We start from the raw sequence: 57671 nt of genomic DNA on the forward strand, positions 1-57671 counted from the left end.
GCCAGCTCAACGAGGTGGGCGGCATGCTCGCCTACCGTCACCCCGACCATCTCCAGCGGCGCCTGTGGGGCGTCGCCGCCAACCTCGCCGTCCTCGCGGGCTGGATGTCCCACGACGTCGGCCTCGAACCCACCGCCCAGAAGTACTTCGTCATCGCCACCCACGCGGCCCGCGAGGGGGGCGACCGGCCCCGCGCGGGCGAGGCCCTCTCCCGGGCCGCCCGCCAGATGATCCATCTGGGCCGGCCCGACGACGCCCTCGACCTGATGAAGCTCGCCAGGTCGGGGTCGGGGGAGGAGGCTCTGCCCCGTACGCGCGCCATGCTGCACACCATCGAGGCGTGGGCGCAGGCGTCCCTCGGGCGCGGGCAGGCCATGCGCCGCACCCTGGGCGAGGCGGAGGATCTCTTCGTCTCGGACAAGGGGGACGTGGAACCGCCCAGCTGGATGCAGATGTTCGACGAGGCCGACCTGCACGGGATGGAGGCCCTGGCCTTCCGTACGCTCGCCGACCACGAACCCTCGGCGGCGGCCACCGCCCAGCGCCATGCCAGGAGGGCGCTGGACCTGCGGGTGGGCGGCCGGCAGCGGTCGAAGATCTTCGACCACATCTCGCTGGCCTCCGCCTGCTTCATCGCGGACGACCCGGAGCAGGCCGCGACGTACGCCCGGCTCGCCCTGGTGTCGATAAGGGAGACCTCCTCCCTCCGCACCTGGGACCGGCTGCGCGAGATGTACCGGCTCACCGGCCAGTACGCGGACTACGGGAAGGTCCAGGATCTGCGGGAGGAGATCGAACTCTCCATGCCGAAGGGCCCGGGCCGGCCGTCCGTCCTCGGCCCGGCCAGGAAGACCTACGGATCGGCGTAGGCGTTACGGATCGGCTCACGCGTGAGGCGTTCGCCGCCATCTCAGGAATCCGCCACGTCTCAGGAATCCACCCGGTCCTCCGGTCCGCGGGACCTGGCGACCATCACACAGGCGTCGTCCGTGTCCCCGGCCCCGCCGAGCCGCGCGACGATCGTCTCCGCGCACTCGCGCGCCGTGCGTGCCCGGGTCAACAGGGGCGCCAGCGCGAGGAGGTGATTTTGCCGTGCCTCCGTACCGGCACGGCCCTCGCCGTCGGTGTGCAGCACCAGGACGTCACCCGGGAGGAGGCGGAGGTCGGCCTGTTCGTACGCGGCTCCCGTCGTCGCGCCGAGCAGCACGCCGTCCGGCGGGGTGAGCGCGCGCCCCGTCCCGTCGCGGAACAGCAACGGGGCGGGGTTCGCCGCCTGCGCCCACACCAGGGTGGCGGTGTCCGGCCGGTAGCGGGCGCAGAGCGCGCTGCCGAGCGCGGGCTGCCGGGAGGTCTCCAGGAGCTGGTTGAGGTGTCCGAGGAGGGCGCCCGGCTCGATGCCCGCCACCGCCATCCCGCGCAGGGCCCCGAGCAGCATCGCCAGGTTGGAGGCGGCCGCCACCCCCTGTCCCGTGAGGTCCCCGACCGTCATCAGGGTGTCCCCGCCGGGAAGGTCGAGGGCGTCGTACCAGTCGCCCCGGGCCGTGGGCGCCGACGCGCCGCCCAGATGCCGGGCGGCCACGTCCAGGGCGGCGGCCCCGCTGCGCGACAGCTCCAACGCGCCGCCCCGCGTGGGGAGTACGGCCTGCTGCAACTCGGCCACCAGCCGCTGTTCCGTCTGTGCGAGGTGCTGGCGCCGGTGCACCGAGTCCCGGGTGTCGCGCAACACCCGCTCGCTGCGGCGCAGGGTGCTGACGTCGCGCAGGACCGCCCACATGGAGGCCGTGCAGCCGCCGGTGTCGAGGACCGGCTCGCCCATCATGTGCAGTGTACGGACCCGGCCCTGGGCGGTCAGGACGCGGAACTCCCCGTCGATGGGCCGCCCGTCGATCAGGCAGGCCGTCACCATCGCGGTGAGCAGGGCCTGGTCCTCGGGGAACAGCAGGGACGGCAGCTCGTCGAGCGACAACGGGCCGGCCTCCTGCGGGCGCCCGAAGATCTCGTACAACTCGTCGGACCAGGTGACCTCGTCGGTGAGGAGGTTCCACTCGGCGCTGCCGACCCGGCCGGTGAGCGGAGCGGGCCGGGGGGCGGGCGGACCGGCGCTCCGCCCCTGGGCGGGGACCGTGCCGTGCGGGTCGTCCGTCAGGTCCGGCCTGCCGGCCCTGAGCTGGTCCAAGTGGGCGCCGAGGTCGTCCAGTTGGTGCACGGCCAGGTCGCAGAGCGCGCGCTGCCAGCGCCGGAGGATGTCGTCGTCGTCCGCCTCGGCCGAGGCGTCCCGGCGCACGGCGTCCACGTCTCCGCGCAACCTGCGGGTCTGCGTGATCAGGGCGTCGACCGAGCCCCGCTCGGGAGGCTGTGGGGCGGGACGGTCCGCGAACAGAGGGGACGGCATCTCGAACTCCGATGGGGCGGCGGCACTGCCTGGTCCGGATGGTGGACCATTAAGACTGTCGCACAGGCGCGGGGGGCCTGTAGGGCGATTGGCCACACTCGGCGGGGTCATGCGGTCGGCATATGCCAGCGGCTGCACATGGGGAGAGATCGGACAGCCCGTCACCGGTCCGGTCCGGTCGGACGAGCGGGCCGGACCGGCCCTATTCGACCGGCATGCGGTGGAGCGCCACCAGCAGGCGCCAGACCCGGGTGGCGATGCCCTCCGGGGTGTCCTCGACCAGGCCGTGCAGCCAGTCCGCCAGGACCCCGGCGAAGGCCGCCGCGACGGCGGAGGCGATCAGGTCGGGGGCGGGCGCCCCGGCGAGCACCCGCTCCGCCTTGGCGCGCTCGCGCAGTTCGCGGTGGAGCAGCTCGCCCAGCGGCCCGCCGCCCCCCGGCCGCAACAGCGTCCGGTAGAGCGCCGCGTGCGGGGTCAGGCCGACGAAGAACGCGGTGAGCGGGGGTGGGGGCGTCCGCGGGTCGGGGGCGCCCCGCCACGCGTGCAGGGCGTCCACGGCGTCCCGTACGACCTCCGCGCAGGCGTCGACCGCCAGCGCCTGGAGGTCCGGGTAGTGCAGGTAGAACGTGGCCCGGCCGAGCCCCGCCCGGCGGGCCAGCGCGGCGACCCCGATCTCCTCGAAGGGCTGCTCGGCGCAGGCGTCGAGCAGCGCCTGCCGCAGCCGGGCGCGTGTTCTCGCGGTCCGCGGGTCGCCCGCGTCGGCGGACGGGCCGGCGGTCATCCGGCCGCCAGGACGACGGCCAGGGCGACCGCGCCGGGCAGCGCCTGGACGAAGAGGATGCGCCGGTTCGCGGTGAGACCGCCGTACAGGCCCGCGACGGTCACGCAGATCGTGAAGAAGACCTGCACCCGGAAGCCGGTCGGGTCGGAGACGATCAGTCCCCATATCAGCCCGGCGGCCAGGAAGCCGTTGTAGAGGCCCTGGTTGGCGGCGAGCGGGGCCGTCGCCTTGGCCATGTCCGCGTCGAAGCCGGAGAGCTCGCGGCCCTTCGCGCCCTCCCACAGGAACATCTCCAGTACCAGGATGTAGACGTGGAGCGCGGCCAGGAGGCCGACCAGGATGTGTGCGGCTGTCTGCATGACGGGATCCCCCGAGAGAGTTTCTGAACAGGTGTACCGAAAGTATAGACACCTGTCCATGAGTGCTCCTGGCCGGGGGGCGTGGGCGCCTACGGGCGGGACGCGCGGGGACGGCCGTGAACGAGCCGGGGCCTCCAGGGAAGCGCGTCCCTGGAGGCCCCGGCCAGCATTCCCCGTCGGGGGCGCTTGGAGTTAACGCGGTCAGTCTGGCCCGCCCCCGGTCGGGCGCGGAGGTGCCGCGCCGCGCTCACCAGATGGACTCCACCCATTCGGGGTGGTCGACGAACGGGTTCCGGTTGTGCTGGTACGACGTGTATATGACGTCGTTGCGCCGCTTCTCGAACGTGTCTGGCGGATCCTGCTCGTTCCACCGCTTGAGCACGGACAGCTTCCCCATGAAGGGGGTGGAGCCGTTGTTGACCCGGTCGTTGGCCTCCAGGTCGGCCCACGCGTCGTCGCCCTCGTACCGCACGGCCATGTAGAGGATCATCCGGGCCACGTCGCCCTTCACGGCGTTGCGCGGCTCGAAGGAGTCGGAGTCCGTGTAGTTGCCCGGCGCGCCCGCGACCGCGCCGCCGCCCAGGTCGAAGTCCTTGTTCCCCCGCGTCGAGTTCACCCCGACCTCGCTGGGCCGCAGGTGGTGGATGTCCGTGCCGGGTCCCGCTGAGGTGCCGAAGCCGCCGTGGGACTGGGCCCAGACGTGCTCGCGGTTCCAGTTGCCCGCGTTGCCGCCGTTGCTCGCCTTGGACTGCGACTTCCCGGTGTAGAGCAGGATGACGTTCGACCTGTTCGCCGGGTCCTCGTCGGTGACCTTGAGGGCCTCCCACACCGCCGCGTACGAGATCTTGGTCTGGTTCCTGATGATCGAGTGCAGTGCCGTCCTGAGCTGCGGGCCGCTCTTGCCGAGCGCGTTCTGGTAGTACGTGTCGTCGAGCGCGGCCCGCGGGGTGGCGGCGGGCGCGGCGGCCGTGGTGGTGGCGAGCACCGCGGTGACGGCGCAGAGGGCCAGCAGCGCGTGTCTCGCGGTGTGTCGGCGACGAACCATGGGGGTTTCCCTTCGGGCGGGACCACCACGGCGCACGGGTCACAGGGTCGGGAGGGGCACTGTGGTGGTCGTGCGGAACGGTTCAGCGGGAGCCTTCCACAGGATCCGTGGACCGGGAGTGAACGCGCCGTGTTGGTCATGTGCAAGTCAAATCTGGGGGGCTGGTGGGGATGGGGGGAATCCTGTGACGTACCGTCAGGACACGGAGTGGTGACGAGGTGCCCGGTTGTGAAGGGTCTGTGCCCCTATCGCGGGGGTCCGGCCGGGTGTCCGCCGAACTTTGGTCCATACCTATCCCTTGACGGCCTCATCTCCTCTCCCTTAAATCAAGTATTGAAATAAGCGCCTGAGACGGCATCCCCGATCGTCACACCTCTCGGCGTCCGGAATGTCATGCGCATGCCCCCCACATGAAGTGATGTGATGACTGTGCGAACTCCCTTGCGGCGCCGGATGGCGCTGTACGGCCTTGCCCTGCTCTGTTGCGCGAGCGCCGTCGCGGCCGGGCCCGCGACCGTGGCCGGCGCGGCCCCCGCACCGGCCCCCGCCGCCGCGGCGGCCGTCGTGTTCAACGACGACTTCAACGGCCCCGCCGGATCGGGCGTGGACGGCAGCAAGTGGCAGTTGGAGACCGGCGACAACGTCAACAACCATGAGCGCCAGTACTACACGTCGGGCACCAACAACGCGGCCCTCGACGGCGCCGGCAACCTGGTCATCCAGGCACGCAGGGAGAACCCCAACAACTACCAGTGCTGGTACGGCCGGTGCGAGTACACCTCCGCACGGCTGAACACCGCCGGCAAGTTCAGCGCCCAGTACGGGCGTGTCGAGTCGCGCATCAAGATCCCGCGCGGCCAGGGCATCTGGCCCGCCTTCTGGATGCTCGGCAACGGCGGGGGCGGCTGGCCCGCCCAGGGCGAGATCGACGTCATGGAGAACGTCGGCTTCGAGCCCAGCACCGTCCACGGCACCCTCCACGGCCCCGGCTACTCCGGTGCCGAGGGGATCGGCGCCGGCTACACCCTGCCGGGCGGCCAGCAGTTCGCGGACGCGTTCCACACCTTCGCGATCGACTGGGCCCCGGACTCCATCACCTGGTCGGTGGACGGGAACGTCTACCAGCGCAGGACGCCCGCCGACCTCGGCGGCGACTCCTGGGTGTTCAACAAGTCGTTCTTCATGATCCTGAACCTCGCGGTCGGCGGCTACTGGCCCGGTGACCCCAACGGCAGCACGGTCCTGCCCCAGTACATGGTCATCGACTACGTCCGGGTCACCACCGGCGACACCGGCACCCCCGGAACGGGCCGGGCGATCCGCGGCCTCGGCGGCAAGTGCGTCGACGTCGCCGCCGCCAGCTCCGCCAACGGCACGCCCGTCCAGCTCTACGACTGCAACGGCTCCGCCGCGCAGCAGTGGACCGTCGGCTCCGACGGCACGATCCGCGCGCTGGGCAAGTGCCTCGACGTCAAGGACGGCAGTGTCGCCGACGGCGCGCAGCTCCAGATCTGGGACTGCACCGGCGCGAACAACCAGAAGTGGGCCACCCCGGCGGCGCTGGACGTCGTGAACATCCAGGCGAACAAGTGCCTGGACGTCCCGGCCGCCAACTCGGCCAACGGGACCCGGCTCCAGATCTACACCTGCAACGGCTCGGCCGCACAGAAGTGGACGGTGAACGCCTCGTGACGCGCCTGCGCTCCTTCCTCAAGCCCCTCGCCGTGCTGGCGGCCCTGCCGCTCGCGGTGGGCGCCTCGGTCATCAGTACCTCCACCCCCGCCGCGGCCGCGACCGGCACGATCACGGGCCTCGGCGGCAAGTGCGTCGACGTGGCCGCCGCCAGCTCCGCGAACGGCACGGCCGTCCAGCTCTACGACTGCAACGGCTCCGCCGCGCAGCAGTGGACCGTGGGTACGGACGGTACGGTCCGCGCGCTCGGCAAGTGCCTCGACGTCAAGGACGGCAGCGTCGCCAACGGCGGCCAGCTCCAGATCTGGGACTGCACCGGCGCCGCCAACCAGAAGTGGACCGCCTCGGCGGCCCGCGACCTGGTGAACACCCAGGCGAACAAGTGCCTGGACGCCACGGGCAACAGCTCCGCCAACGGCACCCGGCTCCAGATCTGGACCTGCACGGGCACCGCCAACCAGAAGTGGACCGCGCCCGCCGCGGGCGGCGGTGGCGGCGACACCCCGCCCCCCGCGCCCGGAGCCATGGCGGTCGCGCCCTACCTCTACAACGGCTGGGGCAACACGCCCAACCCGGTCACGGTCATGAACGCGACCGGCGTCAAGTGGTTCACGCTGGCGTTCGTGCTCAGCAACGGCTACTGCAACCCGCAGTGGGACGGCGGCCGTGCGCTCACCGGCGGCGTCGACCAGCAGACCGTCAACAGCGTGCGCGCGGCGGGCGGCGACATCATCCCGTCCTTCGGCGGCTACAGCGGCAACAAGCTGGAGAGCTCCTGCTCCAGCGCCGGCGAGCTGGCGGCGGCGTACCAGAAGGTCATCAACGCCTACAGCCTCAAGGCGATCGACATCGACCTGGAGGCCGCGGCGTACGACAACCCGACCGTCCAGCAGCGGACGATCGACGCGCTCAAGACCGTCAAGGCCAACAACCCCGGCATCAAGGTCTACATCACCATCGGAACCGGCATCAACGGCCCCGACACCAGCCTGATCAACCGCGGCGCGGCCGCCGGCCTGACCGTCGACAGCTGGACGATCATGCCCTTCGACTTCGGCGGCGCGGGCCAGAACATGGGCACCCTCACGCTCCGCGCGGCCGAGGGCCTCAAGACCGCGGTCAAGAACGCGTACGGGTACAGCGACGACACGACGTACCGCCGCATCGGCATCTCGTCGATGAACGGCATCACCGACGTCAACGAGACGGTGACCGTGGCGGACTTCCGCACGATCCTCGCCTACGCCCAGCAGCACCACCTCGCGCGGCTGACCTTCTGGTCCGCCAACCGTGACCGGCCGTGCCCCGGCGCGTACCCGAACGACGACACCTGCTCCGGCGTGAGCCAGCAGGCGTGGGACTTCACCCGCACGTTCGCCCAGTACGCCGGCTGAACCTCCGAGGAGCACCAGTGAACTCACGCACCACAGGCGGCGGGATCCTCCGCCGCCGAGGCCGGACAGGACCGTCGGTGACGACGCTTCTCGTCGCGGCGGCGTCCCTCTGCACGGCGCTCGTGGCGCTGCCCGCCCAGGCGGCCCCGTCGAGCGCCCCGCAGGCCGCCCCGAAGGCGGCCCAGGCCGCCGCGGCCCTCCCCACCGGCTGGGTCAACATCGTCAACAAGGGCAGCGGCAAGTGTGTCGACGCGGCCGCCGCCGGCACGGCCAACGGCACCGCCGTCCAGCAGTACGCCTGCAACGGCACCACCGCCCAGAACTGGAGCCTGACCGACACCGGCAGCGGCCGCGTCAGGGTCGGCAACCGCAACTCCGCCAACCAGGTCTGGGACGTCAAGGACGTTTCCACCGCGGACAGCGCCGCCATTCAGCTGTGGCTGTACAGCAGCGGCCTCAACCAGCAGTGGCAGCCGGTCGAGGAGGCCGACGGGGCCTACCACTTCGTCAACGGCAACAGCGGCAAGTGCCTCGACGTGCCCGCCGCCTCGACCGCCGACGGCGTCGTCCTCGGCCAGTACACCTGCAACGGGTCCGCCGCCCAGTCCTTCCGGCTGACCGCGGCCGACACCCCGCCGCCCGCGGGCACCCCGGACCTCGGCCCCAACGTCCAGGTCTTCGACCCGTCGATGCCCTCCGCGACGATCCAGAGCCGCGTGGACGCGGTCTTCCGCCAGCAGGAGACCAACCAGTTCGGCACCCAGCGCCAGGCCTTCCTCTTCCGGCCCGGCAACTACAACAACGTCAACGTCAACGTCGGCTTCTACACCCAGGTCGCCGGCCTGGGCCTGAGCCCCGACGACGTCAACATCGGCGGCACGGTGCACGTGGAGGCCGACTGGTTCCCGCCGCAGAACGCCACCCAGAACTTCTGGCGCAGCGCCGAGAACCTCTCCGTCACGCCGCCCTCGGGCACCGACCGCTGGGCCGTCTCGCAGGCCGCCCCGTACCGCCGCATGCACGTGCGCGGCAACCTCGCCCTGGACGACGGCGGCTGGGCCAGCGGCGGCTTCATGGCCGACAGCAAGGTCGACGGCCAGGTCCGCTCCGGTACGCAGCAGCAGTGGCTGTCCCGCAACACCGAGTGGGGCAGCTGGACCGGGCAGAACTGGAACATGGTGTTCGTCGGCGCGAAGAACGCGCCCGCCGGGACCTTCCCCAACCCGCCCTACACCACGGTCGCGACCACCCCGCAGATCCGTGAGAAGCCCTTCCTGTACGTGGACGCGGCCGGCGCCTACAAGGTGTTCGTCCCCGCCCTGCGCAGCAATTCGTCCGGCACCACGTGGAGCGCCGGCGCCCCCGCCGGTACGTCCCTCCCGCTGGACCAGTTCTACATCGCCAAGCCCGGCGCGAGCGCCGCGGACATGAACGCGGCCCTGGCCGCGGGCAAGAACCTGCTGGTCACGCCGGGTGTCTACCACCTGAACCAGACCCTCAGGGTCACCCGTCCCGACACGGTCGTCCTCGGCCTCGGCCTCGCCACCTTCATCCCGGACAACGGCATCACCGCCGTCTCCGTCTCGGACGTCGACGGCGTGAAGGTCGCGGGCCTGCTCATCGACGCGGGTCCGGTCAACTCCCAGCGCCTGATGGAGGTCGGCGCCGACGGCTCGAACGTGAGCCACGCGGCCAACCCCACCTCGCTGCACGACGTGTTCTTCCGCATCGGCGGCGCGGGCGTCGGCAAGGCGACCACCAGCCTGGTGGTCAACAGCCGCAACGTCATCGGTGACCACATGTGGATCTGGCGCGCCGACCACGGCAGCGGGGTCGGCTGGACCACCAACACGGCGGACACCGGCCTGATCGTGAACGGCGCCGACGTCACCATGTACGGCCTGTTCGTCGAGCACTACCAGAAGCACCAGACCATCTGGAACGGCAACGGCGGCAAGACGTACTTCTACCAGAACGAGATGCCGTACGACCCGCCCAACCAGGCGGCCTGGATGAACGGCAGCACCCAGGGGTACGCCGCCTACAAGGTGGCGAACACCGTGACGAGCCACGAGGCGTACGGGCTCGGCAGCTACTGCTTCTTCAACGTCAACAACGGGGTGACCGCGGAGCACGCGTTCGAGGTCCCCAACAACGCGAACGTGAAGTTCCGGAACATGGTGACGGTGTCGCTCGGCGGCGTCGGGACCATCCGGCACGTGATCAACGACAGGGGCGGCCCGTCGAACTCGTCCACCAACGTGGCGAACCTCGTCAGCTACCCGTAGCACCCGCACCACCTCTTCGGGAAGGCCCCGGGCCACCGCGCGAGCGGAGGCCCGGGGCCTTCCCGCTGCCCTCCTTCCGGACCCCTCCGACGGGCGCTGATGCCGTACGGACATCACCATCGACCAAAGAGGTCTTGGACGGGTCACCGGCCCGCGGGCCATCGTGGAGGAGCCGGCCACACTCCGCGGCCGGGCTTATGGAGGCACAAATGTCAGTCACCAAGGTGTTCCTCACGGGCGGCTCGGGCTACGTCGGCCGGCCCACCGTCGCCGCGCTCCTCCGGCGGGGCATCGCCGTCACCGCGCTCGCCCGCAGCGCGGAGTCCGCGCGGACGCTGTCCACCCTGGGGGCGGAGCCGGTACGGGGCGCCCTCACCGACACCGCCGTCCTGCGCGAGGCCGCGTCCCGCGCCGACGGCGTGATCCACCTGGGCTCCGACGCGAGCCCCGGCGGCGACCAGGTCGACCGCGAGGCCGCCGAGGCCCTGTTGGACGGCGTCGGAGCGGGACCGTACGTCCACACCGGCGGGGCCTGGGTGTACGGCGACACCGACGGGGTCGCCGACGAGGAGAAGACCCAGCAGCCGCCGGCCATCACCGCGTGGCGCAAGGCCAACGAGGACCTGGTCCTGGCCCGCGCCGCGACCGGGGGACACCCCGTGCTGGTGATGCCGGGGGTGGTGTACGGCCACGGCGCCGGACTCATCGACATGTTCTACACCGCCCCGGCGCGCGAGCGGGGCGCGGCGCCGGTGATCGGCGACGGCCGCAACCACTGGGGTGTCGTCCACGTGGACGACATCGCGGAGCTGTACGCGCTGGCCCTCGGCGCGCCCGCCGGGGCGGTCTACATCGGGGTGAGCGACGAGGCGCCGACCCAGGCGGAGGTCGCCGCCGCCGCGGCCGAGGCCGCGGGGCACCCGGGGCGTACCGAGTCCCTGACCCTCGAAGCGGGGCTGGAGCGCATGGGCCCGATCGCCGAGGCCTTCGCCCTGAACCAGCGCCTGACCGGCGCCCGAGCCCGCCGCGAGACCGGCTGGCAGCCCCGCCACGTGGACGACGCCCTGACAGAGATCGCCCACCCCACCCAGGCCTGAACAGATCCGGGTGGCAGCGCCGGCCAAGGGCTGAACGGACCCGGGTCGCAGGCTCTTCGGGCCTGAGCCGACCGGGGTCGCAGCGGCGCCCAGAGCTGAGCCGACCCTGGTCGTAAGGCTTTCGGGCCTGAACCGACCCGGGTCGCAGCGGCGCCCAGGGCTGAGCCGGCCCGGATCGCGCGCCCTGCCCGGGTCCGGGCAGGCCGCCGGCCCCGGTGGTGCGGTTGCCGGGGTTCGTCGCGGGTCTCAGGCGAGCGGTTCCACCTCCAGGAACCGGCGCCTGCGGGGACCCCGGTACAGCAGGGCCTCCCACCCCAGGCGCGTCAGTTCCGACGCGCAGCGGCCGAGCGCCCGCTCCTCGTCCTGGGCGGCCCCGCCACCGGGCGGACCCACCCACTCCACCCGCACGGTCCCTGCCCGCTCGCCCGCCCGCACGCGGAAGCCGGTCGCCACCGGCTGCCCGGCCGCGTCCACCGCGGACGGCGCGAGGCCCGCCGCCTCCAGCACGAGCGCCACGGCCCGCACCGGCCGCTGCCGCTCCCACGCCGCCGGTACGGCCTCGGGGGCGCCGGCCCCGGTGTGCGTCAGCCGACGGATCTGGAGCAGCCCGCCGAAGGCGACCCGTACCTCCGCGGCCCGCACCTCCGGTGCCCCCCCGGGCGCGGGACCGTCACCGGTGGCGGCCTCGAACCCGCCGGGCCGCCCGGCACCCCCGTCGTCGGCCGCCGTCATCCGCGTCGCCGTCCTCTCGTCCGAGCCGCTCCCACGCTCCGGCCCCTCGGAGGGACTCTCTCAGCAGGGGGCGGGCGAGCGGAAGCCGGACGCACGGCACCGGCTCAGGGCGTGGCCTTCTGGCCCGTCGGCCCCACGGCGAACCACGTGCCGCCGATGCCCTGCCCGTTGGCGTCGCCGGGACCGCTGTCGCCCGAGAAGCGGTAGATCGGCCAGCCCCCCACCGTCACCTGAATGGTGCCGTCCGGCCTCCGGATCGCCCCGACCTGGCTCGGGTCGACGCCCGCGAGATAGGCCTTGCCGCCCTCCTGGACGGTGACCGGCGGCCACTTCGCCGCGCAGTCACCCGCGCAGTTGGACTGCGACGGCTGGGCGGTGTCCTGGTCGAAGCGGTACAGCGTCGCCTGGTTCACGTTGATCAGGTGGCTGCCCAGCCGCGGTGACGTGACGGCCGACAACTGCACCCACTTCGGCGGGGTCTCCTGCACCGCCAGGCCGACGACCGTACCGCCGTTGCCCGTCAGCCCGTTCTGGGCGGCGGTGCTGTCGACGACCTGGAGCCCCGAGTTGCTCGACGGCTGCCCCGAGGGGGCGGTCGCGGCCGGCGGCTGCGAGGCGGGGGCGGAAGTGGCGGCCGCCGCCGGGGCGGGGGACGCGTCGGTCACGGAGACGGTCTTGCCGCAGGCGGCCAGGCCGGCCACACCGCACAGGACGAGGGCGGACGCGACGGCCGCCCGCCGGAGGGACCCGCGCGCGGGGCTGTTGCTGGGAAAAGTCACGTGAGGCACACGAGACGCGGACAAAAAAGGTTCACGCACCAACGGGATTGAACCCAGGGGCCGTCCGTCCCGTGTCCTCGACGGGCCGACCGCCCGCACGACCGCACCCGAGGGGATCTCCGTGGCCGACATCTTCATACCAGGAGACGAACTGGACGACGCACGTCAGGCGTTGAGCTTCGTCCTGGACCACATCGACATCCAGGCCAACGAGTTCGACTTCCCGGCGATGTTCGGACCGGGGCTGCGCAACGCCGCCCAGAACTTCGACGACAAGTGGAACGACGGCCGGGAACGGCTCCAGAAGCAGGTGAAGGAGATCAAGAAGGCCATGGACTCCATCGCCGACGAGTTCGCCAAGACGGACAACGACGCCGCGTCCAACCTGAGCGACTCATGAGGACCGCCGAGCGTTTCCTGGTCAACGTCCCCGCGTCCTGGACCGAGGCCGACCTCACCGGCGAGGCTCTCGCGCGGACCCGCCGGGAGGCCCTGGCGGCGACGGACGACCCGCGCGCCAAGGCCGCCGTCAACGACATGTTCCGGCAGGGCCGGGAGATCAGCAGGGCCGCGCGCAAGCACGGCGCGCTCTACGCCGCCGGCACCGCCACCCAGTACGAGGACGGCCTGTTCCTCGCGTACGCCATGGTCTTCGCCGTCAGCACCCCGGAGGGAATGGAGCTCACGCTCCCGCTGCTCTCCCGGCAGCTCGGACTCTCGACGGTGAAGCACAAGGTCCCGGCCGACCGCGTGGTCAGCGCGGTGACCCTGGAGAACGTGGGCCGCGTCGCCCGGGTCACCGGCACCGAGGAGACGCCCCTGACGGCGGACGTCAAGGCCAAGCTCCTCACCATGCACACGATCATGCCGGTGCCCGGCACCACCCGTGAGTACCTCGTGGTGACCTGCGCGAGCCCCAACCTGCCGCTCAAGGAAGAGGCGTACGACCTCTTCGACGCCATCACCGGCACGTTCCGCTTCGTGTCCGCCGACGGGACCGTCGTCCCGCTCTGAGCGCGGCTCCGGCGCGGCACGAGCCGGGGGTACGAGGGGACGGCACCGGATCAGGTGATCCGGTGCCCTCCGTCGACGTGCAGGACGGTCCCGGTGATGAATCCGTTGCGCATCACCGACAGGAACGCCTGGGCGATGTCGTCGGGGGTGCCGACGCGGCGGGCCGGGAGCCGCGCGGCCAGCTCGGCGAAGGCGGCTTGTTTGTCCATGCCGAGCTGGTCCCAGATGGGGGTGTCCACCCAGCCGGGGGAGATGACGTTCACCCGCACGGGGGCCAGTTCGATCGCCAGCCCGTACGCCAGTGACGCCAGCGCGCCGTTGGCCGCGGCCATGATGGTGTTCGACCCGTTCGGCCGGTACGCGTTGATGCCCGAGGTGAAGGTGATCGAGCCGGTGACTCGTCCGGCCGCGTGCTTGCCGACCAGCCAGGCACCGAGCAGTTTGGTCTCCACGACGGCCCGTGCGGTCGCCGTGGCGACGTCGGCGGTCCGCCCGTAGACGCCGGTCGCGTCCGCGGCGGTGACCGCCACGTGCTCCACCCGCTCCACCTGGGCGAACAGTCCGGCCACGTCCTCCTCCCGCCCCAGGTCGGCCGTGATCGTGGTGATCCTCCCGTGACCGGGGCGTGCCAGTTCCGTCCGGGCCCTCGCGAGCCGGTCCGAGGACCGGCCGACGATGGTCACCTGCATGTCTTCGGCGAGCAGGGTCCGGGCCAGGGCAAGGCCCATGCCGGATCCGCCACCGATGATGATCGCGTCAGTCATGATCCGAGCGTGCGCCGCCGGGCCGGTTCCGGGCAGGCCGGGTGGTTCCTGGGTGTGCCACGGCCACCCAGGAGCACGCCGGCCGGTGGCAGACTCGACGCCGTGAACACCATGGCCGACTTCCTCCGGATCCGGCGCGGACGCATCGGCCCGGCCGACGTCGGGCTGCCCACCGGACCGGGCGCCCGGCGCACACCCGGGCTGCGCCGCGAGGAGTTGGCGGCGCTGGCCGGCGTGAGCGTCGACTACTACATCCGGATCGAGCAGGGGCGGGAGACCGCGCCCAGCGACGCGGTCCTGGGCGCGTTGGCCCGGGTCCTGCGGCTCACCGCCGACGAGCACGCCCACCTGCTCGGCCTCGCCGACCAGGTCGCCGGGCGGACACCGCGCCGCCGGCCGGCCGACGCGCGGCCGGCCGGTCCTGGCCTGCGGCTGCTGCTGGAGTCGGTCCGGCCCAGCCCGGCGTACGTACTCGACGACGTCAACGACGTGCTGGCCGCGAATCCCGAGGGCCTCGCGCTGATGCCCGGGCTCGGCGACTCACCGCCCGGACAGCGCAACACGATTCGGTACACCTTCCTGCACGCCGCCGCCCGCACCCTTTTCGCCGACTGGGGCCGGGTGGCGCGCAACGGTGTCGCGCACCTGCGCACCGCCCAACTGACCGCCCCGGAGCGGACGGCCGCGCTGGTCGCCGAACTGGAGGCGGCCAGCGGCGAGTTCGCCGCTCTGTGGCGCCGGCACGAGGTAGCGGCCAAGCGCGCCGGCGAGACCGCGTTCCGGCACCCGGTGATCGGCCCGACCACCCTCGCCAACGAGGTGCTCCGCCCTGTCGGCGAGGGGCAGCGCCTGCTGATCTACCAGGCCCCGCCCGGTACGGCCGAGCACAACGCGCTGGTCCTGCTGGCCATGACCGTCGAGGACGTGCGCACCCCGTGAACCCGGAGCGGCCGATGTGATTGATCCTCTTTCCCTGAGTTCTCCCTCAGTCCTCCAGGACCGTCCCCGGCACCTGTACGGCGAGCAGGGTGCCGTCACCGAGATGCAGCAACCCCCGCCCCGGCTGCGGCGCCTGGCCGATCAGCCCGCGCGTCAGCTTGGTCCCGATCACCTCGCCGTCCCCCAGGCTCTGCGGTGACAGCAGCATGCCGGTGCGGTTCCGCTTGACCTGGCCCATCCAGCCCGCGAGGCTCAGCGACATCGACTCGGCGTTGCCCGCGACCACCACGCCCCAGCCGTTGCCCGCCCCGCCGCGCGCGAGCAGTGCGAGATCCGGGTCGATCTCCGCGCCCATGAACAGCTCCGCGTCGTCGATCACGATGACCGCGTTGTCCTCCGGGACGTTGCCCAGCACCTTGCGGAACTCCTCGACCGACACCTCCGTCTCGGTGATCACCGCGGCCACCCCGGCACGGCCCGCCAGGTCACGCAGCGGCGAGCGGCGCGGGGCCAGCACGACCACCCCCGCCCCGGCGTCCAGCGCCGACCGCGTCACCGTCAGGAGGGCCGTGCTGCGCCCCGTACGCGGCGGCCCGGCGACGGCGAACGTCGGTACGTCCGCCAGATCCGGCCCCAGCCCCGCCAGGGTGTCCCCGCCGACCGCCACCAGCGGCCGCATCGCGCCGCGTTTCGTGTGCAGCGCCAGCGCCTCCCGGTAGGTGACACGGTCGGGCAGCACGTCCAGCCGCCGGGCCCGGCGCTCGGCCGGCACCTCCGCCTCGCGGCGGGTGAGCTCCGCGCCGAGATCGCTCAGGAACCGCGCCTGCGCCGTACCCGACAGATCCGTACCCAGCACGGCGATCTGTGCCTCGCTCAGGTCCTGGGTCCGCAGACCGCGGCCCGGTGCCGCGTCCGCGGGCGCGGCCTTGGTGGGGACCCCCACCGACGAGTAGTCGGCCCGGTCGTTCATCCGCAGGACGATCTTGTCCTCGGTGGTGCCGCCGAAGCGGCTGCTGCCCAGCACCCGGTCGCCGGCCAGGACGAGGTGGATGCCTACCCCCGCGCCGTCCCGCAGCAACCGGACCATCCGCTCCAGGTAGCTGCCGTTGTCGAAGGCGTTGTACTCCCGCTCGAACACCTCGAAGCGGTCCACCAGCACCACGAGGTGCGGCAGCCGCTCCGCCGGCTCGGCCATCCGGCGCAGCTCCGCCAGGTCGGCCGTGCCCCGTGCGCCCAGCACACCCTGGCGGTACGTCAGTTCGGCCGTCAGCCGGTCCAGCAGGCGGCTCAGGCGCTCGGTCTGGTTGCGGTCCACGACCGCCCCGGTGTGCGGCAGCGCGGTCAGCGCGTTGAGCGCCCCGTTGCCGCAGTCGATGCCGTACAGGTGCACGTCCTGCGCGCCGTGGGCCTGGGCGAGCGCCGCCGCCAGGGTGCGCAGGGTCTGCGAACGCCCGCTGCGGGGCGAGCCGATGATGTGCAGGTGACCCGCCCGGTCCAGGTCGAACACCAGCGGGGTACGGCTCTGCTGGGCCGGCAGGTCCACCATGCCGTACTCGACGGCGGGCAGTTCGGCTGCCCGGTCCGCGAACGCCTTCGGCGCCGGGGACGGGGTCCACTCCAGCACCTCGGGCAGCGCGGGCAGCCACGGGCTCGGCTGCCGGGGCACCTCCGCCAGCCGCGACGCCTGCGCGACGGCCGCGGTCAGGACCGCCAGGTCGGTGACGGCCTCGGTCGCCCGCGCGCCGCCTCCGCCGCCGGACCGCAGGCGTACCGGGCCGCCCAGCTCCTGCCAGGACACCGCTCGCGCCCGTACCGGCACCTCCACGTCCGCGGGCATCGCCCCGCCGGGGCGGCGACCGCCCACCCGGCCCGCCTGGAACGGCAGCAGCGCCGAGGGCCCGAGGCGGGCGTAGGCACGCCCGGGATTGGCCGGGGAGATCTCCCCGGCCTCGGCCGCGTCGATGATGTCGCGGCTCTCGGAGGTGTCCGTGGTGCGCAGCGCGATCCGCAGGTTGGTGTTGGCGCGGATGTCGGCGGTCACCGCGCCGCTGGGCCGCTGGGTCGCGAGGACCAGGTGGATGCCGAGGGAACGGCCGCGCTGGGCGATGTTGACCAGACCCGAGATGAAGTCGGGCAGTTCCCGCGCCATGGAGGCGAACTCGTCGATCACGAGCAGCAGCCGGGGGAGCGGCGGCAGGACGTCCCCGCCCCGGCCGCGCTTGTCGAGGTAGTCCTCGATGTCCTTGGCGCTCGCCTGCGCGAGCTGAGTCTCGCGGCGGCGCAGCTCGGCGCCGAGGGAGACGAGGGCGCGCTCGACCAGACGCGTGTCGAGGTCGGTGACCAGCCCCACCGTGTGCGGCAGGTCGGCGCACTCGGCGAAGGCGCTGCCGCCCTTGTAGTCGACGAGGACGAACGTCATCTCGTCGGGCCGGTTCACCACCGCGAGCGTGGCGACGAGCGTCTGGAGGAGCTCCGACTTGCCGGAACCGGTGGTGCCCGCGATCAGGGCGTGCGGCCCGTCCCGTACCAGGTCGACGGAGAAGTCCCCGTCGTAACCGGTGCCGAGGACGGCCCGGGTGGAACGCCCGCCGAGCGACCAGCCCGCCACGATCGCCTCGGCGGTCGGCGGTTCGACGTTCAGCAGGTCCAGCAGCCGTACGGAGGCGGGCAGGGCGCTCTCGTCGGCGTCCCCGACCCCGCGCAGCGGCGCGAGCGCCCGCGCCAGGTGCTCGTACCAGTCGGCCTCGGGCGAGTCGGTCCGGACGTCCTCCAGGGCCGCGCCCACCCCGGTGCGCACCCGCGAGCCGCCCCGGGGGCTTCCCTGCGTGACGACGACCGCGCCGCACTCCTCGGGGAGCAGGCGCTCCTCGCGGTCCATGCAGATCGTGTACACCCCGACCGACGGGCCGTCCCGCAGCAGCGCGATCACCCCGGGCAGGGAACGGGCGCGGCGCGCCTGGTCCAGCACCACCAGGATGTCGGGGTGGCCGTTGACCCCGCCGCGGACCAGTTCGGTGCCCGCCGCGACCCGCGCCGAGACGATCTGCCCCAGCTCGCCGATGCGGCGGGCCAGGGAGTCGGCCGTACTGCCCACCAGGGAGTACGTGTCCTCGTTCGCCGGCCGGCCGTGCGGGAGCCAGCGGGTCCACGACCAGTCGCGCTCGCCGTCGGGGCCGCCGAGCACGACGATCCGCAGGTCGGCGGGGCTGTGCAGGGACGCGGCCTGGGCGGCCATCCAGCCGGCCAGCCGGCCCGCGCCCGGCCCCGCGATCCCGGCGACGCCCGCCCGCCGCAGGGGGACGGCGACCGGCACCTGGTTCAGCCAGGGCACGGTGGAACGCCGGTGCTCGTCCAGCGTCGGATCCTCGACGCCGAGCGACGACGGCAGGTCGGCGGTGCCCACCCGGACGTCGAGGAAGTCGGGATCCTGCCAGCGGCGTTCCCACAGTCGCTCCGAGGGCTGCGCGGCCATCCGCAGCAGGGACGCCGGATCCGGCAGGGAGAGCCGCAGGTTGTGCTGCTCGGCCAGGACGGCGGCGTCGATGTCGGCGCGCAGCCTGGTCATGGTCTCGCTGTGCTTCTGTTCCTGCTCCAGGTACTTGAGCATGGCCTGCTTGCGGCCGCCGAACTGCGTGAGGAGCGCGGCGACCGGGGAGAGCAGGGCGAGGAAGACGAAGGTCCAGCGGTGCGTCACGAAGATGGCGATCGCCGCGCTGGCGGCCGGGAGCAGCAGGATCGGGAGCAGCGGGATCGGCCGCTTGTCCGGCTTGACCGGCGGGGCGGGCAGCCGGAACCGGCTGGCCGCGGGGGAGGGGAAGAAGCGCGGAGGCCGGTTGAACTCCAGGCCCAGGCCGTCCGCCGCCGGGGTCAGCGGTGCCTTCGCGGAGTTCCGTACCGTCAGTTCCAGCAGGGTGTCCCCGACGGCGAGCTGACTGCCCTCGCGCCACGGGAGGTCGCCGCTGACGGTCTTCCCGTCGAGCTGGGACGTCCCGGTCACGCTGAGGACGCCGGAACCGTCCAGCGCGACCCTGACCCGGGCGCCCACCACCGGGGCCCCCGGCGCGAGCCGGATCCGGCAGCCGTCGCCGCTGCCGATGTCGTACTCGCCCGGCGGCAGACGGAAGACCGTGCCCGCCCCGGGGCCCGACACCAGCCGGAGTTCGGTCCGGCCCTCGGGCTCGGGGTCCCGCAGAACGGGAGTGCCGAGCCCGAGGTCCATGCCGTCCCGCACACCGGCCACCTGGAGGGTGGCTTCGGGGTCGACCCGCTCGGCACCGATGTAGAGGTCCGGTGCCGGGGTCCCCTCCGCGCCGGCCTCGGTGTGACCGACGGCGCGTGCCAGTTCCGCCGCGAACCGGGCCGCCCGGGCGGAGGGTTCGGTGTCGACGACGACCGTGGTGGACACCCCCTCGGCCAGGGGGTCGCGAACGCTGACGTTCAATCGCACGGCTATGGGTTCCTCACGGGAGAGTGGGCGGCTGGGAGGGCGGGGAGGAGGGGCCTGCGGTGGGTCAGCCGATGTTCGAGCCGAGCTGCTCGTCGGTCTGCGAGAAGGCCTCACCGACGGACTTGACGTACTGGCTGATGCCCTGGAGGCCCTCGTTGACCTGCTGGAAGCCCTTCGCGAACTCCTCGAAGAAGGGCTGGAACTTCTGCTGGGCCGCGGGCGTGCTGTAGCCCTGCGAGAGCAGCTGGTTGACGCGCCCCCGCACCTCGGTGAGCTTGTCCTGGAGCGACGTGAAGTCGTTGAGCAGCGAGGCGGAGGCCGAGGCGGTCTCGTCGGAGTTGACGGCGAAGTTGGGCATGTGGGTGCTCCTAGCGTGTTCTTGGTGCGGTCCGCCCCCGGACGGGGCGGAGGTTCAGGACGCCCGGCGCCGGGTCGCTCAGGGCGCGGGCGGGGTGCCGGTCGCGGGTGGGGTCGGCTCGGTGGGCGGCGTCGGCGTGCCGGGCGGCGTCGGCGGCGTGACGGAGGCCGTCTCCTCGACCGGCGAGGACGGAGCGGTGGTGAAGCCGCCCTCCTCGACCGGTGACGAAGGAGCCGTGGTGAAGCCGCCGTCGCTGTCGGTGGGGCTCTGCGGCGGGCCGAAGGGCGAGCCGGTCGGTTCGGTGGGGCTGCCGGGAGGCGACGGGGGGAGGGGGATGTCCTGCGGCTCGGGGCCGGGGGAGGAAGGCTCGGGGTTCGGGGCGGAGTCGGGGCTCGGGGAGGAGGAACTGTCGCCCGTCGGCGCCGGGGTGACGGTGTGCGTGGACGAGGTGTCACCGGTGTGCGCGGCGGCGTCGCCGGTGTGCGCGGACGGGGGCGTGCTGCCCTCGGGTTTCGACGTCTTCGTCGGGATGAGCCCGGAGATCCTGTCGTGCACCGTCCCGTGCGCGGTGCCCGGTGCGGTGGGGATGAAGTTGGACGCCTCCGAGGTGACCGCGTCACCGAGGGACGTGCCCTCGCTCACCGCCACGCCCACCTTGACGGCGGAGGCCGCCGCCTCCGGCACGAGTTCGCCCGCCTGCTCCAGCGCCCCGTCCTTCGCGTCCCGCAGCCGGTCGCCGAGGGACTTGGCGCCGGCCGCCCCCGAACCGGCCGCCCCCGAACCGGCCGCCGCCGGACCTGCCGCCCCCGAACCGGCCGCCGCCGGGGCCGTGGCGGGAGAGGCCGCAGCGGGAGAGGCCGCCGCGCCCGCCTCCGTACCGCCGCCGCGCCCCTTCCTGATGATGCCCGCCCCCTTGATCAGCCCGCCGACGCCGGCCACGGCGGCCGCGCCGCCGAAGATGGCCTTGGCGTCCAGGGGGTCGCCGTTGAGCTTCTCGACGGCGGCCTCCTTCCCGGACTCCACACCGAACTTGACGGTGACGTCACCGACGACCTTGCCCGCCTCCTTGACGCCCGCGCCCGCGAGCAGCCCGCCGCCGATCTTGCTCGTGGTGAGGGTGTCGGCGATCTTCGTGATGCTCCCGGTGGCGCTCTTGATCACACCCGCCCCGGCCTTGAGCAGACCGGGCGCGATCTTCGTCGCTATCGCGCCCGCGCCCTTCAGCAGCGCCCCTCCGGGGATGAACGACAGGAGCCCGACGAGGAAGTCCCCCAGTCTGAACTGCCCGCTCCCGATGGCCACGATCTGGTTCACGGCGAACAACGCGGCCCCCAGCAGGACCCCGGCCACCGGGAAGAAGATCGAGGTGATGGCGATGAGCGCGCCCAACAGGATCTGGATGAAAGGGAAGTCCTTGAACGCGTCGGCGATCTTCTGGAAGATGTTCCGCTCGGGAATCGCCTGCGAGACGGCGACATCGAGGACACGCTCGCACTCGCGCGCGGCGGAGTCGCGCAGGTCCTTCGCGTCCTGGGCCATGCGCTTGGCGGCCGTCAACTCCTGGTCGGCCGCGTCCTTGCTGTCCGACTGCTGCTTGTTCTGGGCCTTCTGTTCGTCCGTCGCGTCCGCGGGGAGGGGCGCGACCGTCTGCGCCGCGGCGCCCGCCACCGAGGCCGCCTTGTCCATCGCCTGGTCCAACATGTCCTGCGCCTGCACCAGTTGCGGAGAGTAGCCGCGGTAGGCGTCGGCGGCGGAGTGGTACGAGTCGACGGTCTTGCCGAGCTTGTCCGGCAGGTCGCCGATCACGCCCTTCAGACTGTCGATCGCGGCCCCGCGGCCGGACTCCAGGCCGCCGCCCTTCTGCGTGAACTGCCGGGCGACATCGGCCTCGTCACCGATCTGCCGGTACCGGGTCTCCAGGCGGTCGATCTCCTCGGGCTGCCCCGGGGTGGGGTCCGCGTCCATGCCGACGATCTCGAAACCGGACGTGTGCCGTCGCGCCACCTGGTGCCCCCGCGGAGATTGGATCCTTGCCGCGAGATACACGGAGCGCGACGCCCGGCGGGTTCACTTCTCACGCGAAATCGCGGAAAAAAGGGCCTCGAACCATTTCCCCGGTTCCTTCGTGTAACGGGTGACTACGGACCGGGGGACCTGCCCCGGCGGAACATGGGTGGGAAACATGAGGAACGGCGCCCGCGCCACGCGTCGGCAAGACGCCCCGACGTCACGGCCGGCCGGACGGAACGGTGCCGCCACCCTGACGGCCCTGGTCGCGACCATTCTGCTGGCCCTGTGCGCCGTTCTCGGCGCGGCCGGTCCGGGGGCCGCGGCCGACGGGGACGGGCTCATCAAGGTGTACGTGGTCAAGTCGCCCGCGCAGAACGGCGGTACGACCGACACCCTCGGGTCCATTGCCGCGAGCACGCTCGGTGACCCCGGCCGCTCCGACGACATCTTCACCCTCAACCGCGGCCTCGCCCAGCCGGACGGCGGCGCGCTCAACAACCCGGCGGACCCGCTGGTGCCGGGCTGGATCCTGCGCCTCCCGGACGACGCCTCGGGCCCGGACGTACAACTCGCCAAGGAGGCGGGGAACCAGGACTCGACCGCCCCGGGCACCGGGTCGGGACAGGCCCAGAACGGCACGGGACGGACGCAGAACGGCACGGGACAGGCCCAGAACAGCACAGGTGGGACCGCCGCGACGGACTCCGGCGCCCTCGTGTTCCCGCTGGCCGCCGTCCTCGCCGTGGCCGGGGCCTTCCTGCTCGCCCTGGTGACGGCGGGCATCGTCGGCAGGCGCCGGGTTGCCAGGGCCGCCCGCGCGCTGGCCGGCTGGTTCCGCGCGCTCGGCGAGCCCGCCCGCCGGCGCCGCCGCCGCAGGCAACGCCGCGCGCTGGCCGGCCGGTTCGCCTCGGACACCGAGTCCGTACGCCGTGCCTACGGCGTCCTGGAGGAGTTCGGCGGGAGCGGCGGACGCGAGGGGACGGCCGTCCACGCGGTACGGGTCGACCGTGCGGGCGTCACGGCCTGGCTGGCCGTCCCGGACACGGCATCCGATCCCTGGAAGAAGCTGGACGGCACCCGGTGGCGCCGCGCCGGCACCTGGCCGGGCGGCGGACTGGGGGAGAGCACGGCGGCCCGCTCGGCGGACCCGTCCGCCTGCCTCGTACGGGTGGGTACGGACGACGAGGGCGAACCTGTCTTCGTCGACCTCAGCCGGCTCGACGGCATCCTCAGTGTCACCGGGGACCGCGCCGTGTCCCACGACGTGGTGCGCGGCCTGCTCGACGAGATCGCCCGTACCCGGCCCGACGTCCCGGTGACCCAGCTCGTCGGCGCGGACGGCGGGTCCCCCTTCGCCGTACCGCCGGAGCTGACGACCCGTCCGGCGGACGGTGCCGTACGGGCGGTGTCCCCGCGAGAGGGCCGGGCGGCCACCGGCCGGGGCACCGTACGGGCCGGGGCGGTACGCCGTCCCCTCAAGGGCCTGGTCGTCGTGTCCGGCGCACCGGCTGGTCGGGAGGCGGCCGAGCTGCTCGACCTGTGCGGCCCCGGCGGCGCGGGGTGGACGGCCCTGGTGTGCGGCGAGGTCGGCGGGGCGCACTGGCGCTGGCACGCGGCCGCCGGGGGCACGGTGGAGATCCCCGTCCTGGGCGTGCGGCTCACCGTCCCCGCCTGAGGCCCGCGGCCCCGCCACCCCCGGGCGCCCGCCCGGACCCGGCCGCCCGGGGGCGGCGGGGCCGGACAACGATGTCAGACCGGCCGGGAACTCAGCACCCGGCGGCGGAGACTCCCCAGCGCGTAGTGCTGCCGTGACTTCACCGTGCCGGCCGGAATGCCGAGGATCCGCGCGGTCTCCTGCACGGTCCTGCCGCATATGTACGTGTGCACCAGCACCTCGCGGTGCTCCATCGACAGCATCCGCAGCATCTGGACCGCGTCGATCGACGCCAGCACGGCGTCCGCGTGGTCCCGCTGCGCCAGGTCCTGGGTCTCGGTGCCCACCGTCTCGTAACGGTTGGGCGCGCTGCGCAGCCGGTCGATCACCAGGTTGCGGGTGACGGTCAGCAGCCAGCCGCGGACCGAACCGTCCGTGCTGTAGAGCCGCTCGGTGTGGTGCCAGGCTCGGATCAGGGTCTCCTGGACGATGTCCTCGGCGAGGTGACGGTCGCTGAGCAGCTTCTCCGCGTAGGCGAGCAGCGCCTTACCGTGTTCCGCCACCAGCACACGAAGCAGATGCTCCTGACAGGGGACGGCCTTCGACGATGCCGTGGGTGCCGCGATTTGCTTCATTTCCTGGTTCCTGAGGGGGGATCGTGGCGGCGTCGTACCAGCGCCCGTCAGCGGTGAGGTTCCCGGGCGGGACACGCGGAGCGGCGCACACGCCGTGTTCACGGGGGCGGCTCCGGTCGGGAGCGCGTCACCCGGAACCGAGCCTAGGCAGGACCTTGTGCCGAAAAACTGCCTGAAATCTGTGGGGCCCCGGGGCGCGGGCGATTCCGGCACGGCGGAACCCGGCCGGACGCGCGCGTCATCCCTCTACACGTCGCGAAGGGCCCGAAGGGTTCAGGGGAACCGTCGGAGTCAGCGGAACCGTCAGACGCGCAGCGCCGGCGATCCCTTGCGGGACGGCTCGCCCAGGCGATGGAGCTTCTCCCGTACCGCCTCCGCGTCGGGATGGTCGAACCCGTCGAAGATCTCCAGCGCCTCCAGCCACGCCGAGGCGGCCCGTACCGGAGCGCCCAGCGCCGCCTGGGTGTCGCCGATGTGCACGAGCGTGTCCGCCACCAGCGGGCAGTCGCGCAGCTCCTGGTACAGGTCGAGGGCGTGCCCGTACGAGGCCAGGGCCTGCTGGTACTCGCGCAGGTGGTGATGGGCGTACCCGAGGCTGTCCCAGGCGGCCGCCTCGCCGTTGCGGTCCCCGGTCGCCTGGTGCAGCGCGAGGGACCGGCGGCACTGGGCGAGCGCCTTGTCGTACTCGCCGAGCAGGATGTACGTCCAGCCGACCTCGTTGAAGATCCTGGCCCGGCCGCTGCTGTGGGACGCCTCCTCGTAGTGCTCGGCCGCCTGCCGGTAGTGCTCCAGGGCCTGCCGGTGGCGGCCGAGCCCGTTGGACTGGAACGCCAGGTACCGGTGGGTCCTGGCCATGCCGACCGGATCGTTCAGCTCGCCGTACAGCTCCAGCGCCCGGGACAGCTGGGCATGGGCCTCGTCGTGGCGCTTCAGCCGCCCGCTGACGAAGCCGAGGACCTGGTGCGCGTGCGCCTGCCCGGACACGTCGCCGAGCCGCTGAGCGGCCGTCACCGCGTAGGTCTGCATGGTCAGCTGGTCCCGCCAGCGCCCGCGCCGGTCGAGGAACAGCTCCAGGATCGCGGCCAGCCGCCAGCAGTGTCCCGTGGAGCCGTACCGGGCGTCCTGCTCGACCGACGAGAGCAGGACGGAGCGCTCGCGCTCCATCCAGTCCGCGGCCTCCCACGCGTCGGAGAAGGTGAGCGCGACGGACCCCGGCGCGGGCGGGGGGAGGGGGAAACGCTCCCGGTGGGGCGCCATCGACGTGTCGGCGGCCAGCGCGGTGTGCAGGTAGTGGTCCTGCATCCGCCGGCGCGCGGCCGCCCTGTCGTCCTTGGTGTCGTGCGCGTGGGCCAGCTCGGAGCCGTACGCCCGCAGCAGTTCGTGCGAGGCGAAGCGGCCGGGCTTCTCCTCCGTGAGGAGCTGCGCGCGGACCAGCTCGGCCAGCAGCGGCCGCACCTCCGGCTCCCGCAGGCCGACCAGGCTCGCCGCGGCCGCCGCCGAGCAGCACGGCCCCGGATGGAGGGCGAGCAGCCGGAACAGCCGCGCGGCGGCGGGGGTGAGGGTGCGGTACGACCAGGAGAAGACGCTGCGCGCGTCCGTGACGGGGTCCCCGCCGGCGAACGCGTCGAGACTGCCGTGGCTGTGGCGCAGCTCCGCGGCGATGGAGGAGAGGGCGAAGCCGGGGTTGACGGCGGCGCGGGCACTGACGATGGCCAGGGCCAGCGGAAGCCGCCCGCACAGGGCGATGATCTCCTCGGCGGCCTCCGACTCCTCGATGAGCCGGTCCGCGCCCAGGCGCCGGGCCAGGAACTCCCGCGCCTCGGCGACCGTCAGCAGGTCCAGCGTGACGGGGCGGGCGCCGTCGGCGGCTATCAGCCCGTGGAGCTGGTTGCGGCTGGTGACGATGGCCAGACAGCCGGGCGCCCCCGGCAGCAGCGGGCGCACCTGCTCGGTGTCCCTGGCGTTGTCCAGCAGCACGAGCACCCGGCGGCCCGCGAGCAGGCTGCGGTACAGCGCGGCCTGGGCGTCCAGCCCGGCGGGCAGGCGGCTCGGGTGCACCCCGAACGCGTCGAGGAAGGTACGGATCGCCTCGGCCGGGTCCATGACCGAGCCGGTCGGGTCGAAGCCGCGCAGGTTGACGTAGAGCTGGCCGTCGGGGAAGCGGTGCGCGATCTCGTGGGCCCAGCGCACGGCGAGCGTGGTCTTGCCGACACCGGCCATGCCCCCGATGGCGCTGATCACCACGGCGGACGGCTGATCGCCCTCGTCGGGCGGCAGCAGGGCGTGGCTCCTGGCCAGCTCGGAGCGGCGGCCGGTGAACGCGGACAGGTCGGCGGGCAGCTGCGCCGGGCGCACCTTGGGCGCGTACGTCCCGTCCTCGGCGTTCTCGGCACCGGCCAGGTCCTCGTCCGTACCGTCGGCGGGCCCGGACGGTACGGGACAGTCCTCGTCCCCGGCCGGGGAGACGTCCCGGGCGCGGGGGCCGGCGGGCGCCGCCGCCGGGGCGGCGGCCGGCACGCTCTGCCGCAGGACCTGCTGCTGGGCGGCCCGCAGCTCGGGTCCCGGGTCCAGTCCCAGTTCGTCGGCGAGGCGGGACCGGACCGCCTGGTAGACGCCGAGCGCCTCGGCCTGGTGGCCGGTCGCCGCGAGCACGACGATCAGCCGGGCCTGGAGCACCTCGTCCAGCTGGTGGTGGGCGGCGGCGTGGCGGAGCGTGATCAGCACGCGCCCGGTCAGGCCGGGCCCGGTCTCCAGCGCCCTTTCCGCGGCTTCCTTCACCACGGCGAGATGCTCGCGGTCAACTGCGGCGAAGACGGGGTGCGCCTGGGTCCGCGGGGGGACGCCGGTGGCCGTGGGGCCGCGCCACAGGCCGAGGGCCTCGATGAGCAGCTCGGTGGCGCCGGCCGGGTCCCCGGCCTCGGACGCCTGCCCGGCCGCGTCGCGCAGGGCGCGGAAACGCAAGAGGTCCAGCTCGTCGGGCTCGACGTCCAGGCGGTAACCGCCGGAGCCGCGCACCAGGCGCCGGGAGGCCGTACGGGTCGGCAGATCGGGCTCCAGGAGGCGGCGCAGCGCGCCCACGTGCCGGTGCACCACGTTGACCGCGCTGTCCGGGGGGTCCTGCCCCCACAGCACGTCGAGGATCTCGTGGACGGCCACCGGCTGTCCCGCCTGCGTCAGCAGCAGCGCGAGCAGGGCCCGCTGCTTGGGCGGGCCCAGTTCCAGCTCGGTCCCGTGACGCCATGCCCTGACCGGCCCCAAAACTGTGAAACGCACAGTCGGCGAGTCTAGGCGGTCACTTCGCCCCGTGACGGGTCGCCGGGGCAGCCGGAACGGCAACAGCTCCGCCCGGGGCGGGAGTTGGGCGATAATAGATGTAAGCAACAGCTATTAACCGGATCGGGATGACTGTACGTGACCGTGCGAGTCCACAAGAGACCCCGACCGGACGGGGGGCGCCGATCGGGGCCGAATGAAGGGAGGGTGCGGATGGCGGTCGCCTCGCGGCGATGGGCTCCATGGGGCTTCAGCCGAACGATCTTCCCCATGGGCGATTCTCAAATGGGGCCCGGGGACACTGTTCCATCCGCATCCTCAGTCTGTTCAACGGCGGCCCCCCGGAGAATGTTCCCCGCCGTGATCAGCGTGATCAGGACGGGAACTCGGCCTCGGGCACCTCGCTGGTCGTCGCGTTGCCCCCGACGGTCTTCTGGAGGGAGAACGTCAGGATCGTGTACTGCGTCCCGCCGGAGACCTGGCGGGTGTCGAAATCCGCCTTGTCGTCGAACTTCTGGAACGAGCAGTCGCGGGTGAAGGACCTCTTCGAGGAGTTCCAGTCCGTGCCCGACGCGAAGTACACGTTGTACGCCCCGTCGGCGACGCGGCGGACGGTCGCGTCCTTGCCCTTGCGTATGTACACGGTGAAGTTGGTCCGCTGTCCCTTGGTGAGGGTGACCACCGCGTCGGACGAGGTGCCGTTCTTGATGGTGAGGCGGCCCAGGCCGCCCTGCCGCCGGTCCCGCACGAGGGCGTTGTTGCCGAGCCGCCGGTTCTTGGCCTTCTCCGTACGGGGCAGCTTCAGGTCCACCGCGTACCCGAGCGCGGTCAGCGAGGCGTCGGCCTGCCGCACCGACGCCAGGGCGTCGTCCGAGCCCAGCGTGATCCGCGGCGAGGTGGCGCAGCGCCCGCCGCCCGACTGCGCGTCGACGAGGCTCAGGCTCAGGTCGCGTACCGCCTCGGCGAGCGCGGTGTTGCCGGTCCAGGCGTCGTCGGGCGCCCGTTCCGCGTCGAGCAGGCCGGCGGCGGTCTCGGCGGCGGTGGCCGCCGTGCCGAGCGCGGCGTCGAGCGCCTTGCCCTCGGCCGCGCGGTCCACCGTGCGGAGGGCGGCGTCCAGGGGCGCGACGATCTCGGCGAGTGCCGCGCGGTAGGCGGCGGGGTCCACGGGGGTGGGTGTGGGGGTCGGTGTGGGGGTGGCGACCGCGGCCGTCTCCGACGCGGTGCTGCCACTGCTGCCGCTGCCGCCGTCGTCCCCGGAGCATGCTGTCAGTGGCAGTGCGAGTGCCAGAACGGCACCGAGTGCGGTGGCTCTCCCCGAGGCCCCCGCCGATACGCGCGCACGCAGAACTCTCACCCTGTTGCCCCCCGTCCCCCTGCGGCACCCGGTCCGATGCCGCCGATGCCAAGGAAGATACCCCGGGCCCGCCCCCGTGATACCTCCCTGCTGGCGTCGGCGCGGGAGCGGCCTTACGGTAAAGGTGCACTGACTCGAAGTGACCTTGTGCGGTCGGACGGGCGGCGGCGATATGGCGAGCGACGAAGAACGTACCGGAGGCAGCGGCGGGCTGATCTGCGGCCATCTCGCGGACGTGGACGAGGTGACGCCCGACAGCGAGGACAGCTGCCTCGACTGCGTGGCGCTGGGGGACAGCTGGGTGCACCTGCGCGAGTGCCAGACGTGCGGGCACATCGGATGCTGCGACTCGTCGAAGAACAAGCACGCGACGGCGCACTACAAGGCGACCGGCCACCCCCTGATCCGCTCGTACGAGCCGGGGGAGGGGTGGTGGTGGTGCTACGAGGACGAAATCGTCTTCGAGGTCGAGGGAATCGGCCCGGTGCGCTGAGGCCTGCCGCCCCCGCTTCGTCCTCAACCGCCCGGGCCACCTCCAGCCCGTCCGGCGCTTGAGGACGTCTTTGACCGGCACCGGTCATCGAGCCCGAGCCACTTCCAGCCCGTCCGGCGTTTGAGGACATCCTTGACCCGCACGGGCAACGGGCCCGAGCCATCTCCAGCCCGTCCGGCGCTTGAGGACAAGGGGAGTGACGCGGGGGTCAGCGTGACGTGACGGTGAAGAGGGCGCCGTCCGGGTCGCGGAGCGTCGCCTCCTGGGCGTCCGACGACACCACCGCACCCCCGTCCTTCACCGCGGCCTCCACCGACCGGGAAACCTCCCCCACCCGGAAGTACACGTGCCACCGCGGCCGAGAGCGCGGATCCGGTGCCGCCTGCACCGCACCCTTCCGGATCCGGGCCACCACCTGCTCCTCCTGCCGCAGCACCGCGTGGTCCTCCTCGTGCACGAGGGTGAAACCGCCCTCGGTCTCCGGCGCCCACCCCAGCACCTGCCCGTAGAACCGCGCCGCGTCCACCGTGTCGCGCGTCCGCAGCTCCAGCCAGGCCGGAGCGCTCCCGCGTCCCACCGTCCAGTCCGAGCGCACCGCGCCCTCCCAGATGCCGAACGCGGCCCCGTCGGGGTCCATGGCCAGCGCGGCCCGCCCCGTGTGGAAGGCCAGCGGCCCCACCGCGACGGTCGCGCCACGCTCCCGGATCCGGGCCGCCGCCTCGTCCACGTCCGCGACCGCGAAGTACGGCGTCCACGAGACCGCGACCTGGAGCGACGAGGCCAGCGCGCCGATCCCCGCGACGGCCATCCCGTCGGAGAGCGCCACGCAGAAGTCGTCGCCGAGGCCCGCCGCCCGGTAGCTCCAGCCGAGGACGTTCCCGTAGAACGCCTGCGACGCGGGGAGTTCACGCGAGAGCAGCGTCACCCAGCAGGGAGCCCCGGCCACAGCTTGCGAGTTCACCTTGTCGCGCTCCGCCTCGCCGGCACCGCTCACAGCGCTCACTCCGTCCACGTCCGCCTCCTTGGATGAGCCTCTACTGTGCCAGGCCGCCCCCGGCCCGCGAGCGGCCGGTCGTGACCGCACGTCAACGGGGCGTCATCTTGACCACCTTGCCCTTCCGGTCGGCGGCCAGATACGCGCTCCCGTATGAGTCCGACACGTACACGAGGAGCACCGGCTGATCGTCGGCGAACGGCCACACGGGTCTCACGATCAGGTAGTGGCTGGTCGGCTTGTCGATGCCGAGTTCGGTGTCCGCCGTGCGGATCAGTGCGGGGACCTTGTCCCAGTCGAAGGAGGCGAGGTCGACGCTCCCTTCCCCGGGGGCGAGTTCCTGGCCGGGCCCCTCGCGGGTCGCCACGCCGTCGCGGTACGCGTACCGGTCGAAGAGCTTCTTCTCGCCCTTGACCAGCGCCTCGGCGGAGGCGAACTGTTCGTGCACCGAGAAGCCGGTGACCTCCGTCCCACCCATGACAGGGTCGAGCGCGGCGATGGCCTTCCTGATGGCCGCCGGCGACAACAGGTCCTCGGAGGCGGTGGGCGTCGGTGTGGGCGTGGGGGTCGGCGTGGACGACCTGACGGGCGCCGAGGCGGAGGTGGTGGGCCGGTCGGCGGCCGGGGCGCCCGCGCCGTCCTTGCCCTCGGACTCACCGGAGAACGGCGCCAGGTTCCAGACCAGCAGTCCGGTGGCGGCCACCCCGGCGACGGCCGCCGCGACGGAGATCCCCCGGCTGGGACGGACGCGCGGCGGGGTGTTCGCCGGGGCCGGAGGCGGGGTGTACGGAGGCGGCGGCCCCGGGGAGCGCAGGTGGGTGGTGGGAATGTCGTACCGGGGCGGTACGGCGTCGGCGGGCTCGGGCTCGGGCGCCGCCTCGCCCCGCTCCACCGCCGCCAGCAGCCCGTCGAGCGCCGCCGCGTCGGGCCGGGCCGCCGTGTTCCGGTCCAGGAGCGCGACCAGCACGGGCGCCAGCGGCCCGGCCTGGACGGGCGGCGGGATCTCCTCGTCGAGCACGGCCGCCAGCGTGGCCAGCGCCGACGTCCTGCGCAGCGGATGGCGCCCCTCGACCGCGACGTACAGCAGCATGCCCAGGGACCAGAGGTCGGACGCGGGGTTGCCCTCGTCGCCCCGGATGCGCTCGGGCGCGATGTAGTCGGGGGAGCCGATGAGGTCACCGGTGGCCGTCAGGTGGGAGGACTCGCGCAGCGCGGCGATGCCGAAGTCCGTCAGCACCGGGCGGCCGTCGGCGCGCAGCAGCACGTTGGCGGGCTTCACGTCGCGGTGGTGGATGCCCACCGCGTGCGCGGCGCGCAGCGCCGACAGCACGCCCCGGCCGATCCTCGCCGCCTCGACCGGGGTCAACGGCCCCTGTTCCAGGCGTTCCTGGAGCGACCGGCCCGGCACCAGCTCCATCACGATCCAGGGATGCGCGACCTCGGCGGCGTCCACGATGTGATGGATCGTCACCACCCCGGGGTGGTCGATCGCCGCGAGCGCCTGGGCCTCCCGCAGCACCCGTTCGCGCAGCACCCGCGCCGCTGTCGGGTTCGCCGCCATCATCGCGGGGTCCGGCGGCCGCACCTCCTTGAGCGCCACCTCACGGTGGAGGGCCAGGTCGCGGGCGCGCCACACGAGTCCCATACCGCCGCCGCCCAGCCGGTCGAGCAGTTCGAACCGGCCGTCGATGACACGTCCTTCGGATCCCCCAGAGTTCATGGCGCTCAGGGTACGAGGCGCCGGCGGGCACCCCGCGCCACACCCCCGGGGGGTCCGTCCGTCAGTCCTCCGAGACGTCCATGGCGTGCCGCCACACCGTCAGGTCCATGGACAGGTAGCTGCTCGCGTCGCTCTCGTCGGGGAAGCCCACGAGCTTGATGAGCGCCACGTCGCCGGCGTCGGTCAGCAGGCACAGCCGGGAGTCCCTGGAGAGCTTCTCCTGCTCCACGTAGGTCGTGTAGCGCGTGTCCGTCCGGCAGGTCTCCAGCGTCCCCGGCTGCGAGCCCTTGAGCAGGACGAGCTGGGCGCCGTTGGTCATCAGCCCGCCGCCGACGTTCGTGAGCTCGCCGTCGCCGGACTCCTTCGGGCGCACCGGGTCGTCCGAGAGGGACAGCTTGAAGTACGAGGCGAGGTTGACGCTCTTGTAACTGACCGCCTTGGGGTCGGGGGCCGGGGCGGTGTCGCTCGGCGTGCCCTTGGACCCGCCGGACCCGCCGGAGCCGCCGGATCCCCCGGGATCGGCCGTACCGCCGGCCCGGTCGCTCGTACCGCTGCCCGCCTTCGACGTCCCCTTGTCGTCCTCGAGCGCGGAGCTGATCGCACCGATCACGATCAGCGCGACGAACACCCCCGCCACGACACCGAGCACCCGCTTGGTGGAGGAAGCCTTCTTCTGGCCCGGGGGCACGTAGGGCTGGGGTCCCGGATAGGGCTGGGGCTGCGGGCGGGCGCCGGGGTAGGGCTGCGGTCCCGTCGGCCCGTATCCCGGCCCGTGCTGCGCCGCGGTCGGCCCGTACCCGGGGGGCGGCGTGCCGGGTCCGTGACCGGGAGGCGGGGTGGCCGGCCCGTACCCCGGCGGTGGTGTCCGCGGCCCGTACCCCGGCGGCGGGGTGGCCGGGCCGAAGCCCGGTGCCGGCGTGGCGCGCTGGGTGGGGGAGTACGCGGGGTGCGGCGCGGCCGGTGCCGAGGGACCGGCGGTCGCGGTCGGGGCGGCCGCCACTCCCGGCGGCGGGGTCGGCGCGGGCGCGGGCGCCGCCGCCCGTACGGTGATGTCCGCCGCCACCGAGCCGGGCAGCCAGTCCTCCGGCCTGCGCAGCACGGTCCCGTCGTTGGCCGCCTGGCAGATGGCGATGATCTCGGGGATCGAGGGACGCGCCTCCGGGTCCTTGGCGAGACAGCGCGTGACCAGCTCCGTCAGCCGCTCGGGCACCCCGGTCAGGTCCGGTTCCTCGTGGACGATCCGGTAGAGCACCCCGTGCGACGTCCCCTCGCCGAACGCGGGCGAACCGGTCGACGCGTAGGCCGCCACCTGCCCCAGCGCGAAGATGTCGGTCGCCGCGGTCACCGGCCGGCCCGCCGCCTGCTCGGGCGCCATGAACGACGGGGTGCCGATGGTGACACCACTGCCCGTCAGCGAGGTCGCGTCGGCGGCGTGCGCGATGCCGAAGTCGATGACCCGCGGGCCGTCGGCGGCCAGCAGGACGTTGGACGGCTTGAGGTCGCGGTGCACGATCTTCGCGCCGTGGATGACGTGGAGCGCCTCGGCGACCCCCGCCACCAGCAGCAGGACCGCGTCCACGGGCAGCGCGCCGTGCTCCTGGACGGCCTCCGCGAGCGAGGGCCCCGGCACGTACGCGGTGGCGAGCCAGGGCTGCGCGCCGTCCGTGTCCGCGTCGATGACGGGCGCGGTGAACAGGCCCTGCACCCGCTGGGCGGACTTCACCTCCTGCGCGAACCGCCTGCGGAACTCCGCGTCCTCGGCGAAGTCGGGGCGGATCACCTTGATCGCGAGGGCCCGCCCGCCCGGTGTGTACGACAGGTACACCTTGCCCATGCCGCCCGCGCCCAGCTTGGCCGCCAGCCGGTATCCGCCGACATGGCCCGGATCGTCACCGTCCAGTGGCTTGAAGACCTTCGCCCGGTCGGGCTGCTGATCACTCATCGACTCACGTCCCCCGTGCTCCACACCTGTGTTCGGACGGCACCCTATCCCGGCGCCGCCGGGCGGTTCTTCAAGACGCGGGTCGGCGCCCGGCGGTTGCACGCCGGGGGACCGGATTCACCGGAAGGCGCTCACCGCAGCAGGAGTTGGAGACCGCCGAGCACCGTCGCGCCGATCACGAGCCGTTCGAAGAGCCGTTGGTCGATGCGGTTCACACAGGCCTTGCCGAGGTACGCGCCGGGCAGGACGAACAGGACCAGGACGGCGTCGAGCAGCAGGGAGCGGCCGTCGATCAGGCCGAGCCCCACGCTGAACGGCACTTTCGTCGTGTTCACGATGAGGAAGAACCACGCCGAGGTGCCGAGGAAGCCCAGTTTCCGGAAGCCCGCCGACAGCAGGTACATCGACATCACCGGGCCGCCCGCGTTGGCGACCATCGTCGTGAAGCCGCCGAGCACCCCGTACGAACCGGCCTTGACCCGCCCGCCGGACGTCGCCGGGGCCTGCGAGGCGGCCTCCGCGCCGCCGCGCCGCCGCCACATCGTGACGCCCGCCATCAGCAGCAGGATGGCCCCGATGGACGTACGGACCGCGTCGTTGCCCGCCAGGAGCAGGAACACCGTGCCCAGCACGACCCCCGCCGCGACCGCGGGGAACAGCCGCCACAGCGTGGGCCAGTGCGCGTGCCGCCGGTAGGTCAGCACCGCCAGGACGTCCCCGGCGATCAGGATGGGCAGCAGCACACCCGTCGACTCGCGGGCCGGCAGTACGGTCGCGAACACCGCGAGGCTGACGGTGTTCGCCCCGCTCACGGCCGTTTTCGAGAAGCCGACAAGAGTCGCCGCCGCCGCGAGCGCCGCGAATCCCCACCAAGATATGTCCATGCCGGGAACCGATGGTATGCCTCCCCCGCCCGGCGGCGGTCGGCCAGGGAACCGCGCTCCCTGGCTGAGTTCGGCGAATCCGCTGATACTGGACACATGGACAGAGCTCAACTGGCTGATTTCCTGCGGGCCCGCCGCGAAGCGCTGCGCCCCGCGGACGTCGGGCTCGGGCCGGGCGCGCGCGGACGGTCGGCCGGACTGCGGCCCGAGGAGGTCGCGGCGCTGGCCACGATGCCCACCGAGCACTACGCCGGACTGGAGGAGCAGCGCGCTCCCCAGCCCTCCCCGGTCCTGCTGTTGTCCCTGGCCCGGGCGCTGCGGCTGACACCCGACGAACGGGACCACCTCTTCCGCCTGGCCGGGCGGCGCATTCCCGAACGCCACACGGCGAGCGAGCAGGTCAGCCCGGTGCTGCTGCGGATGCTGGACCGGCTCGACGACACCCCGGCGCAGGTGCTGACGGACCTGGGCGAGACCCTCGCGCAGAACCGCCTGGCCCGGGCCCTGTTCGGCGACTTCGAGCACCGTACGGGCGCGGCGCGCAGCGCCGTCCACCGGTGGTTCACCGAGCCGGGCGCCCGGTCCGCGTACCCGGTGGAGGAGCGGCGCGAGGAGAGCCGGGCGCTGGTCGCCGAGCTGCGGGCGGCGCTCGTACGGCGCGGGCAGGACCCGAGGTCCCGGGCCCTGGTGGCCCGGCTGCGGGCGGAGAGCGACGAGTTCGCGGGGATCTGGGCCGATCACGAGGTCGGTGTCCTCCGGGGGCGCCGCAGGCGGATCAGCCATCCCGAGGTGGGGATGGTCGAACTGGACTGCCAGGCGCTGGTCGACGAGAGCAGGTCACAGGTGCTCGCGGTCTTCACGGCGGCCCCCGGCACCCAGGCGCGGCGGCGCCTGGAGCTGCTGTCCGGGGCGGGCGCGCGTTTCGCCGACCGCTGAGCGGCGCGCTCGGGAGCCCCGCCCCGCCCGGCCGGATTATTCGGACGACACCGGCCCGCCCCGTTCCCTACGCTCCGCGGAATGGACTCAGTGGGCTCACCGATCACCGACGCGCTGGACGGATACGAGGCGCGGGACCCGGCGGAGGCGGCCGACGTACGGCGCGTCCGCGACCTGGCCGGGACCGCGCCCGATCCGTGGCTCCGTACGACACCCCTCCACGCGACGGCCTCCGCGCTGATCGTGCACCCGCCGAGCGGCCGGGTGCTGATGCGCTGGCACCCGGGCATGCGGTCGTGGCTGCTGGTCGGCGGCCACGGCGACCCCGGGGAGAGCGACCCCCTCGCCGTCGTCCTGCGCGAGGGAGCGGAGGAGACCGCGCTCCCCGACCTGGTGCCGTGGCCGGACGCCTCGCTCGTCCACGTGGCCGTCGTGCCCGTACCGGCCCGGGGCGGCGAACCGGCCCACGAACACGCCGACCTGCGCTTCGTCCTCGCCACCGCCCGGCCCGACGCGGCCCGTCCCGAGAACCCGGACGCCGTCCTGCGCTGGCTGACCCCCGCCGAGGCGGTGGAGAGCACCACGCTCGCCAACGTCCGCGACACCCTGCGCCGGGTGGAGCTGCTGCTCACCGACTCCGCCCGCTGAGAGCGGAGAGCCGGGAGCGGCGCGGGAGGGGCGGGGGAGAAGGGAGGGGCGGGCCACCGGCCCGGATCCGGGCGTGCCAGAGTGCTGCGGGACGACGAGCAGGACGTCCGTGCGGGCCCGGCCCGTGCGGACGCACGCAGCGAAGGAGAACACCGTGCCCCGCACGCCCGGCCGGTCCGACGTCCCGGGCGGCCAGCCCCTCCCGGAACAGCCCCTCACCAACTGGGCGGGCAACATCGCCTTCCGCGCGGCCCGGATCCACCGCCCCACCACCGTGGACGACCTGCGGGAGATCGTCGCGGGCAGCGATCACGTACGGGCGCTGGGCAGCGGCCACTCCTTCAACACCCTCGCGGACACCACCGGCGACCTGGTGTCGGTGGCCGCGCTGCCCGCGGACGTGGAGGTCGACGCCGACGCCCGGACGGTGACCGTCGGCGCGGGACTGCGCTTCGCCGCGTTCACCGGCGCCGTGCACGCCGCCGGCCTCGCGCTCCACAACCTCGGCTCGCTCCCGCACATCTCCGTCGCGGGCGCCTGCGCCACCGGTACCCACGGCTCCGGGACCGGCAACGGCTCGCTGGCCACGGCCGTCCGCGCGCTGGACCTCGTCACCGCGGACGGCGGGCTGCGCCACCTCCGCAGGGGCGACGAGGACTTCGAGGGAGCGGTGGTCGCGCTCGGGTCCACCGGCGTCGTGACCCGGATGACACTCGACCTCGTACCGGCCTACGACGTCCGGCAGTGGGTGTACGACGGACTGCCGTACGACCGGCTCCGTGAGCGTTTCGACGACGTCCTCTCCGCCGCGTACAGCGTCAGTGTGTTCACCCGCTGGCAGGCCGACGAGCGGGCGCAGGTGTGGCTCAAGCAGCGGGCCGGCGACACCGCCGCCGGATCGGGCCCGCGGTACGGCGAGGACCGGGCACCGGACCGCTGGTTGGGCGCCGACCTGGCCGGAGGACCCCGCCACCCCGTGCCCGGCATGGACCCGGTCACCTGCACCCCCCAGGCCGGCGTCCCCGGCCCCTGGCACGAGCGGCTCCCGCACTTCCGCCCCGAGTTCACCCCCAGCAACGGCGACGAGCTCCAGAGCGAGTACTTCGTGGCGCGCGAGGACGGCCCCGCCGCCTTCGACGCCCTGGCGCGGATCAGCGACCGGATCGCGCCCGTCCTCCAGGTCGGCGAGATCCGGACGATCGCGGGCGACGACCTGTGGCTGAGCCCGGCGTACGGACGCGACTCGGTGGCCTTCCACTTCACCTGGATCCCCGACACCGACGCCGTCACGCCCGTGCTCGGCGCCGTCGAGGAGGCGCTCGCCCCGTTCGGTGTCCGGCCGCACTGGGGCAAGCTGTTCACCACCTCTCCCGGGCGGATGCGGGAGCTGTACGGGCGGTACGGCGACTTCGAGCGGCTGACCACCCGGCTGGACCCCCACGGGGTGTTCCGCAACGAGCTGGTCACGCGCTACTTCCCCCGCTGACAGGCCCGCGCCTCGGCGGCCCCCACCGGGCCCGGAACGTGATTTGTCACCCGCTTTTTACCCAGGGCATAGCCGGGACTCAGTTTCGGTTCCTAACCTCGCAACATGCCCCGCACTCCTCCCGCGCGGCGCCCCGGGTCCTCCGCGCGGCGCCGCCGCGGACGCCACCTCTCGGCCGCGCTCGTCCTGCTCATGACCGGATGCGCGGCGGTGGGCGGCTTCGACGCGGCCGCGCAGAGCCGGCCGGCGCAACCGCGGGCGGGTGTCCTCGGGGCGCTGAGCCTGCCCGTCTCCCCACCGGTCATGGAGGCCGGGGTCGTCCCCCTGGTGCACACCCTGCTCCCCGGCACCCCGTCCCTCGCCCGGCCGTCCCCGTCCGCCGCGCCCCAGGCCTCCAGGAGTACCCGACAGGCGGTCCTGCCGGCCGACAGGGACCGGTCGCTGTCCGACAAGCTCCACGACGTGATGGCGTCCACCTCCGCCTCGCTGTCCGTGGCGGTGATGGACCTCGACGGCACGAGCCGGGCGCGGTACGGCGTCACCGCCGGCCGGACGTACGACACGGCGAGCATCGTCAAGGTCGACGTCCTCGCGGCCCTGCTGCTCCGGGCGCAGGACGAGCACCGCGCTCTCACCGCCGCGGAGAGGTCGTACGCGTCCTCGATGATCCGTGTCAGCGACAACGCGGCGACGGACGCGCTCTGGGGCATCATCGGCGGGGCCGCCGGCCTGGACGCGGCGAACCGGCGGCTGGGGCTCGGGGCGACCACGGCGGGCGCGGGCGGTCTGTGGGGCCTGACCCAGACCACCGCGCCCGACCAGCTGACCCTGCTCTCCGCCGTGTTCGGGAAGAAGTCCGTGCTGACCGCCTCGTCCCGCTCCTACGCGCGCTCGCTGATGGGGCGGATAGCCGACGGCCAGGACTGGGGCGTCTCGGCGGCGGGCCCGGCCGTGGGGCTGAAGAACGGCTGGCTGCCCCGTACCGCGACCGGCCTGTGGGACGTCAACAGCATCGGCGAGGTCACCGTGGACGGGCACGCCTACCTGGTCGCGGTGGTGTCGAAGGGCCACGTCTCGATGGCGAAGGGCGTCGCGCTGGTGGAGACCGCGGCCAAGGCGGCCGTCTCCGCCCTGACCACCTGATCCCCCCCGCCATTCCCGCCGGGGGCGGGCCCAGGACCCACAGCATCTGCGCGAAGGGGCGTATATCGCGACAATGGACGCGTATAACCCTGTAGCTGTATACCCCTGTAGCCGTCGCGGATGAGGTGCTTCCGGCATGCGTGCAGTTGTTGCGAACGCGGTGAACGCGCCGCTGACACGGGTCGAGCGGGACGTCCCGGAGATCGGTCCCGGAGAGGTCCTCGTCAAGATGACCGCCTGCGGTGTGTGCTTCTCGGACCTCAAACTCATCCAGGGCGAGTACGCCTTCGCCCGCTTCCCGGTGATCCCCGGCCACGAGATCACCGGAACGATCGCCGCCGTGGGCGACGGCGTCGCGGGACACCGCGTCGGTGACGCCGTGGGCGCGCAGTTCCTCTACGACTCGGACGGCTTCTGCGACTACTGCGTCAGCGGTGACCAGATCCTCTGCCCCCGCAAACGCATCACCGGGATCGTCATCGACGGCGGTTACGCGGAGTACGGCGTGTTCAAGGGCGCGTACGTCACCCCCCTGCCGAGCGGGCTCGACCCCGTCGCGGCGGCCCCGCTGATGTGCGCGGGCCTCACCGCGTTCAACGCGCTGCGCCGGGCGGGCACGCACGCGGGCTCGCGGGTCGCGGTCGTCGGCGCGGGCGGCATCGGGGCCCTCGCCGTCCGGTACGCGGTGGCCATGGGCGCGCGCGTCGCGGTGGTCGGCCATGCGCGGCGCGGTGAGGACCGGGCGAAGGAGATGGGCGCGGAACTGTTCGTGGCCGGCGCCGAGACCGACCCGGCCGCCGCGCTCAAGGAGTGGGAGGGCGGGGCCGACATCCTCCTGAACGCCGCCCCCACCACCGCGGCCGGCACCGCCGCCTTCGGCGGCCTCGCCCCCGACGGCGTCCTCGTCCTGTGCGGGTACGACTCCGAGCCGCTCGTCCTGCCGAGCCAGCCGATGGTCCTCAACCGGCTGCGGGTGCTGGCCAGCCCGTCCGGCTCCCCGCACGACCTGCGCGACACACTCGCCTTCTCGGCGCAGCACGGGATCCTGCCCGAGGTCACCCCGATCGACCTGGACGACGCCCCCGCCGCGGTCGACGCCCGCGCCACCTCCGGCCGCACGGGCGGCCGCCGGGTCATCGTGTTCGCCTGAGCGCAGCCGCCCAGCCGCCCAGCCGCCCCCGACCCCGTCAGCGCGGGGCGAAGCGCGCCAGGACCGTCATGGTCGGCCGCAGGTTCCGTACCCCCGGCACACGCCGCGCGAGCGGGGCCACCGTGCCGAAGAACAGGCCGTCGCCCCGGGGGACCGGCACCTCACGCACCTCGGTGATGCCCGGGTGCGCGGTGAAGACCTTCGACAGCTCGCCCGCGTTCATGCCCCACGGCATCGGCGGTGTCGTGTAGCCCTGCACGGTGGTCATCCCCCCGTGGGTCGTCCGCGCGCTGAACCAGCGCGGCACCGCGTCGAAGACCAGCGCGCCTCCCGGGAAGTGCTCGGCGCACCGGGCGATCAGCTCCCGCACCTCGGCCGGGCGCAGGTACATCAGCAGGCCCTGCGCCGTGACGAGAACCCCCCGAGAGGTGTCGACCTCCTCGATCCACGCCGGATCGAGGGCGGAGCAGGCGAGCGTACGGCGCCGCTCCCCGTCGGCGAGCAGGTCCCGCCGCACGGCCACCGTCTCGGGCAGGTCGACGGAGAGCCAGTGGACCCGCCCGTTGTCCACCCGCCAGAACTGGGTCTCCAGGCCTTCGCCCAGCGCCACGACCGTGCCGTCCGGATGCTCGGCGAGGAAGTCGCGTACCACCGCGTCGAAGGTCAGCACCCGCAGCGCCTGGCCCTGCGCGAGGAAGGGGCTCGGCGGCCCGAACGTCTCCTCGAAGGGGTAGTCGATGGAGTCGACCAGCGCGACCGACCGCGGGTCCTCGAACGCGGCGGAGGGCTGCCGGGCCGCGAAGGAGCGGTGGTAGAGATTCCACAGCAGTGTCTCCGGGACGGCGGAGAGCGAGACCGTTCGTGGTGTCCCGTGGTCCATGGCGCTGGTCCTCCCGTGCTCGGCTGCGTGCCTCTCCCATTCAACCGTGCCCATCCCGGGTGACCGGCGAACGGGTGCCGGGGGTGGTCTGTCGCCCCGGTCGGCGACGGTCAGCCCCGGCGCGCCACCATCAACGCGCAGCGCGGAGTCCCGTCGGGCCGGTGCCCGAGCCCGGGGAGGGGGAGCAGCTCGGTCGTGAACCCGGTCCGCGCCAGGTCGGCCAGGACGTCCGGCAGGGGGAAGGTGCGGTAGTACATGACGAAGCCGGGGCGCCGCACGAGGTTGCGCAGCCGCATCACCCCGTCGAAACCCCACAGCGTCCAGTACAGGCGGGAGCCGACCGGCGGCGGAGCCGGTACGGGGAAGACGAACAGCCCGCCCGGCCGCAGCGCCGCGTGCGCCTGGGCGAACAGGCCGGGGCGCTCGGCGGGCAGGAAGTGGCCGAACGCGCCGAAGCTCATGGCCAGGTCGAACGCGGACACGAAGGGCAGGGCGCGAACGTCGGCCCGTACCCAGTCGACAGCCGGCCCCGGGCGCGGATCCTCGCGCCACCGGGCCGCCGCCTCGGCGAGCATGCCCGCGCTGAAGTCGACCCCGGTCACCCGCTCCTCGCACACCTGCCGCAGCACCCCGGCCCCCGCCCCGGTGCCGCAGCACAGGTCGACGCCCGCGCGGAACGGGCCGAGCGGCCGCACCGCCCGGGTCACCGCGGCGAGCACCGGCTCCGGCGTACGGAACGGGGTGTGGTCGAACTTGGGCGCGAGCAGGTCGTAACCGTGCTCGACGGACGACAGCGCCTGGACGGCGAGTTCGCGAAGGGACGGGCCCTGGGGGGTGAACATCACGAGCGAGCCTAGTGGAAAACGTACATCGGTGGGATTTCATACGATCGCAATCGCGTGATCTCGACAGCACGGCCCACGGAATGCGATTCTCCCGCCATGCACCTCAGAGCCCGTATCGGCCTTCCCGCCCTCTTTGTCGCAGCCGCGGTCACCGTCGGTGGCTGCGCCCCGCAGGACAACACGTCGTCCGACGACGCGGCGTCCCCCGGAACGTCGGCCGCCGCGCCGGCCTGCGACAAGGGGAAGCTGGCCACGCACGCCGCGGGCAAGCTGACGATCGGCACCGACAAGCCCGCCTACGCCCCCTGGTTCCAGGACGACCCGGCGAACGGCAAGGGATTCGAGTCCGCCGTCGCGTACTCCGTCGCCGAGGCCCTCGGGTACGGCAAGGACAAGGTCGTCTGGCAGACGGTCCCGTTCAACAACTCCTTCTCGCCGGGCGCCAAGGACTTCGACTTCGACATCAACCAGGTCTCCATCAGCGACGAGCGCAAGCAGGCCGTCGACTTCTCCTCCGGCTACTACGACGTGCGCCAGGCCGTCATCGCGCTGAAGAGCTCCCCGTACGCCAAGGCGAAGAGCGTCGCGGACCTCAAGGGCGCCAAGCTGGGCGCCCAGGTCGGCACCACCAGCCTCGACACCATCAACGACGTCATCAAGCCCTCGCAGAAGCCCGCCGTCTTCCAGAAGAACGACTTCGCCAAGTCGGCGCTGCGCAACAAGCAGGTCGACGCGATCGTCGTGGACCTGCCGACCGCGTTCTACATCACCGGCGCCGAGGTCACGGACGCCGAGGTCGTCGGCCAGTTCCCGAACACGGGCGGGGCCACGGAGCAGTTCGGCCTGGTGCTCGACAAGGGCAGCAAGCTCACCTCCTGCGTCTCCCGGGCCGTCGACGGGCTGCGCCAGGACGGCACGCTCGCGAAGCTGGAGAAGCAGTGGCTGTCGGACGCGGTGGACGCCCCGGTGCTCAAGTGACCACTGGCACCATCCGCAAGGAGAGCGGCGAGGGCGGCGGGAGCGCCGCCCCCGACCCGTACACCCCCTCGGCGCGGCGCCTGGAGCGCGAGCGCTTCAAGCGCGCCCGGGCCCGCCGCGCCACCGCCGTCGCCGCCCTCTCCACCCTCGTGACCGGCGCGGTCCTGTTCGTCGTCATCACCGGCTCGCCCGGCTGGCAGCGCACCCGCGAGACGTTCTTCAGCGCCGAGTACGCCCGCATGGCGCTGCCGGACGTCCTCGACGGACTGCTCCTCAACCTGAAGCTGCTGGCGATCTGCGGCGTCTGCGTGCTGCTGCTCGGCATGCTGCTCGCGATCGCCCGCACGCTGCGCGGCCCGGTCTTCTTCCCCGTCCGCGCGCTGGCCACCGCGTACACCGACTTCTTCCGCGGGCTGCCCCTGATCATCTGCCTGCTGATGGTCGTCTTCGGCGTGCCGGCCCTCCGGCTCCAGGGCGTCACCAACGACCCGGTGGTGCTCGGCGGCGCCGCGCTCGTCCTGACCTACTCCGCGTACGTCGCCGAGGTCTTCCGGGCGGGCATCGAGTCCGTGCACCCCTCGCAGCGCGCCGCCGCCCGCTCCCTCGGCCTGTCCGGCGCCCAGACCCTGCGGTACGTGGTGCTCCCGCAGGCGGTACGGCGGGTGGTCCCCCCGCTCCTCAACGACCTCGTCTCGCTCCAGAAGGACACGGGCCTCGTGTCCATCGCCGGCGCGGTCGACGCCGTCTACGCGGCGCAGATCATCGCCGGGAAGTACTTCAACTACACGCCGTACGTCGTCGCCGGCCTCGTCTTCGTCGCACTGACGATCCCGATGACCCGCTTCACCGACTGGGTCACGGCCCGGATGGACCGCAGGCGCGCGCAGGGAGGGACCGTATGACGGCCGACCAGGCCCACGGCCAGGCTCAGGACCAGGCTCACGACACGCCCGTGCTGCGGCTGGAGTCCGTGCGCAAGACCTTCGGCCGGGACCGCGTCATCCTGCGGGACGTCAGCCTGGAGGTCCCGCAGCACACCGTCACCGCGCTGATCGGCGCCTCCGGATCCGGCAAGTCGACGCTGCTGCGCTGCGCCAACCTGCTGGAGGAGATCGACGACGGGGCGATCTTCCTCGACGGCGAGGAGATCACCGACCCGAGGACCGACCCGGACGCGGTGCGCCGCCGCATCGGCGTCGTCTTCCAGGCGTACAACCTCTTCCCGCACATGACGGTCCTCCAGAACGTCACCCTCGCCCCCCGCCGCGTCCTCGGCGTGGAGCGCGCCGAGGCGGAGGCGGCCGCGCGCGAACTCCTCGCCCGGCTCGGCCTCGCCGACAAGGCGGGGGAGTACCCGGACCGCCTCAGCGGCGGCCAGCAGCAGCGCGCGGCGATCGTCAGGGCGCTGGCGGTACGGCCCCGGCTGCTGCTCCTCGACGAGATCACGGCCGCGCTCGACCCCGAGCTGGTCGGCGAGGTGCTGTCGGTCGTACGGGACCTCAAGGGCGAGGGCATGACGATGGTCCTGGCCACCCACGAGATGGGCTTCGCCCGGGAGGTCGCGGACCAGGTGTGCTTCCTGGACGACGGCGTGGTGCTGGAACGCGGCACCCCGTCCGAGGTCTTCGGCACCCCCCGCGAGGAGCGCACCCGGCAGTTCCTGCGCCGGATCGTGGAGGCGGGCCGGCTCTGAGGGGACGGTCCACGATTACCTATGCGGTCCCGTCTCGGTCCTCGGTCGTGGACAGCCAGTCGGAAATCGAGTCCCACAGCAGGGAGAGCATGGGGGGATCGGCCATGTCGTCGTGAGAACAGGGCAGTCGCGACTCGCTGATATGGCCGGACGTATAGGGCTGCCACATGAAACGGCCCGAACCGTCGTCGAGTTCGTCCGACGAGACGAACAGGACATCGCCGTGGAATCTCCGAGGGCGGTGCTTCACGTAGATGCGGGTGTTGTTCGCGATGATCCGCGCCCTGACCTCGGCCTCTTCCTCCGAGATCTCCTTCCGGAAGTATTCCGGGAGCCCGGCGAGATCATGGAGAGAGGGCGCCTCGTCAAGTTCCGCCGATTCCTCCGCCGCTCCCTGCGCCGCTTTCTCCGCCGAATCGAGCGTGTCGATGGGGGCAGGCGCGTAGCCACCCATGATGACGAGCGCCACGTGCTGGCCGTCCTCCTGTAGTTGTACGGCCATCTCCTGCGCCACGCGGCCTCCCATGGACCAGCCCAGCAGGTGATAGGGACCGGACGGTTGTACTGTGCGCAGCTCTCTGACGTATTCCTCCGCCATTTCCCGGATGGACCCCGGCAACCCGCCCGAGGCGTCGGCATCTCGCGCCTGAAGGCCGTACAAGGGGATGCCGGCAGGCACGAATCCCGCCAGAGGGGCGAAACACCAACTCAACCCGGATCGCGGATGGACACAGAACAGGGGTGGCCGGTTCCCGTGCGTCCTGATGGGGAGAAGCGTGCGCAGCGAGTCCCGCGTCGCGGGGAGGCTCAGACGATGTGCCAGTCCGGCGACACTGGGTGCTTGCATCAGCATCTGGACGGATACGTCGACCCTCATGACCGAGCGAATCCGGCTCACCAGCCTGACCGCCAGAAGTGAATGGCCACCGCATTCGAAGAAGTTGTCCTCGACGCCGAGGTGAGGCACGTTCAGTTCCTCGGCGAAGATCCCGCACAGGATTTCCTCCTGGACCGTGGCCGGCCCCCGGCCGCCGTCGGCCGGGCGGGGATCCGGGGCGGGGAGCGCCGTGCGGTCGAGCTTGCCGTTCGGTGTCAGAGGGAGGGCTTTCAGGACCACCAGGGCGGACGGCACCATGTGCTCGGGAAGCGTCGCGCCGAGGTGGGTGCGCAGGGTGGCGGTGTCGACGGCGTTCGACCGATGGGGGGTGGGGACGAGGTAGCCGACGAGGCGTTTGTCCCCGGGGAGGTCCTCGCGTAGGACCACCGCTGCCTGGGCCACGTCCGGGTGGGCGGTGAGCGCGGCTTCGATCTCGCCCGGTTCGATACGGAAGCCACGGATCTTGACCTGGTCGTCGGTACGGCCCAGGTATTCCAGTTGTCCGTCGGTGTTCCAGCGGGCGAGGTCGCCGGTGCGGTACATCCGCTCGCCCGGACCTCCGAACGGGTTGGCGACGAACCGCTGCGCGGTCAGCCCCGGCCGGGCGTGATACCCGCGCGCCAGTTGGGCGCCGGAGACGTACAACTCACCCGCGACACCGACCGGTACGGGCCGCAACGCCGCGTCCAGGACGTAGACCTGGGTGTTCCACACCGGACGGCCGATCGGCGCCGCACCCCGGGGCCATGCCTCCGGGTCCGTCGGGAGTGTGTACGCGGTGACCACGTGGGTCTCGGACGGACCGTAGTGGTTGTGCAGTACGGTCCCGGCCGTCCCGCACAGGTCACGGACCCGGTCATTGAGCACAAGGGCCTCGCCGGCCTGGGAGACATGGCGCAGGCACGGCAGATCCGTGCCCCGTTCCGCCCGTGCCTCGCCCAGTGCCTCCACCATCAGGTGGGGGGCGTACAACTCGGTCGCCTTCTGCTCCCTCAACCACACCACGAACTCCTCCGGGTCGCGCCGGATCTCTTCGTCGGGTATCACCAGGGTCCTGCCGTCCAGGAGAGTCGAAAGGATCTCCTGGGCCGAGACGTCGAAGCTGATCGCGGTGAACTGGGCGACCCGCGATCCGTCCTCGGCGGGGATCGCGGAAGCGTGCCAGGACATCAGGTTGACCAGCGCGCCACACGACATCACCACCCCCTTGGGACGGCCGGTCGAGCCGGAGGTGTAGATCAGGTACGCGGGGTGCTTCGGCAGCAGCGGACCGGTCCGCTCCTCGTCGCCGGGAGCGCCGGCCGGCAGTGCGCCGACTTCGGCGACAACCACGGGGTCGTCCAGCAGGAGCGTGGGCCCGGCGGCCAGGCGGTCGGCGACCTCTGTGGTGGTCAGCGTCAGGGAGGGGACGGCGTCGGCCAGCATGAAGGCGATCCGCTCGGCCGGATACCGGGGATCGATCGGCAGGTAACCGGCGCCCGACTTGAGCACCGCCAGCAGACCGACGATCAGGTCCACCGAGCGGGGCACGGCCAGCCCCACGATGCACTCGGGACCGATACCGCGCCGGATCAGCAACCGGGCAAGCCGGTTCGCACGCTGGTCGAGCTGCGCGTAAGTCACCTCATCGCCACCGAAGACCACCGCGACCGCATCAGGATGCTTCGCGACCCGGGCCTGGAACAGCTCGGGCAGCGCCGCCGCGGGCACCTCCCGGACGGTCTCGTTCCACCCCGCCACCACCTGGTGCCGCTCCGTCGCCGACAACACGTCCACCCCGCTGACCCGCTGGTGCGGTTCCCCGGTGACCGTGTCCAGGACGCGGACGAACCGGTCGGCCAGGGTCTCGACCGTTTCCGCGTCGAACAGGTCGAGGGCGTAGTCGATTCCGCCGTGCAGACCGGCGGGGCGATTGCCGGTGTGGGCGTCGGCGTCGGTGTGGAAGGTTTCGCTCAGGCTGAGGAACAGGTCGAATTTGGCGGCCGGTTCGCCGGTGGGCAGCGATTCGGTGTGAATGCCGGGCAGGTCCAGTACCGCCGGGGCGTTGTTCTGCAAGGCGAACATGACTTGGAAGAGTGGGTGGCGGGCCATGGAGCGGGCGGGTGCGAGGTCTTCGACCAGTCGCTCGAAGGGCACGTCTTGATGCGCGAAGGCGGCGAGGCTGTTGTCTCGGATCTGTTCCAGCAGGCCGGCGAAGGACGGGTCGTCGGACAGGTCGGTCCGTATCACGAGGGTGTTGACGAAGAATCCGACGACGTCGTTCAGTGCTTCGTCGGTGCGTCCGGCGACCGGGGTCCCTACGGGAATGTCGTTGCCCGCGCCCATCCGGGACAGCAGTACCGCCAACGCGGCCTGGAGCACCATGAACACAGTGACGCCCTGGGCGCGGGCCAGTTCGGCGACCCGGGCATGCACCTCGGCCGGGACGCGGACGTCCACCCGGCCGCCGCGATGGGAGGCCACTGTCGGCCGTGGCCGGTCGAACGGCAGCACCAGCTCCTGCGGTATCCCGTCCAAAGCCTTGCGCCAGTAGCCCAGTTGCTCGTTCAGGAGGCTGTCCGGGTCGGTGTCCGCGCCGAGCAGCTCGCGCTGCCACAGGGTGTAGTCCGCGTACTGCACCGCCAACGGCTCCCACACGGGTATCCGGCCCGAGGACCGTGCCGCGTATGCGAGCGACACATCTCGCGCCAGCGGTCCCATCGACCATCCGTCACCGGCGATGTGATGCACCACCATCACCAGTACGGACTCACGCGGTCCCACCCGCAGCAGCCACGCCCGTAGAGGAAGCTCAGCCGCCAGATCGAACGCATGACCCGCCAGCCCGGCAATCGCCGCTGCCAGATCCTCCTGCTCCACCTCGACCACCGGCAGATCAAAAGAGGAAGGTGGGGGAAGGATCTGCTGATACGTTCTGCCCTCCTCGGCCGGGAAGACCGTCCGCAGCACCTCGTGCCGACCCACCACATCACCCAGCGCCGTCCGCAACGCCTCGACGTCGAGGTCACCGCTCAGCCGCAGAGCCAACGGGATGTTGTAGGTCGCCGACGGACCTTCCAACTCGCCCAGGAACCAGAGCCGTTGCTGTGCGAAGGAGACCGGTGTCTCCTCGGGGCGCGTCATCGCCGCCAGCGCCGGACGTGCAGTACCCGAATCGGTCAGCCGTCGCGCGAGTCCGGCCACGGTCGGCGCCTCGAACAGCGCCCGCATCGCGACCTCCACCCCCAGATCCGTCCGGATCCTGTTGGTCAGCTGGACCGCGAGCAGTGAGTGGCCGCCGAGCGCGAAGAAGTTGTCGTCCACGCCGACGCCGGGCAGGCCCAGGACTTCGGCGAACACCGAGCACAAGATCTCTTCGCGCGCGGTGGCGGGCCCCCGGCCACTGTCGGTCGGCCGGTAGTCCGGAGCGGGCAGGGCCCTGCGGTCCAGCTTGCCGTTCACCGTCAGTGGCAGAGCGTCCAGCACCACCAGCGCGGACGGCACCATGTACTCCGGCAGCACCGCGCCAAGACGACCGCGCAGCGCGGCACCGTCCACCGGAGGAGTGGTGCCACCGCGGGGGACGAGATAGCCGACCAGACGTTTGTCCCCGGGATGGTCCTCGCGTACCGTCACCGCTGCCTGGGCCACCGACGGATGCGCGGTGAGCGTGGCCTCGATCTCACCCAACTCGATACGGAACCCACGGACCTTCACCTGGTCGTCCGTACGGCCCAGGAAGTCCAGGACACCGTCCGGCCGCCATTTCGCCAGGTCGCCGGTACGGTACATCCGCTCGCCCGGACCTCCGAACGGGTTCGCGACGAACCGCTGCGCGGTCAGCTCCGGCCGGTTGAGGTAGCCACGGGCCAGCCCTGCGCCCGCGATGTACAACTCACCCGCCACCCCGGGCGGCACCGGTCGCAAGGCCGCGTCCAGTACATAGAGCTGGGTGTTGGCGATGGGGCTGCCGATGGGCGGTGTGCTGAGTTCGTCGGGGGAGAGGGGGTCGGTGGTGGTGGCGCAGACGGTGGATTCCGTCGGTCCGTAGGCATTGACGAGACGGCGGCCGGCGGCCCAACGGGTCGCCAGGTCACCGCTGAGGGCCTCACCGGCGGTGACGAGGGTGGTGATCGACGGCAGGCTGTCCGGTTCCAGGAGAGCCAGCACGGCGGGAGGCAGGGTGGCGTGGGTGACCGACCGTTCCGCGATCAGGCGGACGAGCGCCGGGCCCGGCAGCAGGTCGTGCGATGCGGCTGTGACGAGGCGGGCGCCGTTGCACAGGGCCATCACCGTCTCCCAGATCGCCGCGTCGAAGCTCGCCGAGGCGAACTGGAGCACCCGGCTGCCTGCTGTGATCGCGAATTCCTCCGACTGCGCGGCGGCCAGGGTCGGCAGTCCTCGGTGGGTGACGGTCACACCCTTCGGTCGTCCGGTGGAGCCGGAGGTGTAGATCACGTAGGCGGGGTGGGCGGGCAGCAGGGCGGTGTGGCGTTCGGCGTCGGTGGGATTGGTCTCCTGGATGTCCGCGAGAGCGGTGACGGTCCTGGTGGCGTCGACAGCCACGTACGGCGGATGGCCGTCGGTGAGGCGGGAGGCCAGGTCCGTGCTGGTGAGCACCAGCAGGGGCTGGGCGTCGGTGAGAACGTAGGCGATCCGCTCGGCGGGGTGGTCCGGGTCGACGGGTACGTACGCGCCACCGGCCTTGGTCACCGCGATGAGGGCGACGACGAGGTCGACGGAGCGGTGCATCATGACCGCCACCGGCGACTCGGGTCCTACGCCCCGGTCGATCAGGAGGCGGGCGAGGCGGTTGGCCCGGGCGTTGAGTTCCGCGTAACTGACTTCCCCCTCCTCGAAGACGACAGCGACCGCGTCCGGCGTACGGGAGGCCTGTGCCTGGAACAGCTCGGGCAGCGTTACGGCGGGCACGTCGCGGGCGGTGTCGTTCCACTCGGCCAGGACCCGCTCCCGCTCCCCGGGACCGAGGACGTCCACCGCGCCGATCTGCTGGTGCGGTGCTGTTTCCAGTGCGGAGACGACGCCTTCGGCCGCCGTATGGACCAGGCCGCACAGTGCTTCCCCCGACACAGGGTCGGCGACCTGCACGGTGAGGGTGAATCCGTCACTGGCGTCGTCCACGCTCAGTGCGATCGGATAGTTCGTCCGCTCCTGGTCGTACAGCACCGCGATGCCGTCGAGGCCGTGGTCCGTCCCCGGCTCGGCGCTCCTGGAATGCCGGTAGTTGAAGAGTGAGGTGAACAGCGGGGTGTCCGCGGTGATACCGCTGGCCTGCCGGGCCAGTTTCAAAGGCGCGTGCTCATGGACGAGCAGGTCCGCCAGCTGGTTCTGCACGGACCGGACCGTGTCCCCCACTTCCGCGTCCCGAGTCCGCACCCGTACCGGCAGGGAGTTGATGAACAGGCCGAGAACGCGGTCCGCGCCGCTTCCCGCGGCCATGCGGCCGAACAGGACCGTGCCGAAGACGACGTCGTCCCGGCCCGTGGTGGCCGCCAGAACCCGCGCCCACACGACATGCAGGACCGTGGCCGGGCTCACGCCCAGTCGGCGTGACCGGTCGCGCAGCCGCCGTGCGAGTTCCGTATCCATGACCCGACGGAACTCCGTCACTCCGGTTCCGTCGCCACGGACGTCGAGCAGGCCGAACGGCGCCGTCGGCTCGGTCACGTCCCCCAGGAGGGTGGAGAAGTACCTCCGGTGTTCCTCCTGCGCCACCCGAAGGCGGGCCTGGGCAACGAAGTTCCGGAACGGCAGAGGCGCCGGCAGGGTGTCCTCACGGCCCTCGACGAACGAGCGCACCTCCTCCAGCAGCATGTCCAGTGTGGTGTGGTCCGAGATCAGGTGATGGGCCTGGACGAGCCCGAGCCACTGACCCTTCACCGGACCGGCCGCCGTGTACACGCGGATCAGCGGCGCCCGGCCGATGTCCATCGACGCGGGGCACGCGGCCAGCATCCGGCCGGTCACCTCATCGTCAGGGCCCCCGGGCAGATCGACGCCTTCCACCGGGATCGCGACGTGGCGTACCACCACCTGGACCGGTTCGCGCAGCCCTTCCCACACGACGGCGGTCCGCAGGATGTCATGCCGGTCGACGACCTTCTGAAGTGCCTCCAGGAACCTGTCGAGCCGCTGCCGGGAGTCGAACCCCAACAGCACCGGCAGCACATACACATCGGTTCCGTCACCGGAGTCATCCATCAGGTGATGGAAGAGGATCCCTTCCTGGAGCGGAGCCAGCGGGTAGACGTCGGCCACGTTGCCCGCCCCGCCGGGAATCCGGGCCACGATCCGGTCGATCTCCTCCTGGGTCAGGTCCACCAGGGGAAGCAGGTCGGGAGAGAGGGCGACGGCGTCGTGCGGAATCCGGTTCTCCGGCACCGCCACCTCGGCCCGGCCCTCCGACGCGGCCAGTCCGGCAGCGGTCGGCGCCGCGAACAACGACCGTACGTCAACGGATATCCCCCGGCCGCGCAGCAGCTCCACCACCCGTACCGCGAGCAGTGAGTGGCCGCCGAGTTCGAATAAGTTGTCGTCCACGCCGACGGTGGGCAGGCCCAGGACTTCGGCGAACACCCCGCACAGGATCTCCTCCTGCACGGTGGCCGGCCCCCGGCCGCCGTCGGTCCGCCGGTGCTCCGGTGCGGGCAGGGCCTTGCGGTCCAGCTTCCCGTTCGCCGTCAGCGGCAGGGCGTCCAGCACCACCAGGGCGGACGGCACCATGTACTCGGGGAGTGTCAGGCCGAGGTGGGTGCGCAGGGCGGCGGCGTCGACCGTGCGTGTGCGACTGTGGGCGGGGACGAGGTAGCCGACGAGGCGTCGGTCGCCGGGGTGGTCCTCACGTACCGTCACCGCTGCCTGGGCGACGTCCGGGTGGGTCAGCAGTGCGGCTTCGATCTCGCCCGGTTCGATACGGAACCCGCGGATTTTCACCTGGTCGTCGGTACGGCCCAGGTATTCCAGTTGTCCGTCGGTGTTCCAGCGGGCGAGGTCGCCGGTGCGGTACATCCGCTCGCCCGGACCTCCGAACGGGTTGGCGACGAACCGCTGTGCGGTCAGTCCCGGCCGGGCGTGGTAGCCACGGGCCAGGCCCGCGCCGGAGACGTACAACTCACCTGCGACACCCACCGGCACCGGCCGCAACGCCGCGTCCAGAACGTAGACCCGGCTGTTGGGGACGGGCGTGCCGATGCGTGGTGTGTGGTGTGCGTGGGGCGAGAGGGGCGCGGTGGTGGTGGCGCAGACGGTGGATTCCGTCGGTCCGTAGGCGTTGACGAGCCGGCGCCCGGCGGCCCAGCGGTTGGCCAGGTGCTGGTTCAGGGCTTCGCCGCCGGTGACGAGGGTCGTGATCGACGGCAGACTGTCCGGTTCCAGGAGGGCCAGTACGGCCGGGGGCAGGAGTGCGTGGGTGACCGACCGCTCCGCTACGAGGCGGACGAGCGCCGGACCCGGGAGCAGGTCGTGCCGCGGGGCCATGACGAGGCAGGCGCCGTTGCACAGGGCCGTCACCGTCTCCCAGATCGCCGCGTCGAAGCTCGCCGAGGCGAACTGGAGCATCCGGCTGCCCGCCGTGATCGAGAGCTCCTCCGCCTGTGCGGTGGTCAGACTCGGCAGTCCTCGGTGGGTGACGGTCACGCCCTTGGGCTGTCCGGTCGAGCCGGAGGTGTAGATGACGTAGGCGGGGTGGGCGGGCAGCAGTGGGGCACGGCGTTCGGCGTCGGTGGGGTCGGTGTGTTCGAGACCCTCCAGTGCGATGGTGGTACGGGGAGCGTCGACGGTCAGGTACGACAGCGCTCCACTGCCGAGGCGGGAGACCAGGCTCGTGCTGGTGAGTACGAGGACGGGCTGGGCGTCGGTGAGGAGATAGGAGATCCGCTCGGCGGGGTAGTCCGGGTCGACGGGTACGTACGCGCCACCGGCCTTGGCCACCGCGAGGAGGGCGACGACGAGGTCCACGGAGCGGTGCATCATGACCGCGACCGGCGACTCGGGTCCTACGCCCCGGTCGATCAGGAGGCGGGCGAGGCGGTTGGCCCGAGCGTTGAGGTCCGCGTACCTGACCTCTACGCCCTGGAAGACCACCGCGACCGCGTCCGGGGTGCGGGCGGCCTGGGTCTGGAACAGCTCCGGCAGCGTTACGGCGGGCACGTCGCGGGCGGTGTCGTTCCACTCGACCAGGACCCGCCGCCGCTCCGCCGGATCCTGAACCTCGATGGCGGTGACGTGCTGGTGGGGGTTGCCGCTGACGGCGTCCAGGACACGGAGGAACCGCGCGGCCAGGGTCTCGACCGTCTCCGCGTCGAACAGATCGCGGGCGTAGTCGATACCGCCGTGCAGACCGGCCGGCCGACTACCGGTGTCGGCGTCGGTGTGGAAGGTCTCGGCCAGGGTGAAGGCGAGGTCGAACTTGGCCACCGGCTCGCCGGCGGGCAGGAGGGTGGCGTCGACACCAGGCAGGTCCAGCACGGCCTGGGTGTTGTTCTCCAGCGTGAGCATGACTTGGAAGAGTGGGTGGCGGGCCATGGAGCGGGCGGGTGAGAGGTCTTCGACCAGTCGCTCGAAGGGCACGTCTTGATGCGCGAACGCGGCGAGGCTGTTCTCTCGGACCTGTTCCAGCAGGCCGGCGAAAGGCGGGTCGTCGGACAGGTCGGTCCGTATCACGAGGGTGTTGACGAAGAATCCGACGACGTCGTTCAGTGCTTCGTCGGTGCGTCCGGCGATCGGGGTCCCTACGGGAATGTCGTTGCCCGCGCCCATCCGGGAGAGCAGTACCGCCAACGCGGCCTGGAGCACCATGAACACGGTCACGCCCTGGGCGCGGGCCAGTTCGGCGACCCGGGCATGCACCTCGGCCGGCACAAGGACGTCCACCCGGCCGCCACGATGGGAGGCCACTGTCGGCCGTGGCCGGTCGAACGGCAGCACCAGCTCCTGCGGTATCCCGTCCAAAGCCTTGCGCCAGTAGCCCAGTTGCTCGTTGAGCAGGCTGTCCGGGTCGGACTCCCCACCGAGCAACTCGCGCTGCCACAGCGTGTAGTCCGCGTACTGCACCGCCAACGGCTCCCACCCGGGCACCCGCCCGGCGGTACGGGTCGTGTACGCGACCGACACGTCACGCGCGAGCGGTCCCATCGACCATCCGTCACCGGCGATGTGATGCATGACCATCACCAATACGCACTCATCAGGCCCCACTCGCAGCAGCCACGCCCGCAAAGGAGGCTCAGCGCTCAAGTCGAAGGCATGACCGGTCAGCCCGGCAACCGCCTCCGTCAGGCCCTCCCGACCCACCTCGACCACCGGCAGATCGAAAGTGGAAGCAGCCGGGGCAAGAATGCGCTGGTACGGCCTGCCTTCCTCGGCGGGGAAGACCGTCCGCAGCACCTCGTGCCGGGCCACCACGTCACCCAACGCCATCCGCAGCGCTTCGACGTCGAGGTCACCGCTCAGCCGCAGAGCCACCGGAACGTTGTACGTGGCCGACGGCCCTTCCCACTCGCCAAGGAACCACAACCGCTGTTGCGCGAACGACAACGGCACTCGCTCCGTCCGCTCCACCCGTACCAGCGGTTGCCGCCTCGCGCGGGAGGAGGCCAACCGGCCGGCCAGGGCAGCCGGAGTGGGAGCTTCGAACAGCGTCCGGATCGGGACCTCGGCTCCGAACACCGACCGGATGCGGCTCACCACCCGTACCGCGAGCAGTGAGTGGCCGCCGAGTGCGAAGAAGTTGTCGTCCACGCCGACGCTGGGCAGGCCCAGGATCTCGGCGAACGCCGAGCACAGGAGTTCCTCCTGCACCGTCGACGCCTCCCGCCCCCCGTCCGTCGATTGATGCTCCGGAGCGGGCAGGGCCCCACGGTCCAGCTTGCCGTTCACCGTCAACGGCAACGCGTCCAGTATCACCAGCGCGGACGGCACCATGTACTCCGGCAGCACCTCGCCAAGACGAGCGCGCAGCGCGGCTCTGTCCACCGGAGGAGTGGTGCCACCGTGGGGGACGAGGTAGCCGACGAGGCGTTTGTCCCCGGGGTGGTCCTCGCGTACGACCACCGCTGCCTGGGCCACGTTCGGGTGGGCGGTGAGCGCGGCTTCGATCTCGCCCGGTTCGATACGGAAGCCACGGATCTTGACCTGGTCGTCCGTGCGGCCTAGATACTCCAGTTGTCCGTCGGTGTTCCAGCGGGCGAGGTCGCCGGTGCGGTACATCCGCTCGCCCGGACCTCCGAACGGGTTGGCGACGAACCGCTGCGCGGTCAGCCCCGGCCGGGCGTGATACCCGCGTGCCAGTTGGGCGCCGGAGACGTACAACTCACCCGCCACGCCCACCGGCACCGGCCGCAACGCCGCGTCCAGCACGAACGCTCTCATGTTCGGAACGGGGCGGCCGACGGGGACGCCACCCGGCACCTCCGGGTCCCCGGGGCGGACGGTGAAGATGACACATCCGACGGCCGCCTCGGTCGGACCGTACTCATTGGTGATCAGGACGTCCCGGTGCGCGGACCGCCACCGCGCGAGCTGCTCGCCCGCGAGACTCTCACCGCCGACGACCAGGTCTCCCCGGGGGAAGGATCCGGCGGGCTCTTCGCACAGCAGACCCAGGTGGCTGGGCGTCACCTTCAGGAAGGTGGGTGCCGGACCGGCCGGAAGCCCGTCCCGGATGTCCGCGATGTGCAGGGCGCCACCCGAGACCAGCGTGCCGTACAACGGTGTCACGGTCAGGTCGAACGCGGCCGACGAGTGCAGCACGGTCCGACCACGCAGCCCGGGATACGCGCCGCTCGCCCAGGCGAGGTACGAGCAGACCGCCGCGTGGCTCACCACGACGCCCTTGGGGCGTCCCGTGGAGCCGGACGTGTAGATCACGTAGGCGGGGTGATCGGGGAGGAGCGGCGCTCCTCGCTCGTGGTCCGTCAGGTTCTCCGCGGCCATGGTGGACAGGACCGCCGTGGTGTCCGGGGCATCCGTGAGGACGCGTGTCACACCGTCACCCACCGCGCCCGCCAAGGCCTGGTGTGTGACCAGCAGGGTGGTGCGGGCGTCGTCGAGCGTGTAGGTGATGCGGTCGGCGGGGTAGGCCGGGTCGATCGGGACGTACGAGGCGCCGGTCTTGACCACGGCGAGGAGCGCGACGACGAGGTCGGCGGAGCCGTCCATCATCACCGCCACCCGTTCTTCCGGCCGGGCGCCCCCGCGCACGAGGACGCGGGCCAGCCGGTTGGCGCGGGCGTTCAACTCCGCGTAGGTCGTCTCGGTGCCGTCGAACACCACCGCCGTCGCGTCGGGGGTACGGGTGACCTGGGCTTCGAACAGGTCGGTCAACGTGGTCGGTGGAACCTCGTGGGTGGTGCCGTTCCACCCGGACAGGATCAGCTCCCGCTCCGCGCTGTCCAGGACGTCGACCCGGCTGACCGGCACCGTCGGATGCGCGGTCACCCTCTCCAGGACCAGGAGGAAGCGCTGTGCGATCGCCTCGGCACTCGCCTGATCGAACAGGTCGGTGGCGTAGACGACCAGTCCGGTCAGGCCCGCCGGGGTGCCATCGTCGGTGATCCGCTCGGCGATCTGGAAGTCCAGGTCGAACTTGGCGGGAAGGACGCCCGGAGGCAGCGCCCCGATGGCCGACCCGGCCAGGTCGAGCCGCGTTTCGGCGGAGTTCTGGAGGGTGAGCATGATCTGGAACAGCGGATGGCGGGCCATCGAGCGGGTCGGGGCCAGGTCCTCCACCAGCCGCTCGAACGGCACATCCTGGTGCGTGTAGGCGCCGAGGTCCGTCTCCCGTGTTCTGGCCAGCAGGTCCAAGAAAGTCGGATCGCCGGACAGGTCCGAGCGCAGGACGAGGGTGTTGACGAAGCACCCCACCAGATCGTCCAGTGCCTCGTCGGTGCGCCCGGCGATCGGGGTGCCGAGGGGAATGTCGTCTCCCGCCCCCAGCCGGTGCAGCAGGACGGCCAACGCCGCCTGCACCACCATGAACACCGTCACACCCTGCACC

At 72.3% G+C, this 57671-nt stretch carries 38 protein-coding genes (2 of these 38 running past the window's edge); 18 read left to right on the plus strand and 20 right to left on the minus strand.

All coding sequences use genetic code 11. From position 1 onward, the window contains the following. Positions 1-869 carry the 3' portion of a DNA-binding protein NsdB gene (locus HA039_RS32740; protein WP_167035567.1) on the plus strand. Its footprint begins 646 nt before the window's first position, so 869 of the gene's 1515 nt are visible here — the last part of the coding sequence; the start codon falls outside the window, past its left edge; the stop codon is at positions 867-869. Positions 870-928: 59 nt separating this feature from the next. On the opposite strand, the gene HA039_RS32745 is transcribed toward HA039_RS32740, so the two are convergent. From HA039_RS32745 to HA039_RS32760, 4 genes are all read right to left on the minus strand, one after another. Beyond that, positions 929-2392, minus strand: coding sequence for a PP2C family protein-serine/threonine phosphatase (locus tag HA039_RS32745; RefSeq protein ID WP_167035569.1), 1464 nt, complete (start codon positions 2390-2392; stop codon positions 929-931). Between the two features lie 202 nt (positions 2393-2594). Next, positions 2595-3173, minus strand: a complete 579-nt coding sequence (locus HA039_RS32750) for a TetR/AcrR family transcriptional regulator (RefSeq protein ID WP_167035571.1) — start codon at positions 3171-3173, stop codon at positions 2595-2597. Continuing rightward, a complete protein-coding gene (locus HA039_RS32755; protein ID WP_167035573.1) occupies positions 3170-3532 on the minus strand; it encodes a DUF1304 domain-containing protein in 363 nt (120 codons plus the stop codon). Before HA039_RS32755 ends, HA039_RS32750 begins: the two co-directional genes overlap by 4 nt. A 247-nt stretch (positions 3533-3779) precedes the next feature. Continuing rightward, positions 3780-4577 (minus strand): endonuclease I family protein, encoded by a 798-nt coding sequence (locus HA039_RS32760; RefSeq protein ID WP_167035575.1) that lies wholly within the window; start codon positions 4575-4577, stop codon positions 3780-3782. A gap of 423 nt (positions 4578-5000) precedes the next feature. On the opposite strand from HA039_RS32760, the gene HA039_RS32765 reads away from it, so the two are divergent. The 4 genes from HA039_RS32765 (at position 5001) to HA039_RS32780 (ending at position 11048) form a co-directional block, all read left to right on the plus strand. Beyond that, the gene (locus HA039_RS32765; protein ID WP_167035577.1) at positions 5001-6269 is read left to right on the plus strand and encodes a lectin; all 1269 of its coding nucleotides are present in this window, start codon (positions 5001-5003) and stop codon (positions 6267-6269) included. After that, complete coding sequence (locus HA039_RS32770; RefSeq protein WP_481906685.1) at positions 6266-7663, plus strand: ricin-type beta-trefoil lectin domain protein; 1398 nt, start codon at positions 6266-6268, stop codon at positions 7661-7663. The genes HA039_RS32765 and HA039_RS32770 overlap by 4 nt, the downstream gene beginning before the upstream one ends. 77 nt (positions 7664-7740) lie before the next feature. After that, positions 7741-9951 (plus strand): RICIN domain-containing protein, encoded by a 2211-nt coding sequence (locus HA039_RS32775; protein WP_167035579.1) that lies wholly within the window; start codon positions 7741-7743, stop codon positions 9949-9951. Positions 9952-10160: 209 nt separating this feature from the next. Then, on the plus strand, positions 10161-11048 hold the full coding sequence (locus tag HA039_RS32780; RefSeq protein ID WP_167035580.1) for an NAD-dependent epimerase/dehydratase family protein: 888 nt from the start codon (positions 10161-10163) through the stop codon (positions 11046-11048). A gap of 246 nt (positions 11049-11294) precedes the next feature. Here the strand turns inward: HA039_RS32780 and HA039_RS32785 are convergent, their stop codons facing one another. Both HA039_RS32785 and HA039_RS32790 read right to left on the minus strand, forming a co-directional pair. After that, the gene (locus HA039_RS32785) at positions 11295-11780 is read right to left on the minus strand and encodes a hypothetical protein (RefSeq protein ID WP_167035582.1); all 486 of its coding nucleotides are present in this window, start codon (positions 11778-11780) and stop codon (positions 11295-11297) included. A gap of 104 nt (positions 11781-11884) precedes the next feature. Continuing rightward, complete coding sequence (locus tag HA039_RS32790; protein WP_243869924.1) at positions 11885-12559, minus strand: hypothetical protein; 675 nt, start codon at positions 12557-12559, stop codon at positions 11885-11887. 121 nt (positions 12560-12680) lie between these two features. Here HA039_RS32790 and HA039_RS32795 point away from each other — a divergent pair, with 121 nt between their 5' ends. Together HA039_RS32795 and HA039_RS32800 are read left to right on the plus strand one after the other, a co-directional pair. Next, a complete protein-coding gene (locus HA039_RS32795) occupies positions 12681-12959 on the plus strand; it encodes a WXG100 family type VII secretion target (protein WP_167035584.1) in 279 nt (92 codons plus the stop codon). After that, a complete protein-coding gene (locus HA039_RS32800) occupies positions 12956-13573 on the plus strand; it encodes a hypothetical protein (RefSeq protein WP_167035586.1) in 618 nt (205 codons plus the stop codon). The genes HA039_RS32795 and HA039_RS32800 overlap by 4 nt, the downstream gene beginning before the upstream one ends. Positions 13574-13623: 50 nt before the next feature. Here HA039_RS32800 and HA039_RS32805 read toward each other — a convergent pair whose 3' ends face one another. After that, the gene (locus HA039_RS32805; protein WP_167035588.1) at positions 13624-14337 is read right to left on the minus strand and encodes an SDR family oxidoreductase; all 714 of its coding nucleotides are present in this window, start codon (positions 14335-14337) and stop codon (positions 13624-13626) included. 111 nt (positions 14338-14448) lie between these two features. On the opposite strand from HA039_RS32805, the gene HA039_RS32810 reads away from it, so the two are divergent. Continuing rightward, the gene (locus HA039_RS32810; protein WP_167037995.1) at positions 14449-15276 is read left to right on the plus strand and encodes a helix-turn-helix domain-containing protein; all 828 of its coding nucleotides are present in this window, start codon (positions 14449-14451) and stop codon (positions 15274-15276) included. Positions 15277-15322: 46 nt separating this feature from the next. Here the strand turns inward: HA039_RS32810 and HA039_RS32815 are convergent, their stop codons facing one another. The 3 genes from HA039_RS32815 to HA039_RS32825 form a co-directional block, all read right to left on the minus strand. Then, a complete protein-coding gene (locus HA039_RS32815; RefSeq protein WP_243869926.1) occupies positions 15323-19723 on the minus strand; it encodes an FtsK/SpoIIIE domain-containing protein in 4401 nt (1466 codons plus the stop codon). Between the two features lie 64 nt (positions 19724-19787). After that, positions 19788-20081, minus strand: a complete 294-nt coding sequence (locus HA039_RS32820; RefSeq protein WP_167035590.1) for a WXG100 family type VII secretion target — start codon at positions 20079-20081, stop codon at positions 19788-19790. A 78-nt stretch (positions 20082-20159) separates the two neighbouring features. Next, positions 20160-22085: a hypothetical protein gene (locus HA039_RS32825; RefSeq protein ID WP_167035593.1), complete on the minus strand. Its 1926-nt coding sequence runs from the start codon at positions 22083-22085 to the stop codon at positions 20160-20162. Between the two features lie 178 nt (positions 22086-22263). Between HA039_RS32825 and HA039_RS32830 the strand changes: the two genes are divergently transcribed. Further along, a complete protein-coding gene (locus tag HA039_RS32830; protein ID WP_167035595.1) occupies positions 22264-23766 on the plus strand; it encodes a hypothetical protein in 1503 nt (500 codons plus the stop codon). Positions 23767-23840: 74 nt separating this feature from the next. Here the strand turns inward: HA039_RS32830 and HA039_RS32835 are convergent, their stop codons facing one another. The 3 genes from HA039_RS32835 to HA039_RS32845 form a co-directional block, all read right to left on the minus strand. Continuing rightward, positions 23841-24380 carry a sigma-70 family RNA polymerase sigma factor gene (locus HA039_RS32835; protein WP_167035597.1) on the minus strand — a complete coding sequence of 180 codons (540 nt, stop codon included), beginning with the start codon at positions 24378-24380 and terminating at the stop codon, positions 23841-23843. Between the two features lie 303 nt (positions 24381-24683). Next, positions 24684-27653, minus strand: a complete 2970-nt coding sequence (locus HA039_RS32840) for an AfsR/SARP family transcriptional regulator (protein WP_243869928.1) — start codon at positions 27651-27653, stop codon at positions 24684-24686. A 373-nt stretch (positions 27654-28026) separates the two neighbouring features. Continuing rightward, the gene (locus HA039_RS32845) at positions 28027-28818 is read right to left on the minus strand and encodes a hypothetical protein (RefSeq protein ID WP_167035599.1); all 792 of its coding nucleotides are present in this window, start codon (positions 28816-28818) and stop codon (positions 28027-28029) included. Positions 28819-29179: 361 nt separating this feature from the next. Here HA039_RS32845 and HA039_RS32850 point away from each other — a divergent pair, with 361 nt between their 5' ends. Continuing rightward, entirely contained in the window at positions 29180-29500 is a 321-nt protein-coding gene (locus HA039_RS32850) for a UBP-type zinc finger domain-containing protein (protein WP_167035601.1), read from the plus strand. 208 nt (positions 29501-29708) lie between these two features. On the opposite strand, the gene HA039_RS32855 is transcribed toward HA039_RS32850, so the two are convergent. From HA039_RS32855 to HA039_RS32870, 4 genes are all read right to left on the minus strand, one after another. Further along, positions 29709-30503 (minus strand): VOC family protein, encoded by a 795-nt coding sequence (locus HA039_RS32855; protein ID WP_167038003.1) that lies wholly within the window; start codon positions 30501-30503, stop codon positions 29709-29711. 82 nt (positions 30504-30585) lie between these two features. Further along, positions 30586-32214, minus strand: coding sequence for a serine/threonine-protein kinase (locus tag HA039_RS32860; RefSeq protein WP_167035604.1), 1629 nt, complete (start codon positions 32212-32214; stop codon positions 30586-30588). 61 nt (positions 32215-32275) lie between these two features. Continuing rightward, positions 32276-34156, minus strand: a complete 1881-nt coding sequence (locus HA039_RS32865) for a serine/threonine-protein kinase (RefSeq protein WP_167035606.1) — start codon at positions 34154-34156, stop codon at positions 32276-32278. A gap of 131 nt (positions 34157-34287) precedes the next feature. Further along, positions 34288-35040 (minus strand): sulfite exporter TauE/SafE family protein, encoded by a 753-nt coding sequence (locus tag HA039_RS32870; protein WP_167035608.1) that lies wholly within the window; start codon positions 35038-35040, stop codon positions 34288-34290. A gap of 96 nt (positions 35041-35136) precedes the next feature. Between HA039_RS32870 and HA039_RS32875 the strand changes: the two genes are divergently transcribed. The 5 genes from HA039_RS32875 (at position 35137) to HA039_RS32895 (ending at position 40403) form a co-directional block, all read left to right on the plus strand. Further along, positions 35137-35976 carry an MmyB family transcriptional regulator gene (locus tag HA039_RS32875; RefSeq protein WP_167035610.1) on the plus strand — a complete coding sequence of 280 codons (840 nt, stop codon included), beginning with the start codon at positions 35137-35139 and terminating at the stop codon, positions 35974-35976. 81 nt (positions 35977-36057) lie between these two features. Beyond that, positions 36058-36624, plus strand: coding sequence for an NUDIX hydrolase (locus HA039_RS32880; protein ID WP_167035612.1), 567 nt, complete (start codon positions 36058-36060; stop codon positions 36622-36624). A 235-nt stretch (positions 36625-36859) separates the two neighbouring features. Next, the gene (locus HA039_RS32885; protein WP_243870296.1) at positions 36860-38110 is read left to right on the plus strand and encodes a D-arabinono-1,4-lactone oxidase; all 1251 of its coding nucleotides are present in this window, start codon (positions 36860-36862) and stop codon (positions 38108-38110) included. Between the two features lie 105 nt (positions 38111-38215). Beyond that, complete coding sequence (locus HA039_RS32890) at positions 38216-39253, plus strand: serine hydrolase (protein WP_243869930.1); 1038 nt, start codon at positions 38216-38218, stop codon at positions 39251-39253. Between the two features lie 136 nt (positions 39254-39389). Continuing rightward, positions 39390-40403: an alcohol dehydrogenase catalytic domain-containing protein gene (locus tag HA039_RS32895; RefSeq protein ID WP_167035616.1), complete on the plus strand. Its 1014-nt coding sequence runs from the start codon at positions 39390-39392 to the stop codon at positions 40401-40403. 37 nt (positions 40404-40440) lie between these two features. Here HA039_RS32895 and HA039_RS32900 read toward each other — a convergent pair whose 3' ends face one another. Further along, positions 40441-41283 carry a class I SAM-dependent methyltransferase gene (locus HA039_RS32900; RefSeq protein ID WP_167035618.1) on the minus strand — a complete coding sequence of 281 codons (843 nt, stop codon included), beginning with the start codon at positions 41281-41283 and terminating at the stop codon, positions 40441-40443. A gap of 110 nt (positions 41284-41393) precedes the next feature. Further along, positions 41394-42125 carry a class I SAM-dependent methyltransferase gene (locus tag HA039_RS32905; protein ID WP_167035620.1) on the minus strand — a complete coding sequence of 244 codons (732 nt, stop codon included), beginning with the start codon at positions 42123-42125 and terminating at the stop codon, positions 41394-41396. Between the two features lie 99 nt (positions 42126-42224). Here HA039_RS32905 and HA039_RS32910 point away from each other — a divergent pair, with 99 nt between their 5' ends. Genes HA039_RS32910 through HA039_RS32920 form a run of 3 tightly spaced genes read left to right on the plus strand, consistent with a single transcriptional unit; the run spans position 42225 to position 44799 of the window. Then, positions 42225-43106 carry an ABC transporter substrate-binding protein gene (locus HA039_RS32910; protein WP_167035621.1) on the plus strand — a complete coding sequence of 294 codons (882 nt, stop codon included), beginning with the start codon at positions 42225-42227 and terminating at the stop codon, positions 43104-43106. Further along, a complete protein-coding gene (locus HA039_RS32915) occupies positions 43103-44008 on the plus strand; it encodes an amino acid ABC transporter permease (RefSeq protein WP_167035623.1) in 906 nt (301 codons plus the stop codon). The genes HA039_RS32910 and HA039_RS32915 overlap by 4 nt, the downstream gene beginning before the upstream one ends. Next, positions 44005-44799, plus strand: coding sequence for an amino acid ABC transporter ATP-binding protein (locus HA039_RS32920; protein WP_167035625.1), 795 nt, complete (start codon positions 44005-44007; stop codon positions 44797-44799). Before HA039_RS32915 ends, HA039_RS32920 begins: the two co-directional genes overlap by 4 nt. 19 nt (positions 44800-44818) lie before the next feature. Here the strand turns inward: HA039_RS32920 and HA039_RS32925 are convergent, their stop codons facing one another. Beyond that, positions 44819-57671: the 3' portion of a non-ribosomal peptide synthase/polyketide synthase gene (locus HA039_RS32925; RefSeq protein ID WP_341830048.1), read on the minus strand. Its footprint extends 3932 nt past the window's final position; the window shows 12853 of its 16785 coding nt (coding positions 3933-16785); its start codon lies beyond the right edge, outside the window; its stop codon occupies positions 44819-44821.

Origin of the sequence: Streptomyces liangshanensis, assembly GCF_011694815.1 — a bacterium.
Taxonomy (GTDB): Bacteria; Actinomycetota; Actinomycetes; order Streptomycetales; family Streptomycetaceae; genus Streptomyces; species Streptomyces liangshanensis.

Excerpts from the sequence above, each read along its gene's own strand:
- HA039_RS32900 (WP_167035618.1), bottom strand. The coding sequence starts at position 41,283 with ATGGACCACGGGACACCACGAACGGTCTCGCTCTCCGCCGTCCCGGAG.
- HA039_RS32745 (WP_167035569.1), bottom strand. The coding sequence starts at position 2,392 with ATGCCGTCCCCTCTGTTCGCGGACCGTCCCGCCCCACAGCCTCCCGAG.
- HA039_RS32810 (WP_167037995.1), top strand. The coding sequence starts at position 14,449 with ATGGCCGACTTCCTCCGGATCCGGCGCGGACGCATCGGCCCGGCCGAC.
- HA039_RS32750 (WP_167035571.1), bottom strand. The coding sequence starts at position 3,173 with ATGACCGCCGGCCCGTCCGCCGACGCGGGCGACCCGCGGACCGCGAGA.
- HA039_RS32755 (WP_167035573.1), bottom strand. The coding sequence starts at position 3,532 with ATGCAGACAGCCGCACACATCCTGGTCGGCCTCCTGGCCGCGCTCCAC.
- HA039_RS32895 (WP_167035616.1), top strand. The coding sequence starts at position 39,390 with ATGCGTGCAGTTGTTGCGAACGCGGTGAACGCGCCGCTGACACGGGTC.
- HA039_RS32910 (WP_167035621.1), top strand. The coding sequence starts at position 42,225 with ATGCACCTCAGAGCCCGTATCGGCCTTCCCGCCCTCTTTGTCGCAGCC.
- HA039_RS32835 (WP_167035597.1), bottom strand. The coding sequence starts at position 24,380 with ATGAAGCAAATCGCGGCACCCACGGCATCGTCGAAGGCCGTCCCCTGT.
- HA039_RS32875 (WP_167035610.1), top strand. The coding sequence starts at position 35,137 with ATGGACAGAGCTCAACTGGCTGATTTCCTGCGGGCCCGCCGCGAAGCG.
- HA039_RS32800 (WP_167035586.1), top strand. The coding sequence starts at position 12,956 with ATGAGGACCGCCGAGCGTTTCCTGGTCAACGTCCCCGCGTCCTGGACC.
- HA039_RS32890 (WP_243869930.1), top strand. The coding sequence starts at position 38,216 with ATGCCCCGCACTCCTCCCGCGCGGCGCCCCGGGTCCTCCGCGCGGCGC.
- HA039_RS32920 (WP_167035625.1), top strand. The coding sequence starts at position 44,005 with ATGACGGCCGACCAGGCCCACGGCCAGGCTCAGGACCAGGCTCACGAC.
- HA039_RS32880 (WP_167035612.1), top strand. The coding sequence starts at position 36,058 with ATGGACTCAGTGGGCTCACCGATCACCGACGCGCTGGACGGATACGAG.
- HA039_RS32760 (WP_167035575.1), bottom strand. The coding sequence starts at position 4,577 with ATGGTTCGTCGCCGACACACCGCGAGACACGCGCTGCTGGCCCTCTGC.
- HA039_RS32865 (WP_167035606.1), bottom strand. The coding sequence starts at position 34,156 with ATGAGTGATCAGCAGCCCGACCGGGCGAAGGTCTTCAAGCCACTGGAC.
- HA039_RS32905 (WP_167035620.1), bottom strand. The coding sequence starts at position 42,125 with ATGTTCACCCCCCAGGGCCCGTCCCTTCGCGAACTCGCCGTCCAGGCG.
- HA039_RS32860 (WP_167035604.1), bottom strand. The coding sequence starts at position 32,214 with ATGAACTCTGGGGGATCCGAAGGACGTGTCATCGACGGCCGGTTCGAA.
- HA039_RS32805 (WP_167035588.1), bottom strand. The coding sequence starts at position 14,337 with ATGACTGACGCGATCATCATCGGTGGCGGATCCGGCATGGGCCTTGCC.
- HA039_RS32780 (WP_167035580.1), top strand. The coding sequence starts at position 10,161 with ATGTCAGTCACCAAGGTGTTCCTCACGGGCGGCTCGGGCTACGTCGGC.
- HA039_RS32765 (WP_167035577.1), top strand. The coding sequence starts at position 5,001 with ATGACTGTGCGAACTCCCTTGCGGCGCCGGATGGCGCTGTACGGCCTT.
- HA039_RS32785 (WP_167035582.1), bottom strand. The coding sequence starts at position 11,780 with ATGACGGCGGCCGACGACGGGGGTGCCGGGCGGCCCGGCGGGTTCGAG.
- HA039_RS32870 (WP_167035608.1), bottom strand. The coding sequence starts at position 35,040 with ATGGACATATCTTGGTGGGGATTCGCGGCGCTCGCGGCGGCGGCGACT.
- HA039_RS32850 (WP_167035601.1), top strand. The coding sequence starts at position 29,180 with ATGGCGAGCGACGAAGAACGTACCGGAGGCAGCGGCGGGCTGATCTGC.
- HA039_RS32820 (WP_167035590.1), bottom strand. The coding sequence starts at position 20,081 with ATGCCCAACTTCGCCGTCAACTCCGACGAGACCGCCTCGGCCTCCGCC.
- HA039_RS32830 (WP_167035595.1), top strand. The coding sequence starts at position 22,264 with ATGAGGAACGGCGCCCGCGCCACGCGTCGGCAAGACGCCCCGACGTCA.